The organism is Lentzea californiensis, assembly GCF_024648825.1.
In the GTDB taxonomy this organism is placed as follows: Bacteria; Actinomycetota; Actinomycetes; order Mycobacteriales; family Pseudonocardiaceae; genus Lentzea; species Lentzea californiensis.
The window spans coordinates 338,000-394,501 of the sequence record NZ_JANBBE010000003.1 but is presented as its reverse complement, the minus strand read 5'-3'; the positions used below and the strand labels follow the sequence as shown (position 1 = coordinate 394,501).

The window sequence follows — 56,502 nt, the reverse complement described above, 5'->3', positions numbered from 1 at the left end:
CGTGGCACGGCGAACGCGCCACGCACCCGGCCATCGGCGTTCACGGTCAGCTCCGCCGGGTAGACAGGCCCGGCGCCGCGATCCCACAGCCACGCGCGCACAGCGTCCTTCGCCACGATCACGCGCAGCAGCCAGTCGCGCTGAGCGGGCACGTCGAGGCCGCCGTAGTGCAGTCGCTCGGCGGAGTTCAGGTAGCGGCGCATGATCAGGTCGCGGGTCGCGCTGTCGGCCCAGTTCTCCACGACCCGCACCCACTCACCGTCCTGAGTGGACAGCATTTCGGTGCCCGGCCTGAGCTTGACCTGCCAGATCCGGTCGTCCGTGGTGAACCGGCGGGTGGTCCAGCCGGCGATCCGGCACCACAGCACGCCGTCCACGGTCAGCTCGGCGTCCGCGACCATCGCCTGCGCCGTGACCTCGCGGATCCACGCGGTGCACCGGACGTCACCGGAGGGCGCGGGTCCGTGGAACGTCACCCGCTCGACGCCGGTCGGCAGCACGGTCTGGTCCTCGGTGCGGCAGACCTGCATCCAGTGGCCGATCAGCTGCCCGGCGCTGTCCAGCAACGCTCCCGGTGCGGGCAGCGGCGTCAGCACGCCCGCGATCCCGTTGTCCGCCAGGCAGTCGATCTTCGTGACGCCCGCGAACGCCGGTCCGTGGAACATCCAGTTGTCCCGGTACAGCTCGGCGGCGGTCACCGGCGCCTCACGGACGCCTTCGAGTTCCCTGCCGACCGGTTCCGGGGTCTGCGGCGACATCAGCACGATGCCCTCGGCGTAGTCGCCGACCTTCACCAGCACCCGGTCCTGACCTTCCGCGCGGGCGGAGATCTTGACGGTCGTCGCGGGCAGCGCGGTGAGCCAGCGCTTGGCCTTGACCTGCGCGAACCCGTGCACAGTGCCACCGGTGAGCCGGCGCGCGGCGTCCGCGAACACCTCCAGCAGGCCGGTCGCGGGCACGATCGGGAACCCGTCCGCGAGGTCCGGCCAGCCCGGTGCCTGCGGGAACACCGAGTGGTCGGCCAGTTCCGGCATGGTCCGCAGCGAGAACTCGCGGGTGAACCCGGCCTCGTTCGGCCTGAGCGCGCCGGCGACCTCACGTGCGACCGCGTTGGTGTGGGCCAGGAGCTTGTTGACGGCGGCGGACATCGGGCTGTCGTCCGCCACCAGCACGGGCTGGGTGCCGAGCGCGTCGAGCGTGATCTTCGGGGTGCCGAGCCGGAGCTTGACCTTGTGAGCGGTGCCGCGCTTGAGCCCGAACGCCCACAACGCCTCCGGCGCGATGTCGGCGTTCACGGCGATGTGCGGCCTGTCGTTCAGCGTGTCACCGACGAAGCCGGGCAGGCTGCCCTGCCCGATCTGGACGAACGCCCGGAAACCCGCGCCGTGCAGGCGTTCCAGCAGCGGCCGGAAGCGGACGGGCTCGACCAGGTGGCGCAGGACCAGCTCGCGGACCTCGCCGGGGGCCATCGGTTCGAGGGAGTTCGCCGACCACACCGGGATGTCCGAGGCACGGACCGGCAGCTGGTCGAGCATCTCCTTGGCCCGCCCCAGGTACGGGGCGAGCGCCGGGGTGTGGAAGCCGGTGCGGAACGGCATCAGCTGTGCCATCACGCCGTTGGCCTTGAGGGTGACGAGGACCTGTTCGAGGCGGTCGATCGGACCGCAGATCACCGACTGGTGCGGGCAGTTGTCGTGGCTGACCGTCACGCCGCCGACCAGGTACTGCTCAGCGGTGTCGGCGGAGCACCCCAGTGCGGCGTAGGCGATGTCGACGACCGCGACCGCACCCGGCCCGAGCGCCGAGACGAACTCGTCGATCGTCGGGTAGATGCCGCCGACGACCATCGCGGTCCACTCGCCCATGCTGTGCCCGGCGAGCGCTCCCGGCGTGATGCCGAGCGCCATGAGCTCGCGGGCCTCGCGGCGGCCGTCCTGCAGCAGCCCGACGGCGTGGTCGACGACCTCGCCGCTGAACTCGCGCTCGAAGCCGGGGAACACGAACGCGACCTGGTCGGTGCCGGTCAGCAGCGGTTGCGGGGAGAACCAGATGTCGTGGCGGCCGGGCCACGCCTTGCCCTGGGCCACAACCCGTTCGGCGAGCTTGAGCTTGCGGTCGTCCGGGTTGCCGATCGCGAGCCGGAACGCCCTGTCGGCGCTGGAGGTGCGGCGTTCCTTCAGCGCGTCGGCGAGTTCTTCCGCGGTGTCGGCGGCGAACGTCATGACGGGCTTGCGCGGCTGGGCGATGGTGTGGCCGTCGAGGACGGCGTGGGCGTTGATCCCGCCGAACCCGAACGCGTTCACGACCGCGCGATGCCGTCCGGTCCACTCGCGAGCACTCGTCACGGGTGTGAACCTGGTGCCGGCCAGACTGCTGTGCGGGGTGTCGACGTGCAGGGTCGGCGGAAGCGTGTTGTGGTGCAACGCGAGTGCGGCCTTGATCAGCCCGGCCATGCCGGCGGCGGGCATCGCGTGACCGATCATCGACTTGACCGTGCCGATGCCGATCTCGTCGCCCTGCCCGCCGAACGCGGTGATCATCGTCTGCAGCTCGGCGGCGTCCCCGGCGGGCGTGGCCGTGCCGTGCGCCTCGATCAGACCCGGTGACTTCTCGCGGGGATCGAGGCCGGCGTTCGCCCAGGCCCGTTGCACGGCAAGGAGCTGGCCGTCCGGGTTAGGGGTCATCATGCTCGTGGCACGGCCGTCGCTCGCGCTGCCGATGCCGCGGATCACCGCGTAGACGCGTTCGTCGCCGACGTCCTCCAGCCGTTTCAGCACGACCATGCCGACGCCCTCGGACAGCAGCGTGCCGTCCGCGCTCGCGTCGAACGGCCGGATCCGCTCGGTCGGGCTCAACGCCCTGAGCTGCGTGAACACGCTCCACAGCGTCGGGTGGTGGCAGACGTGGACGGCGCCGGCGAGCATGGCGTCCGCGCGACCCTCCTGGAGTTCGCGGACGGCGTGCTCGACGGCGACCAGCCCGGACGCGCAGGCCGCGTCCACGGTGTACGCGGTGCCCTTGAGGTCGAACCGGTTGGCGATGCGCGACGCCGCCAGGTTCGGCACGAGACCGATCGTCGACTCCGGCTGCTCGGGGCCGAGCCGGTCGCGAATGGCCTGGCGGACGGCGTCCAGCTCGGCGCCGGCGAGGTTCGGGAAGAGGTCCCCGACCACCGACACGACCTCGTCGGCGAGCCTGACCCGCTGGTCGAGCCGCGCACAGCCGGGCGTGAGGTACCCGCCGCGTCCCACGACCACGCCGACGCGGTCCCTGGACGGCAGCACCGACTCACCGCCCGCGTCGGCGATGGCTTCGGCTGCGGTGGCGAGTGCGAGCAGCTGGTCGGGTTCCGCGCCGTCCACTGTGGACGGCATGATGCCGAACCTGGTCGGGTCGAACTCCGCGAGGTCGTCGACGAACCCGCCCCTGCGGCAGTAGAACCTGTCGCCGGTCCTGCTGTCCTGGTCGTAGTAGGTGGCCGGGTCCCAGCGGCCGGGCGGGATCTGGCCGATCGCGTCGACGCCGCCGACGATGTTGCGCCAGAACGTCGCCGCGTCCGGGGCACCGGGGAAGACGGCGCCGATCCCGACGATCGCTATGCCTCCCATCGGTAGACCACCTGCACGTCCTGACCGTTCGCGATCTCGTTGAGCAGCGCGTCCACGCCCTGCGCCGGCTCGATCATCGGGATGCCGCGCCGCGCGTACTCACCGGCGAGGCCGGCCGCCATGCCCGCACCGGCCCAGGGACCCCAGTCGACGGCGACGACACGGCGTTGCGCGCCCCAGAACCGGGCCATCCGGTCGAGCGCGTCGTTCGCCGCCGAGTAGTCGGCCTGGCCGCGGTTGCCGAACACACCGCTGACGCTGCCGAACAGCACGAGGAACCCGTCGCCGAACGCCTTGGCGCCGTTCACCTTCGTCGCCCAGACCCGGTCGAACGACTCCTGGGTCTTGGCCTCGATCAGTTTGTCGTCCAGCACACCCGCGCCGTGGATGACGCCGTCGAGCCGGCCGAACCTGGCTTTGATGTCATCGACCACCCTGCCCACGGCTTCGGCATCGGCGACGTCGCACTCGTGGTAGCGCACGCTCGACGCTTTGGCGCGCAACCGTTCCATGGTCTGACGGACCTCGCGTTCGGCGAGGACCTTGCGCGCCCTGGCCGGCACGTCGTCCTTCTCGCCGAGCTCGAACAACGCCTTCACGAGCTCGGGCTCGGTGGTCGCGTGGCTGAGCCGGTGGTCCTCGGGCGCGATCGGTGTGCGGCCGATGAGCTCGATGTGGCAACCGGTTCGCTCGGCCAGTCCGGTCGCGGCGAGCGCGGTGATGCCGCGGGCGCCACCGGTCAGCAGCACCACGCTGTCGGCGTCGAGGGTGAGGGGCGCGGCGTCGAGTCCGGTCTCGACCGCCTCGATGACCTGGCGACGGCCGGCGTGGTAGCCGACGACGGCCGGACCGGGCCCGATCTCGGCGAGCAGCGCGGTGGCGATGTCGCGGTGGCTTTCCTTGGGGTTGACGTCGACCGAGCGGACCACGAGGTCCGGGTACTCGAGCGCGGCCGTGCGGATCAGGCCGTGCAGGCCGATGTCCGCCGGCAGTTCGTCGGGCTGGTGGTCGAAGCCGAACGTGCCGCCGCCCGTGGTCACGACGACGAGCGCGACCCCGTTCGTCATACACGCCTTGACCTCGCTGAACGCCTCCGGCAGCCGTGCCTGGAGCCGGATCACGACGTCGACGCCGGTCAGGTCGGCCGGGAAGGACGGCTCGATGCGCGGCCTGGCGGTGTGGCGTTCGAGCAGGTCGGCGAGTTCGAGGCCGATCCCGTTGTCGTCGATGATCAGCACGGTCTTGCCGGTGAGGTCGACGGCGGCGGCGGGTTCCGCGGGCACGACCTGGGGCACGAGCCGCACGAGACGGCCTCCCGACGGCGCCGGCAGTGCCGGGGCCGGAGCAGCGGTGGGGGCCGGGGTGTCCCCGAACCACGCGACGATCCCGTCGATCGTCTTCAGCTGCGCCAGCTCGTCGACCTCCCCTGCCGCACCGAGTTCCTGGGCCAGCTCGCCCACGATCTCCGCGCGCTTGATCGAGTCGATCGACAGGTCCGCCTCCAGGTCCAGCCCCGGCTGCAACATCTCGACCGGATAGCCCGTGCGCGTGCTGATCGTCCGCAGCACGACCTCCCGGACGTCCTTGCCCACGGCGGCGACCGGGGCGGCGGCACCGAACCAGCCGACGATGCCTTCGATGGTCTTGAGCTGTGCCAGCTCGTCCACCGACCCGGCGGCACCCAGCTCGGCCACCAGCTCACCGACGATCTCGGTCCGCTTGATCGAGTCGATCGAGAGGTCCGCTTCCAGGTCCAGCCCCGGCCGCAGCATCTCGACCGGGTAGCCGGTGCGGTTGCTGATCGTGCGCAGCACCACCGCGCCCACGTCCTCCTGCGGCTTGGCCACCGGTTCCGCGACGACGGCGACGGGCTGCTGGTCGATCACCTGCCGGGGCGCCGGAACCGAGGCGGGCTCGGTGCCGAGGTAGCTCAGCAGGACGTCGCGCTGGGCGCTGACCGCGTCGCGCATCCCGTCCAGGAACTTCTCGATGATCTCGTCCCGCCCGAGCCCCGATCCCACGCGCAGCGTCGGGAACTCCGTCGCGGGCCGCAGCCCGCCGGGCAGTGCCTCACCGTTCGCGTCCCGCACGAGTCCTCCATCCACGTACCAGCCCGGCCTCGGCGGCACGGCCGTGGCCGGTTCGGCCCTGTCCTCGAACAGCGGTGCGGTGTCCACCTCGACACCGGCGACCGCGAGCGTCGCCAAGGTGCGCAGGAACGTCACGTGGTCGTCGCAGCGCAACGCCTGGTGCGGCCGGTCGCCGAGGGTCTTGCCGACCAGGGACGTCAGCACGCCGCCGGGTCCCGCCTCGACGAAGATCCGGGCGCCCGCCGCGTACATCGACTCGATCTGGTCCACGAACCGCACCCGGCCCGCGAGCTGTGCGGACAGCCCTTCGAGCACGTTCTCGTGCGGCGCCGCGGACACGTTCGACCACACCGGGAACCGCGTCTCGCCCAGGGAGATCTCCGCGAGACGGGCCGCGAACCGGTCGCGGGCACCGGCCATCAGCGGGCTGTGGAACGCGGCGCCGACCGGGATGTCCTTCACGGTCAGCCCGGCGGCCCGGAGCACCTCGACCGCACGGGCCACGGCCTCGGTCGGGCCGGAGATCACGACCTGCTCGGGCGCGTTGTGGTTGGCCACCACTACATCGGCCGGCAGCAGCGCCTCGACCTCGGCCACCGGCGCGGTCACCGCGGCCATCGTGCCGGGGTCCTCGCCGACCGCCTCCAGCATGGCCTCGGCACGCGCTGAGCTGAGCTCCAGCAACTCGGCGGCACCGAACGCTCCGGCCGCCGACAGCGCGACCAGTTCGCCGTAGCTGTGACCACCGGCCAGGTCCGGACGGACGCCGACGGAGTCGAGCAGCGACGTGACCATGAGCCCGGCGACGCCGAGCGTGGGCTGGGCGTTGCGGGTGTCGGTGATCTCGGCGCGCTGCCGCGACACGTCCTCGGCGGTCAACGCGGCCGACGGGTACATCACCCGCTCGTAGCGCGCGTCGAGGAAGTCCTGCAGGCGCGGGAAAGCGGTGACGAGGTCGAGCAGCATGCCCGGCCGCTGGCTGCCCTGGCCGGGGTACAGGAACGCGACCTGGGGCCGCTCCCCCGTCCGCAACGACACGACGTCCGACGAACGCCAGGCCTCGACGTCCTCCAGCGCCTTGTGCAGCGCGGCGTGATCGCTGACCACGAACGCGGCCTGGACCGTGCCCTCACCACAGGCCGCGGCCAGTGACCGCAACGGCGTACGCGCGTCGGCCAGTCCGGCGAGGCGGGCGGCTTCCCGTTGTGCGGCAGCCTGGTCCTCACCTCGGATCAGGAACAGCTCGGCGGGCCAGGCGGTCAGGCCGTGCCGCGGTTCGTCGGCCCCGGTGTAGCCCGCGATCACGGTGTGGAAGTTCGTGCCGCCGAACCCGAACGCGCTCACGCCCGCGACCCGGCTCTTGCTCGCCCAGGTGCGGTGGCCGAACGCGAACGGGCTGGTGCGCGCGTCCCAGAAAGCGTTGGGCTGCTTGACGTGCAACGTGCCGGGCCGCACGCCGGTGTGCACGGCCAGGGCGGCCTTGATCACGCCCGCGAGGCCGGCCGCGCACTTGGTGTGGCCGATCTGCGACTTGACCGAGCCGATCGTGCACGTGCCGGGTTCGACGCCGGAGAACATCTCGGTCAGCGACGCGAGCTCCGTGCGGTCGCCCACCACGGTTCCGGTGCCGTGCGCCTCGACCAGTCCGACGGCCGTGACCGGCAGCCCGGCGGAGGCGTAGGCGCGGCGCAGGGCCCGTTGCTGGCCTTCCGGCCGCGGCGCGGTCAGGCCCAGCGACCGGCCGTCGCTCGACGCGCCGATGCCCTTGACCACCGCGTAGACGCGGTCACCGTCCCGTTCGGCGTCGGCGAGTCGCTTCAGGACGACGGCGGCCACGCCCTCACCGAGTGCGATGCCGTCCGCCGCCGAGTCGAACGTGGCGCAGCGGCCCTTGGCGGACAGGGCTTTCACCGACGCGAACATCTGGTAGTCATGCGCGCTGTTGTGCAGGTCGACCGCGCCGCAGAGGACCATGTCGCTGGTGCCGCCGACGAGTTCCTTGCACGCCACGTCGAGCGCGGCGAGGCTGGACGCGCAGGCCGCGTCGACCGTGTAGTTCGCGCCGCCGAGGTCGAGCCGGTTCGCGACCCGGCCGGCGATCACGTTGCCCAGCACGCCGGGGAACGAGTCCTCGGTCAGCGACGGCAGGTGGTCGTCGAGGCCGCTGATGCCCAGGGCGGGCAACGCGGTGCGGACCGTGTAGGCGTTCGCGAGGTCGGCGCCCGCCTCGGCACCGAAGATCACCGACGTGCGTTCGCGGTCGAACACCCGCGTCGCGTAGCCGGCGTCCTGCAGCGCCCGCGCCGACACTTCGAGCGCCAGCAGCTGGGCGGGTTCGATCGAGGTGAGCGAGGTGGGCGGGATCCCGTACGCCAGCGGGTCGAAGGCCGTGCGCGGGAGGAAACCGCCCCACTTGAACGGACTGCCGTAGCGTTCGGGCGACCAGCGGTCCGGCGGGATCTCGGTGATGGAGTCGGTGCCCGCCAGGACGTTCGCCCAGAACTCCGCGACGTCACGGGCTCCCGGCATGATCGCGGCCATGCCGACGATGGCGACGTCCAGCGGTTCGGCCTCGACGGTCTCCGAGCCGGTCTCGGGCAGCACGCCGGACACGATGTCCTCGTGCAGCTCCGCGATGGTGGTGCGTTCGGAGCGCAGCGTCGCGACCTGGCCGATCATGAACATGCCCTCGCGGCGCTGCTCGTCCTCGCCGACCGGCTTGAGACCGCCCTCGTCGCGCACGAGACCACGGCTGGCGAGCCGGAGCCGTCCCAGGTTGAGCTGTTCGAGCCTCTCCCAGCTCTCCTGCTTGGACAGTCCGCTCAGTCCGGCGCGCGCCTGCTCGAAGGTGTCCACATAGGACGTCTGCGCGCAGCGGACGGCGTGGCCCGGTGAGGTCTCCAGCAGCGCCGTGTCCTCGCACTCCAGCGCGACCTCCTGGAACACCGGCTGGATCGCGCCGTGCGACACGGCTTCCTCGGTGAACAGGTAGGCCGTGCCGACGAGAACGCCGATCGCCGCTCCCCGTGCCGCGATCGGCGCGGTCATCGCGGAGATCATGGCGGCCGAGCGGGCGTCGTGGATGCCGCCCGCGAACAACGCGACGACGTCCTTCTCACGCCCGCGCAGGACGTCGATCTGCTGCTGCCACAACGTGAAGCTGCTGCGGGGACCGGTGTGCCCGCCGCACTCCGAGCCCTCGAAGACGAACTTGCGCGCGCCCTCGTCGAGGAACCGGCGCAGCAGCGCGGGCGACGGCACGTGCAGGAACGCCTCGATGCCGGCGTCCTCCAGCTCGCGCGCCTGCGCGGGCGTGCCCCCGGCGACGATCGCGTACTTCGGCCGGACGGCCAGCACGGCCTCCATCTGCCGGGCCCTCAGGTCCGCCGGAGCGAAGCCGAGCAGGCCGACGCCCCACGGCCGTTCGCCGAGTTTCGCCGCTGTGTGGTCCAGCAGTCCGCGGACCGCCGGGCCCTCCATCAACGCGAGCGCGAGGAACGGCAGCGCCCCTCCCTCGGCGACGGCCGCGGCGAACGCGGGCTGGTCGCTGACGCGGGTCATCGGGCCCTGCGCGATCGGGTACCGCAGGCCGGGGACGCGGTCGCAGAACGGCCCGCCGGACCGGATGGAGCGGTGCTCACCCGCCAGGGTGAGATTGTCCCTCATCCCCCGTTGAATGGCGCCGACCACGCCTCCGACCGTGCCGAACGCGGTACGGTAATTATCAGCCAGGGAACCTTCCTGACCAATTTCGAGCGCGTTTTGACGAACATGAACGCGTAACCCGTGGTTCACGACGGTGTCGGCGCCGTCCATCATCCGGACCGCGTTGACAATTTCGCCGGAAATATGTTTTCGGGCCTCCGCGACGAGTGCGAGCTGGCCTTCCAGCACCACTCCGCGAGCACCTCCGGCGACCGCGGCCGCAGCCGTGTCGGGGCCGATCGACCCGGCCACCCAGACCGGCAGATCGGTCAGCGCGAGCACCTGCTGGAGCAACACGAACGCGGGTGAACCACCCACTCGGCCGCCGGACTCGGCACCCTTCGCGATCAAGCCGGTGGCTCCGGACTCGATCGCCGCAACGGCTTCCGCCACCGAGGTGATCACCGCGAGGACGCGGCGTTCACCCAGCTCAGCGAGGTTCGGGGCATGACGAACAAGATCCACCACGACGGTGTCGACGGCGTCCGGCAAGGGCACCGTCAACGGTCCGTGCAGCCGCACCCCGAAGGCGCGCGGGTGACGCGTGGCGACACGGCAGAGGTCGGCGGCGGCGTGGGGCCCGAGGTCGAGCACACCGAGCCCGCCGGCTCGTTCGGCCGCGACCACGAGGGCCGGGTTGGGGGTGCTGAAAGGACTCAGGCACAGCACCCGTTCTCGATCCGACAGCATGTTCACTGCGCTCACTTCCTCACCCTGCAGGGGTGGGGAGAAAGGAATTCAGCTAGGGTTACTACTGACCGGTACGGTTACAGCGCGCTCACCGTACGCACAAACCCGCGGCGGCGTCGAGGGGGGTAGTGAAACTTTCTCATCTACGTAACCTGACGAATGGCCCCGGATGGCGGGGCCTCTTACTCCGGTTCGCGGATGGCGCGACGTGCTATGGCATCAGCAGCACGGGCTTGATCACCTCGCCGGCCTCCGCCGCCCGCATCGCGTCCCCCACGGCGCCGAACGGGAAGTGCGTGACGAGCTCGTCGAACGGGAACCTGCCCTGCCGGTGCAGGTCGATCAGCGTCGTGATGAGCGCCGCGCTCCGCCCCTCCCCGCCCAGCACGCCGACGACGCGCTTGCCCCACAAAGTGCCGAGGTGGTCCAGCTCGACGCGCGCCCCTGCCGGCGCCCCGCCGATGAACGCGCACGTCCCGCGCATCCCCATCGAGTCCACGGCCTGACGGCACCGCCACGGCCCCGGTGCACTCCAAGCTGAAGTCCGCGGGCCCGGAGCAGATCTCGTGCACCGCCGCGACGGGTTCGTCCACGGCGACGTTCACCGGTGGTCGAGGGAGATCACGTCGTGCTCGGCTGGCCGTGGTGCGGCGAATGCCGCAACTGCGTGGACGGTCAGCCGCAGTACTGGCTCCGGCTGGGGGACCTCCTGGTCGGCGGTGGCCGCGACGACGGGTCGACCTCGTTGCGCGGACTCGATGGATCGCCGCTGGCGAGCCACTTCTTCGGGCAGTCGTCGTTCGCGACGCACGAACTCGTGCCGTGGCGCGGCCTGGTGCCCGTCGAACGGCCCGCTGGAACTGCTCGGTCCCATGGCGTGTGGACTGTCCACCGGCGCGGGCGCCGTGCTGAAGCCGCACCCCGGTTCATCCCCGGTCGTCTACGGCGCCGGCGCGGTCGGGCTCGCCGCTGTCACGGCCGCGCGCAACAGCGGTGCGCCCCAGATCATCGCGGTCGACCGGCGCGAGTCCCGGCTCGCGCTCGCCCGGCGGTTCGGCGCCACCGACACAGGTCGCCGCGCCGGGTGATCGAGTCCGTGTGGCAGATCCCCGCCGCCACGATCCGGACGAGCACCTCACCGTCCCTCGGTTCGTCGAGGAACACCTCGCGCAGCTCGAACTCGCCGTGCCGCTCCCCCACGACGGCCGCCGTGATCTTCATGCCAGCACCTCCGCGACGTCCGCACGCACGCTCAGTGCCCGCTCGGCCAGATCCGCCGGTACCTCGGCGTGGGCGGTGTTGATCCGCACCAGCCGCGCACCCGGCAGTCCGCGCACCACCGACTCGACCGGGGAGCGGATGACTCCGGGCGTGCTGTACCCGGCGCCTATCTCGAGGACGAGCACGCCGTCCTGCAGCCAGTCACGCAGCCGTTGCCCGGCAGGCAGGTAGTGGTCGGGCACGTACTCGGGTCCCTTGTGCACGTTCAGGAACACCTCTCCCCCGCAACGCGGGCAGGACGGCACGGCCATGGCCTCGCCCGTCTCCACGTCGTAAGTGGCGAGCGCGGTCTCGATGGTCGGCCTGCTCGGCCAGGTCTCGCGCGTGCACGGCGTCTCGCACTGTTGACATCCTCTCCGTCCTAAAGGGCGGAGACTCTCTCCACGCTACGCGTGGACCGCGCGGCGTCCGGGTGGGTTACCGCTTCGCGGCGCGGTGCCAGCACGGATGCTGGTCTTACCTGCGCTCCACGGTCGTTTGAGTTGTCCGCCTGCCCGGCGGCCAACACGTTTTTGGCGGCGTTGATGTCCCGGTCGTGGGTGGCACCGCACAGGCATGTCCACAACCGCACGGACAGCGGTTTCGGCCCGTCGATCCGTCCGCACTCCGAGCACGTCTGTGACGTGGGCGCGAACCGGTCGATCCGGGCGAAGACGCGTCCGTACCGGTCCGCCTTGTACTGCAGCATGCCGGTGAAACCGGCCCACCCGGCGTCGTGCACGGACTTCGCGAGCCTGGTGCGGCCCAGACCGGTCACGCACAGGTCCTCGACGTAGACCGCTTGGTTGTCGCGGATGATCGCCGTGGACAGCTTGTGCTGCCAGTCCCGCCGCGTGTCGGCCACCTTCGCGTGCGCGCGGGCAACCTTGACAACAGCTTTCTTGCGGTTGTTCGAGCCCTTGACCTTGCGGCTCAGCGACTTCTGCAACCGCGCCAGCCTGCGTGCCGCCTGGCGCAGGAACTTCGGCGCGGCCACCTTCGTGCCGTCCGAGAGCACCGCGAAATGCGTCAAGCCCAGGTCGATGCCGACCTCGGACTCGGCCGTCGGCAATGACTCGTCCCGCTTCGTCGTGACGACGAACGAGGCGTAGTACCGGCCGGTCGCATCCTTCACGATCGTCACCGAGGACGGTTCAGCAGGCAACTCGCGCGACCAGCGCACCGCGAGGTCACCGATCTTCGGCAACCGCAACCGGCCGTTGCCCAGCACCGCGAACCGGGCATTGCGAGTGAACCGCACAGTTTGCCGGTTGTCCTTACGCGACCGGAACCGGGGCGGGGCAACCTTGCGGCCCTTGCGTTTACCCGTGACCGAAGCGAAGAAGTTGCGATACGCGGTGTTCAGATCCGCCAGCGCCTGCTGCAACACCACCGCCGACACCTCACCCAGCCACACCCGCTCCGGCGTCGCCTTGGCACGGGTGATAACCCGCTTGGACAAACTCCCCGTCCGACAGGTAAGGCTGGCCGTTCTCACGGGCGGTCTGGCGTGCGCGCAGCGCATCGTTGAACACCACACGCGCACATCCGAACGCCCGCGCCAGCGCGTCACGCTGACCAGGCGTCGGATAGACGCGGAAGTTGTACCGCAACTGCACCGCACCATCCTAGGCAGTTAGATTCATGGCCGATGTAGATGGTGTTCATACTGGCCGACATTGCGTTTGCGCTTCCACCGCTACTGGCGGGTACAACGACTCTGGTCCGGGTCCTACTTCGCCGACTCGATCAGAGGTGCACCGATCACCGTGCTGCGACAGCACATCGAGCAGCAGAACCGGCCGGTCCAGGACACGCTCAGCCGTGACCGGCCGCCCGCGCGGGCTTCCGCCACTGGGCTGAAGCCTGGCGCACTGGCCCACATTACCGGTAGCGGCCGTAGTCGCCCTGAGGCGTCCAGACCCGTTCCTCGTCGAACCCGTTGCGCGCGAACAACCCGTCCACGTTGGACGTCAGCACGAAGTGGTCGCGAGTGCCGACCAGCTGCCGCAGCCGCGTGTACACGGGGTTCGGTTCCTCGCCGAAGCGGATGTCGTCGACGTGCACGGACCAGTAACCCCACAGCAACCGGGGCGGCAGCGGCAGCCCGATCAACTGGAACCGCGCCCACAGCCCTTTCCCGTGCAGAACGGGGAACAGCTCGGCGAACCGTTCGGCGTCCGAGTAGTCGTAACCCGCCGCCGCCAACAGTCCCGCTCCTGCCGCGATCAGCACGCGGTCGGCCTCGTCCAGCCAGCGTTCCAGCGTCACAGCAACTCCCGGTAGAAAGCTTCGTCCTCGGCTTGGTAGGCCACGAACACCACGCGGTCGAACCGGCCGGGGCGTGCGGCGAGCCAGTCCCGGACCGTGCCGACGGCGATCCGCGCGGCCGGTCGTTTCGGGAAGCCGAAGATCCCCGTGCTGATGCCGCAGAACGCGACGGTGCGGATCGCTGGCACCTCCGCGGCGAGGTCGAGGCACGCCCGGTACGAGTCGGCGAGCGCCGTTCCGTGGGCGGGCACCAGGTCCCCGCGCACGATCGGCCCGACGGTGTGCAGCACGAACGGCGCGGGCAGGTGGTAGCCGCGGGTGATCTTCGCGGCGCCGGTCGGTTCCGGTGTGCCCTGCAACGCCATGATCCGCCCGCAGTCGGCCCGCAGCCGCGGCCCGGCGACCGCGTGGATCGCGTTGTCGACGCAGGCGTGGCCGGGCTGGAAGCACCCGAGCATGGCGTCGTTGGCGGCGTTGACGATCGCGTCGGCCTTCAGCCGGGTGATGTCGCCGCGCCACACCGCGATCGGCGCGGGCAGTTCCAGCACGTCGGCGGGCCTGGTGCGCTGCCGTTCACCGCCGAGCAGGGCGTCCAGCACGGCGACGAGCTCCGGGTCGAGCGGCGCGGGCCCGCGGATGGTCAGCAGTGCCCGCAGCAGGCGCCGCCGTTCGCCGGCGTTCCCGGGCACCTGGAACCGGCCGACCCACGGGTCGTCACCAAGCATCCGCAGGGCGAGGGTCGTCAACGGGCCGAGTTCGTGGGCGGGCGCACTGAGCGGGCGGAAGGGCTCGTCCAGTGCGACCGCGTCCCGGTAACCGGGCAGGGTGGCGAGCACGTCAGAACAGTCCGTTGGCGTGCGGCAGGGCGGCGGGGATCGGCGCGATGACGTCCCAGTGCTCGACGATCCGGCCGTCCTGGACGCGGAACAGGTCCCAGTACGCGACCGGCTCGCCGAACTCGCCTTCCGACTGCAGCAACACGAAATCACCCTCGGCCACGACCTGGTGCACGGTCTTGTACACGAGGTTCTTCCCCTGCTGCGCCCAGTTCGCAGCGGCGGCACCGAACCCGTCGAGCCCGTCCGCGGCCTCCGGGTTGTGCTGCAGGTAGGTCTCGGTGGAGATGTAGTCGGTCAGCACCGAGTAGTCGGCGTCCTGCAGGATCCGCTGCGCGAACTCCTGGACGAGCGCACGGCTGAACTCGGTGTTCTCCTGTGCGGGCTGTGCGGGACCGTCCGTCTGGGACCGTCCACTCGCGGTGTTCCCGACGACGGGCGTGAGCGCGTCCCAGTGCTCGGCGAGCTTGCCGTCCCGCACCCGGAACAGGTCGAACGCGACCAGCGGCTCCGGCCCGAACCCGTGGTAGACGCCGTGCAGCGCAACGAGATCGCCATCCACGATCACCCGGGCCAGTTCGTAGCGAAAGCCCTCCGGCAGGTTCGCGACGAGGCCGCGCAGAGCCTCGGGTCCGTCCGCGATGAGCGAGCTGTGCTGGCGGTAGTCCGGCGCCACCCAGCGGTCCACAGCGGACGGGTCCTTGTCGCCGAACAGTTCGCCTGCGGCCTTGAGCACGAGTTCCTTGTTGTCCATGGCTCACACAGTGCTCCGCCGGCCGCGTCCGATCGAGGTAGGATCACGCCTCACCATGGTCAAAAGTGGACAAGTAGCGCAGTTCGGCTTCAGCAACCCCGACCGCGGGCAGCTGGGCCTGGAAGCGCTAGACCTGGGCGTCCTCCGCCGCCGCCTCACCGTTGACACGTTGACGAAGGTGCACCGCACCGACTTCCACCAGCTGTTCCTGTTCACCACGGGCACCGGCACCACCATGGTCGATTTCGTGGACCACCCGTGCACCCCCGGCACGTTGCTCCACATCAGCCCAGGCCGAGTGCTCCGCCTGCCCGAAGGCTCCGCGGAGGCGCTCATGGTGCTTTTCACCCCTGCGTTCCCACCGCCGGTGCTCAGCCCGTTCGGCCCGGTCCTGCACACGGTCCCTCCGGCGGAACTGGCGGTCTTCAGCCGTGCCGTGCAGGACCTCCGTCAGGAGTACCGCCGCAACCTGCTGACCAACGAACCGGTCGACCTGCTCCGCCAGCTACTGGGCGCGCTGCTGCTCCGCATCGCCCGCCTACCGGGCTACACCCCCAGCCACGACCCCCGCTTCGAACGCTTCCAGCAGGAACTCGAACGCTCCTTCGCCACCACCCGCAACGCCGCCGAGTACGCGGCCAGGATCGGCTGGTCGACGCGCAGCCTCAACCGCATCTGCCTGGACGCCACCGGCCAGTCCGCGAAAGCGCTGATCGACGCCCGCGTGACACTGGAGGCCAAACGGCTGCTCGTGCACACCGACCTGTCGTCGGCGGCGATCGGGCACCGGCTGGGGTTCAGCGAGGCCACGAACTTCACGAAGTTCTTCGTGCGCGAGACGGGTTCGTCACCTGGGGCGTTCCGCGAGTAGCTGCGCGAGGGCGTGGCGGGCCCGCATCAGTCGTCCCACCCAGGGCACAGCTGGTCGAGTGTCCGACTGGCAATGCCCGCGAGGAACAGGTTGGTCTCGCGGTAATACGGCAACGCAAGCACAGCAAGGTGCAACGCCCAGCCCTTGGCGCGAGCCCAAGCGGCGTCGTCGTACTCACCCATCTCGCGCTGGAACACCTTGCGGCCGCGTTCGTCGAGGTAGAGCCAGGCCGTCATGAGATCGCCGGCCGGGTCGCCCACGCCCGCGCTGCTCCAGTCGATCACGCCGGTCAGCTCGCCGCCCGTGAAGATCAGGTTGCCGACGTGCAGGTCGGCGTGCAGCCACCGGCCCGGCTGGTCCCAGCGCGGGGCGTTGAGGGCGTCGTCCCAGATCGCGACGAGTCTGGGGTCACCGCCTACCTGTGCGATGCAGGAGCGGACGGCGTCGTCGTTGTCACGGGCGTCGAGCCGGCCGCGATAGGTGGTCCACGGCCGGTCTGTCGCGTCGATCTCGTGCAGCGCGCGGATCAGCGAAGCGAGCCGGAGCGGAGTGTCCGCACCAACCTCTTCAACCGGGGCCATCTCGCCCGCAACCCAGCGCACCACCGACCACCGGTACGGGTACCCAAGCGCAGGTTCGCCCAACGCCAGCGGTTCCGGCACCGCGACCGGCAGGCACGGCGCGACCAGCGGAACGACGACCGCTTCCTTGGCCGGGTCGTCCCGGGCCCATTCGCGGCGCGGCAACCGCACGGCCAGGTCGGAGCCCAGCCGGTACAGGGCGTGGCTGGTGCCGCCGTGCACGAGCTCGGTGATCGGCAGACCGTGCCAGCGCGGGAACTGCGTGCGGATCAGCTCGTCCACAAGGGACACGTCGGTGGCGGTCTCGCCGTCGAGCATCGATCAACTCCCCCGGATGAGCCTCCCATGCAACACCGCGTCCAGGGCCGCGGCAACTCGTTTATCCGGCGCGCCGGTCCGCCAGGCGCACCACGTTCGGCGAGCGCTCCACGCGGAACCGGCCGCTCGACGCGACCAGGTAGCCGACGCCGCGGACGGTCTGGATGATCTCCGCCGCGTCGCCGAGCTTCTGGCGTACTCGCCGGACGTGGACGTCCACCGTGCGGCCGCCGCTGTAGTCGTCGTCGACGTCCCACACCGCTGAGAGCAGCTCACGGCGGCGGTGCACCCGGTCGGTGTGGGAGCACAGGTGGAGCAGCAGTTCGAACTCCAGCCGCGTCAGCTCCACGGGCTTGGAGTGGACCAGCACCTGCCGCGTGTCCGGCAGGACCCGGACGTCCACCTCCTCCACCGCGGCCTCGACAGCCGGGACCAGGCCCGCGTCGGTCAGCGCGCCGAGCAGCCGCAGCGCGGTGTCCTCGTCCTCGGTATCGATGGTGATGCTGAACCTCATGTCGCACCTCCTCAGCTCTTCGGCAGACCCTGCGGGTTGATCTCGGACGTCGGCACGGCCTCGTCGGACAGGCCCCAGCGCTTGAGCACCTCGGCGTACTTGCCGTTGGCGATCAGCTGGTTGAGCGCTTCCTGGACCGGCGTCACGAGACCGCTGTCCTTCTTCGTGGTCGCGGCGATCTTGCCCTGGACGGCGGCGCCGCCGGAGAAGTTGCCGATCACCTCTGTCTGCCCGGACGTCGCCGCGTGGTAGGCCGACGTGGGGTTCGGGCCGAGGTAGGCGTCGATGCGGCCGGACTGCAGCGCCAGGTAGTAGTCCGAGGAGTTCTGGAAGTACTTGATGTCCGTGGCCTTCAGACCCGCCGAGACGTTCGCGGCGCTCCAGTCGACCAGGATCTTCTCCTGGTTGGTGCCCGACGTCACGGCGATCACCTTGCCCGCCACGTCCTTGGGCTCCTCGACCTTCCAGGTGCCGCCCTTCTTCGCCTCGAACGCCAGCGTGTCCAGGCGGTAGGTGGCGAAGTCGTACTTCTCCTTGCGCGCCTCGGTCACCGTGATGTTCGACAGGCCGAGGTCGTACGCGCCGCTGTCCAGACCGACGAACAGGTTCTCCCACGACGCGACCTCGAGGCGGGGCTTGAGGCCCAGCACGTCGGCGACCAGCGAGGCGATGTCGGTCTCGACGCCGATCACGGTCTTGTCGTCGGTGGCGTAGAACCGCAGGGGTGGTGCTGTGCCGGCGGATCCGCCGATCACCAGCTCCCCCTTCGTTCTGAACTTCTCCGGCACCTTCGCCGCGATCGTGTCGTCCTTCGCCGCGGTGACGCGGTTCTGCTGCGGGCTGAGGTTCACGCTCAGGCCGGAGACCTCGGCGGGCTCCTCGCCACCGGCGGTGCCGCAGGCGGCCAGACCGAACGCGAGCACGGCGAGAAGTACTTTGCGCACAACGAACTCCTTCTACAGGACCTTGGACAGGAAAGCGCGGGTGCGCTCGTGGACGGGGTGGTCGAGCACCTCGCCAGGTGTTCCCTCTTCGACGATCAGGCCGTCGTCGATGAACACGATCCGGTCGGCCACCTCGCGGGCGAAGCCGATCTCGTGCGTGACGACGACCATGGTGGTGCCGGAACGGGCGAGGTCGCGCAGCACGTCCAGCACCTCGCCGACCAGTTCGGGGTCCAGCGCGGACGTCGGTTCGTCGAACAGCACGACCTTCGGCCGCGTGGCGAGGGCTCGTGCGATGGCGACGCGTTGCTGCTGGCCGCCGGAGAGCTGCCGCGGGTAGGCGGCCGCCTTGTCCGCGAGCCCGACGCGTTCCAGGAAGTGCCGTGCGTCGGAGAGCGCCGCCACCTCCGCGACGTTCTCGAGCGCGGTGAGGTGCGGGAACAGGTTGAAGTTCTGGAAGACGAACCCGATGTCCTTGCGCTGCTTGAGGATCTCGCGTTCCTTGAGCTCGTGGAGCTTCCCGCCGCGGCGGCGGTAGCCGATGAGCTCGCCGTCGATGGTGATGTACCCGCGATCCACCTTCTCCAGGTGGTTGATGGTGCGCAGCAGCGTCGACTTGCCGGAGCCGGACGGCCCGAGCACCACCACGACCTCGCCGGCCGCGACGTCCAGCGACACGCCGCGCAACACCTCGAGCGGGCCGAAGCTCTTGTGCACGCCCAGAACCTCGATCACCTGCGGTCTCCTCGCGCGAAGTAGCGCTCGACGTAGTGCTGGCCGATCGAGAGCAGGGTGGTCAGGATGATGTACCAGACGGTCGCGACCATCAGCAGCGCCACGACCCGCGCGTTGCGGCCGTAGATGACCTGCACCTGGTAGAAGAGCTCGCCGATCGCCATCACGGAGACGACCGAGGTGCCCTTGAACAGGCTGATCACCTCGTTGGCGGCGTTGGGCAGGATCGAGCGCATCGCCTGGGGCAGGATGATCCTGCGGAACTGCCGGAACCTCGGGATGCCCAGCGCGGCCGCCGCCTCCAGTTGCCCGCGGTCCACGGAGATCACGCCGGACCGGACGATCTCCGCGGCGTAGGCCGCCTGGTGCAGCGCCAGACCGAGCACGGCCGCACCCATGGGGCTGATCAGCGCGATCGTCTCGAAGCTGACGAACTCCGGCCCGAACGGAACGCCGAGCGAAAGCCGTTGGTACAGGTAGGAGATGTTGAACCAGAACAACAGCTGCACGATCAGCGGGATCGACCGGAACGCCCAGATGTAGGTCCAGCCCACCGCGCTCAGGAACGGGCTCTTCGACATCCGCAGCACCGCGACGACGATGCCGAGCGCGAACCCCAGCACGGTGCCGAGCACGGTCAGCACGATGGTCGTGCCGACGGCGGTCAGGATCGACCGGGCGGTGAAGTAGCGGGCGAACGTCGGCCAGTCCCACGCGGGGTTCGTGACCAGGCCGTGCACGAACTGCGCGGCGAGCACCAGCACGAACGCGACACCGACCCAGCGCCACGGGTGGCGGGCCGGCACGACCGGTAACGAGGAGAGATCATCGTCCTTTGTGGACACCAAAGTCAGCGTGCCGGAGGTCATGGCGAGTCCTTGCTGCGGCGGGGAACGTGAGACGAGCGGGAGAGGTCAGCTCGTACAGGCGATGCGACAGCGGGAGGACAGGACCAACGAGGCGGCGCCGTTCATCCTGTCCTCCCTTCCCTGCGCTCTTGAGGAGAGCACTCACTCAACGACACCCACGTTATGTACCGGTGAACCGGCCGGGCAAGGACGTCCACGTGCTGAACAACTATCGGATACCGAGATGATCCCTCAGCGTCGGACCTGAGTAGTCGGCCCGGAAAACGCCGCGCTCCTGCAGCAGCGGCACGACGGTGTCCGCGAACTCGTCGAGCCCGCCCGGCGTCACGTGCGGCACGAGGATGAACCCGTCCGCGGCGTCCTGCTGGACCAGGTCGTCGATCTGCGTGGCGACGCTGTCCGCCGACCCGATGAACGTCTGCCGGGCGCTCACGTCGATCACGAGGTCGCGGATGGACAGGTTCTTGGCCGCGGCCTTCTCCCGCCACTCCCGCACGGTCTGCGCCGGGTCCTTGAACATCCGCACGCTCGCGCGGCCCTTCGCGATGGTGTTCTCCCCGGCCAGCGGTTCGACGTCGGGCAACGGCCCGTCCGGGTCGTAGCCGCTCAGGTCCCGGTTCCACACCTGCTCCAGGAACCGGATGGCCGTCGCGCCGCTGACCTGCTGCCGCCGCACCACGGCGGCCTTCTCCTGCGCGTCGGCGTCCGTGTCGCCGAGGATGAACGTGGCCGCGGGCAGCACCACCAGCTGGTCGTGCGTGCGGCCGTACTTGGCCAGCCGACCCTTCACGTCGCGGTAGAACTTCCGGCCCGCCTCCAGGGTCCCGTGCCGCGAGAATATCGCGTCGGCGGTGGCGGCGGCGAACTCACGGCCCTCCTCGGAGTCACCCGCTTGCAGGATCACCGGACGGCCCTGGGGCGAGCGCGGAACACCGAACGTGCCGCTGATGTCGAAGTGCTGGTCGGTGTGCTCGAACGGCCCCACGCCGGTGTCGAACAGCTTGCACGCCGTGCGCAGGAACGACTCCGCGCGCGTGTACCGGTCCTCCTGCTCGAGGAACCCGCCGCGCCGGAAGTTCTCGCCGGTGAACGCGTCCCACGAGGTCACGACGTTCCAGGCGGCACGCCCGTCCGACAGGTGGTCGAGGGAGGCGAACTGCCGGGCCACCTCGTAGGGTTCGTTGAAGGTCGAGTTGATCGTGCCCGCGAGCCCGAGCCGGTCGGTGACGGCGGCCAGCGCGGCGAGCACGGTGAACGTGTCCGGCCGGCCGACGACGTCCAGGTCGTAGATCTCGCCGCCCTGCTCGCGCAGCCGCAGTCCCTCGGCCAGGAAGAAGAAGTCGAACTTCGCCCGTTCGGCCGTCCGTGCCAAGTGGACGAACGACTCGAACTCGATGTGGCTGCCCGCCCGCGGATCGCTCCAGACGGTCGTGTTGTTCACGCCGGGGAAGTGCGCGGCGAGGTGGATCTGCTTGGTCATCTCGCTCTCCTCCTAGGCGAACTGGTTGACGGGCCGGGCGAGGCCGAGGTGGCCGCGCAACGTCGTGTGCTCGTACTCGGTGCGGAACAATCCCCGCCGCCGCAGTTCCGGCACGAGCTCACGGGTGATCCGGAGGAGGTCGCCGTGCAGCCGGAAACCGGCGAAACCCTCCCTGTGCCAGGCGATCAGTTGATCGACCGGGGTCGACGCGTCGACATCTCGGAACACGAGCCTGTCCGGCGCCGAGGCTTCGTCCGCGAACACGATGTCCCCCAACGGCTCCGAGGCAGCGATCAGCGGATGACCCTGCGGCGGACGCGGTGTGATCGACGGCCCGCGCACCTTGAACCACCGGCCCTCGAAGTCGATGTAGTGCAGCTTCTCGCGGTCGACGAACCGCCCGGTGGCCACGTCGCGGATCTCCGCGTCGTCCTCCCAGCTGTCCCACAACCGGCGCAGCACCTCTGCGTAATCCGCGGCCTCTTCCCACAGCTCGGCCTCGGCGCCGACCGTGCGGCGCCCGAAGTGCCTGGCGTCGGCGGGATCGGGCGCGACGGCCAGCGCAACGCCCGCCCGTCCCCCGCTCACGTAGTCGAGCGTCGCGATCGCCTTCGACACGTGGAACGGCTCGGTGTGCGTCACCACCGCTGTCGGGACGAGCCCGATGCGCGTGCTCAGCGGGGCGATGCGCGCGGCCGTGAGCACCGCGTCCAGGCCCGGTTCACCGCCGAGCGAGTCGCCGAACGTGACGAAGTCGAGCTTGGCCTCCTCGGCCTCGCGCACGAGTTCGGCCCAATGCCTTGCGGTGAAAGCTTCTTCGCCGGTCGCGTGGAGCGCGGCGGCCAGGTGCAGTCGTGTGCCCACCGGTCCCCCTCTCGTCGTTTACCCGCATTCTGTGGGCGGAGGAGGGGCTCGTGCCGGGGCGGCCACTGGGTGGGATTGCGCGCGCGATCGGGAATATTTCCGCGAGCTTGCGTTGACGTGAGCGTCAAGGTTTAGCGTTCGGTCATGAGGATCGGCGAACTGGCCAAGCGAGCCGGCACCACGACCCGTGCGCTGCGCTTCTACGAGTCCGAGGGGCTCCTTGAAGCGGGGCGCACGTCGAACGGCTACCGCGAGTACGACGAGCACCACCTGCGGCTGGTTCGCGAGATCCAGTCACTGCAGGCGGTCGGGCTGTCGCTGGAGGACACCCGGCCGTTCGTCGCGTGCCTGCGCGCCGGGCACGAGTCGGGCGACTCGTGTCCCGACTCGCGGGAGGTCTACCGGCGCAAGCTCGCCGAGGTGGACGCCTGCCTGGACCGGCTCCACACCGTCCGGGAGTTCCTGCTGGCCAGACTCGCCTTCCAGGACCCGTGCCTCGTGCCCGAACCCAAGGAGTTCCAGTGCAGCAGCTGACCGACGCCACGTTCTCGGACCAGACCCGGACGGGCACCGTCCTCGTGGAGTTCTGGGCGCAGTGGTGCGGGCCGTGCCACATGCTCACCCCCGTGCTCGAGGAGATCGACCGCGAGCGCGACGACCTGACCGTCGTCAAGATCAACGCCGACGAGAACACCGCCACCGCCCGCGACCACCAGGTCATGTCGCTGCCCACGATGCTGCTGTTCCGCGACGGCGTGCCGATCCGGCAGATCGTGGGAGCGCGGCCCAAGTCCCGCCTGCTGGCCGAACTGGATGACGCGCTGAGCGCCTGATCGGCCTATCTTCTAGCGCATGCTCGGTCTCGAACTCGTAGTGGTGCTGGGTGTGTGCATCCTCGCGAGCAGCATGGTGTCCGGTCGGCTGCGCGTCGCCGCCCCGGTGCTGCTGGTGGTGTGCGGCGGGGTGCTCGGCTTCGTGCCCGCACTGGAAGAGGTCAGCCTGCCGCCGGAGGCGATGCTGCTGATCTTCCTGCCGGCGTTGCTGTACTGGGAAAGCCTCAACACGTCGTTGCGGGAGATCCGCAGCAACCTGCGCCCGATCGTGCTGCTCAGCACGCTGCTCGTGCTCGCGACGGCCGCCGCCGTCGCGTCCGTCGCCCACGCGCTGGGCCTCGACTGGGGCCCGGCGTGGGTGCTCGGCGCGGCTCTCGCACCCACCGACGCGACAGCCGTCGCCGCGATCGCCCGCGGCATGCCGCGCCGGACGTCGACCATCCTGCGCGCCGAGTCGTTGATCAACGACGGCACGGCGCTCGTGATCTACGCGATCGCCGTCTCCATCACCATCGGTGAACAGGAGTTCAGCACCGGACGGGTCGGGTTGCAGCTGCTGCTGTCGTACGCGGGCGGCGCGGTCGCCGGGTTGGTCGTCGCGTGGCTCGCGGTGCAGGTGCGCAAGCGGCTCGACAGCCCGTTGCACGAGAGCGTGGTCAGCATCCTGACGCCGTTCGCGGCGTTCCTGCTGGCCGAGACGGTGCACGGCTCCGGCGTGATCGCCGTTGTGACGTGCGGCCTGGCGCTGGCACGGGTCGGGCCGCGCATCGTGCGCGCCGACACCCGCCAGGTCAGCTACGCGTTCTGGGGCATCGCCACGTTCGTCCTGAACGGTGCCCTGTTCGTCCTGATCGGACTCCAGGCGCACAGCGCGATGCGGTCGCTCGACGGCTCGGAGACCCTCGCGACGTTCGGTGCCATCGGCCTGGTGGCGCTGACGGTGACGGGCACGCGCCTGCTGTGGAGCTACACCACTCCTTACGTGATCCGCGCCCTCGACCGCCGCCCGCAGCAACGACTGCGGCGCGTCGGAGCCCGCCAGCGACTGGCGTCGTCGGCAGCCGGGTTCCGCGGCGCGGTGTCGCTGGCCGCCGCGCTGGCCGTGCCCGAGACGGTGGTGGGCGGCGGGCCTTTCCCGTTCCGCGACGAGATCATCCTCATCACGTCCGGCGTCGTGGTGCTGACGTTGATCGTGCAGGCGGTGCTGCTGCCGTCGATCATCCGGTTCTCGCAGCTGCCCGAGGACACGGCGCTGGACGAGGAGCTGCGGCTCGCCCAGTCGACGGCGTCCGAGGAGGCCTACGAGGCGCTGCCTCGGTTGGCAGACAAGGCCGGGGTATCCGACGTCGTCTACAAGCGGGTGCGGGCCGAGTACGAACACCACCTGGAGGTCGTACGTGCCAAGGAGGCCGGCGACGAGGAGGTGGCGCAGTCGGAGGTCCAGTACGCGGCCCTGCGGCTGGAGCTGATCGCGCACAAGCGGGCGACCGTCGTGCGGTTGCGCGACGAAGCCGCGATCGACGACATCGTGTTGCGCACGATCCAGCGCAAGCTCGACGTGGAGGAAGTGCGGCTGTCCAGGCGCGAGGTCGACGACGACTGAATTTGGCGCGTGACCACTCCTCGGGAGCGCGTGCTGGGCCGGATCGCCGACCACCTCGCCGGGCTCGGGCGTCCGCTGCTCGTTCTCACGGCTGGTGCCGGAACCGCTCGGGCCCGGCGGGGACCGCCGGTACCGCGAGCGGATCATCGACCTTCGCTTGGACACTCCCTGGACGAGGCCGGAACGGGCTTCGGTCGTGGTCGGCAACTCCGACGTCGATCGTCCCGTGGTGCGGCGGATCGGGCTACCGGCAGAACCGGGTAACGACCACGGCGGTCACGGTGCGAACTCGGTGGACGGTTCCGTGGCGTAGTTCTGCCAGATCGGCACCATGGTCTCGCGCGTCATGGGCTGCCCCGACTCGACCATGGCCTTGAGGTCGCGGAAGTACTGCACGTAGTGGTCCGGCGTGAACGTGGTCAGCATGACCGCCCGCTCGTCGCCCGGGTTGGCGAAGGTGTGCGGTGCGCCCGGCGGGACCGTGACCCACGAGCCGGCTTCGACGTCGTGGTCGTCCTGCCCGATGGTGAACCGCACGGTGCCCGTGAGCACGTAGAAGCCCTCGTCGTGCTGCGCGTGGCGGTGTTGCGGAGGGCCCGGGGTGTGCGGGGGGATGACGACTTCACCGATTCCCAGGCGGTGAGCGGTGTTGCTGCCGTCTTCGAGGATCCGGATCTGTGACGGACCACTGGCGATGAGCTCGCCCTCGCCGGGACGGACGATCGACACCTCGGCCATGAGGAAGCCTCCCTGATGTGATTACAGCTTGTGCAATCACCGTAGCACCAGTGACTGCACAGTGTGCAGTCGCTAGGCTCGGGGCATGCCGCGATGGAAACCGGACGCAGCCGAGCGCCTGCAGACCGCCGCGCTGGAACTCTTCGACCAGCAGGGGTTCGAGCGCACGACCGTCGCCGAGATCGTCGCGCGGGCGGAGCTCACCCAGCGGACGTTCTTCAACCACTTCGCCGACAAGCGCGAGGTGCTGTTCAGGCTGAGCTCGGTGCTCCAGGAGGAGATCGTCCGCGAGATCGCGTCGAGCGACGAGGCCTCGCCACTCGATGCGGTCGTGTCCGCGCTGGAAGTCGTTGCCGACAAGATGTTCGAGAACCAACGCGCCGTGGTGGCGCGCCGCTACGCCGTAATCGCCGCCAACCCGGAGCTGCTGGAGCGCGAGCTCGGCAAGAACGCCGCCCTCACCGAGGCGATCGCCGACGCGCTGCACGCACGATGCGGTGATCCTGAAACGGCGTTCCTCGCCGCCGGTGCCGCCATGCTCGCGCAGCAGGCGGCGTTCCGGCGGTGGACGCGACCGGGCGAGACCCGGACCTTGCGCGATCTCCTGCTGGACGCGGTGCGCTCCCTGCGCACGACCGTCGGTTAGCCGACGAGGGACAGACCCCGGCGGACGGGCTCGGCGACCTTGGTCTCGGCCGACGGAATCTCGACCTCCTCGCCGCCGATCTCGCGGGTGATCCAGGCGCCGGACTCCACCATGACCTTCAGCGTGCGGGTGTCCAGGGCGTTGACTCGGCCGTAGTACCACTCGTCGGTGGCCAGCGGGCCCATGCGGTCGCCCATGCGCTTCTTGATGCCGATGACGCGTTCGAACAGCGTCTGCACGAGTGCCGCGCGGTCGTACGGGCCCTGGAGGCCCTCGCGGATGCGGTCCTCGATGCCGCGCGGGGTGCCTTCGGAGTCGGGCATGAGCATGGTGGTCCAGGCGCGCGACTTCTCGCGGTACTGGAGCTGCTGCATGATGCCCTCGTGCTGAGCGAAGTCGGCGGCGCGGAAAGCCTTGCCGCGCCAGCGCTTCTGCAGGTTCACGGCGAGCGACAGGGCGCTCTTGAGGCCCGTGTTGAGGCCTCGGCCGGGCCAGAAGTGCAGCGAGTTCGCGGCGTCGCCGAGCAGGAAGCCGAACGTCGACGGCGCGAGCTGCGCGGTGAACTTCGACATCTGCTGCATGCCGAGCGTGAACGAGTTGATGCCGACGACGTCCGCCACGCCGACGCCGAAGAAGCGCAGGCCGTCGAGGATCCGGGGCCACAGGTAGGAGAGCTTGTCGACCGACGGCTTGAAGACGGCGCGGTGGCGGTCGCAGACGAAGCGGCCGTTCGAGGCGGGACGCATGGTGCAGCCGAACTTGCCGATGCACGAGATCGGGCCGCTCTCCCCCAGGGCGACGATCTCGGAGGCCTCCTCGGCGGTCAGGCGCATGTTGATGAAGCCGCCGCCGAGCGAGTTGAAGAGGAACCTGTTCTGCGCCACGGTCAGCGGGACGGTGTGCTCGTCGGGCGACTTGGCGGTGACGCGGATGCCCAGGACGCGCTCGTCGAGCGGCGAACCGTCCACGGAGAACAGTTCCCGGCTCGGCGTGCCGAACTGGTCCTTGAACGCGTCGCGGGTCGCGGAACGGGCGCCGTCGGCGATCGCGAGCACGTGCAGGCCGTCGAAGCTGGTCGGCGGGGTGTAGGCGCCGGGAACGACCTCGATGCCGTAGACGTCCTGCGCCATGTCGAGCAGGCAGTCCTCGATCCAGCGGATCTTGATGTTGCGCGGACGCCCCTTGGACGCCGGGGAGTCGGGTCCGAGCGGCCACATCTCGGAGAACTTGCCGGGCGTGAAGAGCCGCTCCTGCACCGCGGCCGGCAGCGCCGCCCAGACGTTGCTCTGCAGCGTCACGACCTGCTCGCGGCGATTGTTGCCCTCAGCCAGGCCCTTCCACACGACCCGGTTGCCCTGACGCATCCAGCGGCGGTCGTGCACCCGGACCGAGACCTGCTCCCCCAGCAACGACTTGATCGAGCACGCGAAGGCGAGGCCGACCGGACCGCCACCCGCCACGTCCACCCGCAGTGGCGTGGACCTGCGCAGCGGAACGATCTTGCTGCCCTGCTTCGGCAGCATGACCGTCGGGCCGCAGCGGCCGATCAACACCGTCTTCTCGTCAGCCATGGCCCATCCCCCTCGTTCCCGTTGTACGGCGGGAACACGTAGCGAGACGGGAGGCGGTTCAACGAGATTCGAGGAAATTTTTCCAGGCGGCAGAAGTGAAGGTCAGGACGCCTCCGGACGGGTTCTTCGAGTCACGGACCAGAGCGTCGGAGGACAACGACACCTCGACGCAGTTGTCGTCCTCGGTCGCGCCGCTGTAGCTGCTCTTACGCCAAGCGCGGGCCTCGCTCATTGAGTTCCTCTCGCGGTCGGCCGACGTAGTCCGCCAGCACCTTCCGCGATTGTTCCTCATCCAGGGCCACCTCGGCCAAGCGGTCGAAGAGCAACCGAGTCCTCGCGATGGCGCCCGGATCCTGCACGAACACCTTCGCCAGGTCGGTCGAGGTGAACGCCACGGGCATCGCCTTGTCGTACTCCCACAGCACGCAACTGGTGGCCACGAGCTTCGCCGTCGCAGGGACGATTCGAATCGTGGGCGCGCCGAACAGCAGCTTGGCGTACTGGTCTTCCATGATCTGTGCGTCGCCGACCTGTGTCTGCAGCGCGTGCTCGTGGATGTAGAACAAACAGGTTGGTCGATCGTGCCGGTTCAGGATGACCTGCCGGTCCATCCGGAACTTGACCACCGTGGGAATCCGCTCCTCCACGATGTACCCGCCCATCCGGTACAGGCTGTCGGCGTACTCCGGTGTCTGCGACAGACCTGGCACCGCCTGCGGGTCGTAACTGGTGATCATGATGGCGGTCGCCTCCGCCATCGCCAGTGTGCGGAGGTTGTCCGAGACCTGGACGATGTACTCCTCGAACGCGTAGCGGAAGCGGCGTTTGAAGTCCTCGAAGAAGTCGATGTCCTTGCCGAGCATCGAGAGGTACTGCACGAGGTCGATCTCGCTGGGGCGGTACTTGCCGTTCTCCAGCGTGGAGACCTTGCTGGGATCCCAGCCCAGGCGGACGGCCAGTGCGGCGCCCGTGAGTGCGGACGACGTCTCGCGTACTTTGCGCAGTTCGTCGCCCAGATCCCGGCTGTATGCGGTGGATGGAGTACTGGTGGCCATTCCTCGACCGTAGGGCTTGCTCGAAGAGCAACAAGGGGCTCGTTCGGGTGAAAACGGATGGGCTGATCTTCAGCTCGTTGCCAGGAAACTCGCAGCTCTGGCACAGCTTGGCGGACGACCATCCCCAGCCATGACTCGACGTCGCAGATCCCTGGTGATCAACGGACTGCTGGTGGTGGTGCTCCTCGGCGCCGGCGTGGCCGGCTACCTGGTGTTCTTCGGTTCCTCCGGCAGTGCCCAGCCCACCGCCGCCCGCACGACCGCCGCCGCGAACCGCGACGTCAGCGAGGTGGTGACGGCGTCCGGGACGGTGCAGAGCTCGTTCAGCGCCGCCGCTTCGTTCGGCGCGAGCGGCACGGTCACCGAGGTCAACGTCCAGGTCGGTGACGTCGTCACCAAGGGCCAGCAGCTCGCGAGGCTCGATCCGACGCAGGCGCAGCTGCAGGTCGACATCGCGCAGGGCAACCTGAACGCCGCGCTGGACAAGGGCACCGCCACGACCGCGTTGCTCACGGCGTACCGGCAGGCGCAGCTCGCGCTCCAGCAGGCGAAGGACACGCTGGCGTCCACCACGCTGACCGCGCCCGGCGACGGCACGATCACGTCGGTCACCGGCGCTGTCGGTCAGAAGGTCAGCAGTGGCAACACCTCCAGCACCGCCGCCGGCACGACCACCACGGCGCCGTCCGGGTTCGTCGTCGTCACCGACCTGAAGAACCTGGTGGTGCACGCGAACGTCTCTGAGTCCGACGTCAGCAAGCTCAAGGGAGACCAGGCCGCGACCGTCACGGTCAACGCGATGCAGTCGCAGCCGGTCCAGGCCAAGGTGACGCAGGTCGATCTCACTCCCACGACCGCGAACAACGTCGTGCAGTACGGCGTGACGCTCACCCTGACCGAGCCACCGGCCGGACTGAGGCCGGGTCAGTCGGCGAGTGTCGAGATCACCGTCGCGGGGGCCACCAACGTGCTCGCCGTGCCCGCCGCGGCCGTGCAGACCGTCGGCGGCGCGAGTTCCGTCGCGGTGCTGGAGAACGGGGCGGAGACGCGCAAGGCCGTCGAGATCGGCGTGCGCGGCGACCAGTACGTGGAGATCAAGTCCGGGCTGTCCGCGGGCGAGGAGGTCGTGCTGCCGCAGGTGACCACGTCGACCAATCAGAACCGCACCGGCCAGCAGCAGGGCGGCCAGTTCCCCGGCACCGGCGGCCAGCGCAACGGTGGCGGCTTCACCGGGACCGGCCGATGAGCCCGGTCATCGAGGTCCGCGACCTCCGCAAGACCTACGGCAGCGGCGACACGGCCGTGCACGCGTTGCGCGGTCTCGATCTCACCGTCCAGAAGGGCGAGTACATCGCGATCATGGGCGCGTCGGGGTCGGGCAAGTCGACGCTGCTCAACATCCTCGGGTGTCTCGACGTGCCGTCGGGCGGCAAGTACCTGCTCGACGGGATCGACACGGGCGAGTTCGACGAGGAGCAGCTCTCGTTGCTGCGCAACAGGAAGATCGGTTTCGTCTTCCAGTCCTTCAACCTGGTGCCGCGCACCACGGCACTCGCGAACGTCGAGCTCCCGCTGGTGTACGCGGGAGTTCGGCGTGCCCAACGCCGGGAGCGGGCGCTGGCGGCGCTCGATCTCGTCGGCCTCGCGGACCGGACCCACCACCGTCCCAACGAGTTGTCCGGCGGTCAGCAGCAGCGCGTCGCCATCGCACGGGCCCTGGTCACGTCGCCCGCGATCGTGCTCGCCGACGAGCCGACCGGGAACCTCGACACCGACTCCAGCCGTGAGGTGCTGGGCATCCTCGACCGGCTCAACGCCAGCGGGCGCACGGTCGTGCTGATCACGCACGAGGACGAGGTCGCCGCGCACGCCATGCGGACCGTGCGGGTCGTCGACGGCAGGGTCGCGGGGGTGCTGGTGTGAGGATCTTCGAGATCGCCGCCTTCGCCGTGCGGGGGCTGACCGCGAACAAGATGCGGTCCGGGCTCACGACCCTGGGCATCCTGATCGGCGTCGCGTCGGTGATCCTGCTGATCGCGGTCGGCAACGGCGCGTCGAGCGCGGTGCAGCAGAGCATCGCGGGGCTCGGCACGAACATCCTGACGATCAGCCCGCAGCGCGCCCAGCCCGGCAGCACGGCCAAGCCGCTGACCACGGCGGACGCGGCGGCGCTGGTGGGTCAGGACTCCCCCGACGTCCGGTACGCCTCGCCGGTGGTGTCGGCGCAGGCGACGGCCGGGTACGGCGACACCACGCACGACATCGGCCAGTTCGTCGGTTCGGACCCGCGCTACTTCGACACCACGAACAGCGCGGTCGCGCAGGGGAACCTGTTCTCCGACAACGACGTCCAGCAGGCGCGCAAAGTCGTCGTGATCGGCTCGACCGTGGCCACGCAGCTCTTCCCCGGCATCGATCCGATCGGGAAGTCCATGCTGGTCAACAACATCCCGTTCACGGTGGTCGGGGTGCTGGCGGCCAAGGGGTCCAGCGGGTTGCAGGACGCGGACGACCTGGCCGTGGCGCCGCTGACGACGACGCAGAACGCGTTGACCGGGTACGGCAGCCTCACCCAGATCGTGGTGCAGGCCCGGTCCGCGGACGCGTTGCCGGACGCGCAGGCCCAGGTGACGACCATCCTCAACGGCCGGCACAAGATCGCCGGCACGGCCGACTACCGGATCCTGAGCCAGGACCAGCTGCTGACCGCGCGGACCGCGACGACGGAGACGTTCACCGTGTTGCTGGCGTCGGTGGCCGCGATCTCGTTGCTGGTCGGCGGGATCGGCATCACGAACATCATGCTGGTGACCGTCACCGAGCGGATCCGGGAGATCGGCATCCGCAAGGCCGTGGGGGCTCCTCGATCCTCGATCCTCGGGCAGTTCCTGATCGAGGCGACGCTGCTCAGTTTGTTCGGCGGCGCTCTCGGGGTGGCTGCGGGCGTGATCGGCAGCCGGTTCACCATCGCGGGCATCCAGCCCGTGCTCGTGCCGTCGTCGGTGCTGCTGGCGTTCGCGGTGTCGGCGTTGATCGGCCTGTTCTTCGGCAGCTACCCGGCTTCCCGCGCCGCGAAGCTCCGTCCCATCGAAGCCCTCAGGCACGAATAAGGAGTCTCGGACGTGACCAACCCACTCGATCAGCCCCTGGAGAACGACATCTCGGCTGAGCTGGAGGAACGCAAGGCGGGCGTCGGCAAGACCACGATGGTCCTCGGCGTCGCGGTGCTCGCGATCGTGGCGTTCGTCGGCGGGGTGTTCGTGCAGAAGTCCTTCGGTGCCAGCGAAACTCCGGCGCGCCAGAACGCCGCCGGTCGGCAGTTCGGCGGCACACCGCCCTCGGGCCAGAACCGGCCGAACGGGCGCGGCACCGTCGGCACGATCGACCACGTCGACGGCACGACCGTCTACGTCAAGACGCAGAACGGTGAGGTCGTGAAGGTGTCCACTGCGGACACGACGAAGGTGGAGATCAGTTCGGAGGGCGAGCTCACCGATCTCAAGGCGGGTCAGCAGGTCGTCGTGCAGGGCCAGGCCGGTTCCGACGGAACGGTGACCGGGCAGACCATCACCCAGCGGCCGTGAGCTCCCGTGGCCGGTTGCTCGTCGTCGAGGACGAGCCCAGCATCCGCGAGCTGCTGTGCGCCAGCCTGCGGTTCGCGGGGTTCACCGTGACGAGCGCGGCGACCGGCTCCGAGGCCTTGCAGGCGGCACGTGACGACTCGCCGGACCTGGTGCTGCTCGACGTGATGCTGCCCGACCGGGACGGGTTCGAGGTGGTGCGGCGGCTGCGTTCCTCGGGCGTGCGGGTGCCGGTGCTGTACCTGACGGCGCGCGACGGCACGGACGACCGCGTCACCGGTCTGACGATCGGCGGCGACGGGTACATCACCAAGCCGTTCAGCCTGGAGGAGGTCATCGCGCGGGTGACGGCGGTGCTGCGCCGCACCCGTCCCGGCACGGAACAACTGACGTGCGGGGAGCTGTCGCTGGACGTGGACAGCCACGTCGTGCGGCGCGGCTCGCGGGTCGTGGAGCTGTCGCCGACGGAATTCCGGCTGCTGCACTACCTGATGCGCAACAGCGGCCGCGTCCTGTCGAAGGCGCAGATCCTGGACCAGGTGTGGTCGCACGACTTCGACGGCGACGTCGGCGTGGTCGAGTCCTACATCTCGTACCTGCGGCGCAAGGTGGACGGCACCGAGCCGCGCCTGATCCACACCGTCCGCGGCCTCGGGTACATGATCCGCCCATGACGTTGCGCGTGCGGCTGGTGGTCGTGCTCGTCGCCCTGGCGGCCGCGGGCCTGTTCGTGACGTGGCTGATCGGGTCCACCGTGATGGAGCGCTACCTGCTCGGCCAGCTCGACGCGCGGCTGGACCGAGTGGTGTCGACGCCGCGCACACTTCCGTTGCGCGACAACGTGGTGCTGCGTTCCGCGGACGGCGTGCTGTCGGGCACCTCCTTCGACGGCCTGCCGGCTTACGGCACGTTGACGCCCGGCGAGCACGTCACGGTCGGTTCGCGGCGGGTCGTGATGCGGCAGTTCGACGGGGCCGAGCTGGTCGCGGCCGTGGACCAGTCGGAGGTGGACCGGGCGGTCGGTGACCTCAGGGTGGCGTTCCTGCTGATCAGCCTCGGGGCGTTGGTCCTCGTCGGGATGGCCGGGTATGCACTGGTCAGGGCTTCGACCCGGGCGCTGGAGGAGGTCGAGCAGGTCGCCGGGGAGATCGCGGCCGGTGACCTGTCGCGGCGGGTGCCGGTGCGGCGGCCGGGGTCGGAGGTGGGGCGGCTGGCGTCCGCGCTGAACACGATGCTGGGGCAGATCGAGGCCGCGTTCGCCGTGCGGGTCAGCTCGGAGAACCGGATGCGGCAGTTCGTCGCCGATGCTTCGCACGAGCTGCGGACGCCGTTGACGTCGATTCGCGGGTATGCCGAGTTGTACCGGCAGGGTGCGGCCACCGATCCTGCCGAGGTGTTGCGGCGGGTCGAGGACCACGCCGCGCGGATGGGGGTGCTGGTCGACGACCTGCTGCAGCTGGCTCGGCTGGACTCGTCGCAGCCCCTGACCTTGTCCGCCGTGGACCTGGTCGTTGTGGTGACCGATGCCGTGGCCGAGGTCCGGGCCCACGAGACGAACCGTCTCGTCTCGTTGGAGTTGCCGGCAGGGCCGGTGCCGGTCGAGGCGGACGAGGCGCGGGTGCGGCAGATCCTGACGAACCTGCTCGACAACGCGCTGGTCCACACGCCCGCTGGGACGCCGATCGAGGTTCGGCTGACTCCGGGCTCGATCGTGGTCGCCGATCACGGGCCGGGACTGACGCCTGAGCAGGCCGCGCGGGTGTTCGAACGCTTCTACCGCGCGGATCCCGCTCGCGGCCCCGGTGGGAGCGGGCTGGGGCTGTCGATCGTGGCGGCACTGGTCGCCGCCCACGGGTGGCGGATCGAACTGGACACCGCGCCCGGCGAGGGCGCGGTGTTCCGGGTGCTATTCGGGGCGTGAGCGGTGGGGCCAGGTCGCTGACCGGGGCACGGTCCGCCGCACTCGACCTGCTGAGGACGGCGCTCATCAGTCAGGCAGGGCACCCGCCTCGCTGACGGGTCATCTCCGCGCCGCCCAGACGCTGCGTTCGGTGCGCAGGGCCAGATCGTCGCGCCGCAACGCGTCTTCGAGGACTTCCGGGTCCAGCTGTCGCCGCAGGACGATGCGGGCGTAGCGTTCGACGGCCTCGGACCGTTCGACGTGGACGGTGATCGTGCGGTCGCCCTCGACGGTGAACCCGGCTCCGGTCAGCATCGGACCCCAGTCGGCACCGCGGTGCGGCATGCGCTCGTCGTGGCCGTCCGGGCCGTGTTCGGGAAGGAACTGCGGCATGCCGGCCAGCTCGACCACGGCGAGCAGCCCGCCGGGCGCGAGGGTCTTGTGCAGCTGGGCGAGAGCGTGGCCGGGGTCGGCCATGTGATGCAGGGACGCCGAGGCCCAGATCAGGTCCGGGGTGCCGAGGTCGGGCCAGTCCGAGTCGAGGTCGGCGACGACGGTGTGCACCCGGTCGGCCAGACCCCGTTCGCCGGCCTGGGTGCGGAGGCGCTGGAGATGCTCGACCGAGGAGTCGACGGCGGTGACGTGGGCTTCGGGGAAGCGGGTCAGCAGGGCGAACGTGCCCGCACCAGTCCCGGCTCCCAGGTCGACGATGTGGCGGGGGTTCGCGGTGGGGAGCCAGTCGATGATGCCGGCGGTGTGGTCGGCTAGGAGTTCGGCGTCGAGGTCGAGGACCTCGGCCTGGTCGGCATTGTCGCCGTGCCCGTGCCCTTGCCCGTGGCCGTGTTGGTGACCATGGCCGTGTTGGTGACCGTGGCCGTGGCCATGTCCGTGTTCGCTCATGGCCCCAAAGTAGGTCGGCCATGCGTCAGATGCACGGCGTCTTGCGCATTGCGCAAGACGATAGGCCTCCACGGTGCCGCCCGCGCAAGATCACGCCTTCTTGTCGGCGTTGTGGCCGCGCCGCGCCTCCCGGTCGAAGATGCCGAGGATCTCGCACGGACCACCCGCCGTGCCGATCGCGTGCGGCAGCATCGTCGGGAACTCGGCGGCCTGGTTCGTCTCCACCCGAAGCCTTCGGTTGCCCAGCAACAGCACCGCCGTGCCCGACAACACCACCAGCCATTCGCGGCCGGAGTGCGCACGCAGGGAAGCGGGGTTGTCGGGCGGCGGAGTGGTCATCCGCTGGCGCATCACGGTCATGCCCGGCTCGGCCTTGATCGGCCACCGCATGTTGCCGGACGCGCCGTCGAGCATCGGGCTGACGATCACGTCGTCGGTGTCGGTCTCGACCAGCTGGTCCAGCGACGTGTCGAGCGCCCTGGCCAGCGTCACCAGCTGGTCCAGGGCGAGACGGCGCTGGCCGTTCTCGATGCGGCTGAGCGACGACGGGCTGAGCTTGGCGCGGCCGGCGAGCTCGTCGAGCGACCAGCCCTGGGCGACCCGCAGCGCGCGAATCCGCTTGCGCACCAGGCCGTCCAGGTCACCGTCCTCTTGGATCATGCAGTCGATGCTAGGCCTCGATGAGCAGGTCGAGCAGCTTCTGCGGGGGCTCGTCGCCGAACAGGCTCTGCACCATCTCCTCGGAGTCCGCCGCGGTGTGGACGGCCCGCACGAACATCGCCTCCTCGTACTCGGCGAGCGCGGTCTCCACGTCCTTGGTGGCCAGCGCCTGCCCGAGCTCGGCGGCGTCCAGCATGGCCAGGTTGGCGCCCTCACCGTTGGGCGCCATGAGGTGCGCGGCGTCGCCGAGCAGTGTCACGCGTGGCACTCGTTCCCAGCGGTGCTCGGCCGGCAGGGCGTAGTGCGGGCGGAACACCGGTTCGGTGTCGGACTCGGTGATCAGCTTCGTGATCTCCGGCGCCCAGCCCTCGAACTCCCCCTCGATCCGGCCGAGGTCGTCGAACCACTCCAGCGGGCGGCTGAACTCCACGTAGGCGTGCAGCGTGCCGCCGCTCTCCCGGTGCGCGAAGATCCCCTTGCCCTGACCGGGGGCGAACATCGAGCCACCACCGACCACCTTCGCGACCTCGGGATGCCGGGTGTCGGCGTCGTAGAGGTAGGTCTCGACGAACGACATCCCGGTGTACTCGGGCTTCGCGTCGGTGACCAACGCCCGCACCCGCGACCACGCGCCGTCAGCGCCCACCAGCACGTCAGCGTCAACGGTGCTGCCGTCGGCGAACGTCACGGTCCTGCCCTCGACGCCGGTCACCTTGCAGCCCCAGCGGACGGTGCCCGGAGGCAACGAGTCGAGCAGCATCTGCCGCAGGTCGGCGCGCTGCACCTCGGGACGGCCGCCCGTGCCGTCGTCGCCCTTCTCGAACAGCACAGCGCCGTCGGAGTCCAGCACCCGCATGGCTTGGCGACCGGGCAGCACCAGGCGCTGGAACTCGTCCATCAGGCCCGCGGCCTCGACGGCGATCTGCCCGTTGTAGTCGTGGATGTCGAGCATGCCGCCCTGCGTCCGCGCCGACGGCGACTCCTCGGCCTCGTAGACGGTGGACGGGATGCCGTTGACGTGCAGCACGCGGGCGAGCGTGAGGCCGCCGGGTCCGGCACCGATGATCGTGACGTGCATGTGGTGCTCCCCTGGAGATCGTGCCGCCTCCCTGACGGCACGACCAGGTTCGCCCGGCCCGCTGGCACCCTCCGCACACCTCGCTGGCAGCGGCTGGCAGCCCCTGTCACGCACCAGGAACAACTCCTGATCTGTGCGCAGTAGCCTGACCGGCGTGAGCTACCGCTACGAGATCACCCAGGCAGTCGTGCGGCAGGGCGTCATCGCGATCGTTCGCACCACCGACGCTTCCTCCGCCGTTCAGGCCGCTGTTCCGTTGCTGAACGCCGGGATCACGTCCCTCGAGTTGCCGTTGACGAACCCCGGTGCGCTGGAAGCGATCCGGCAGCTCCGCGCGGACCATCCGTCCGCGGTGATCGGCGCCGGCTCCGTGCTGGACGAGGCATCCGCCGTCGCCGCGGTGCGCGCCGGTGCGCAGTTCCTGGTGGCCCCCAACCTGAACGTGTCGGTGATCCGGGCCGGGCACCGGTACGGGGCCGCCGTGCTGCCGGGGGCCGGATCGGTGTCCGAGGTCGTGCAGGCTCTCGAGGCCGGGGCGGACGCGGTGAAGGTGTTCCCCGCTCCCACGCCTCAGTGGGTCAGGGATGTGCTCGCTGTGCTGCCGTACGCGCCGCTCGTGCCGACCGGTGGTGTCGCGCCCGCCGACGTGCCGGCGTGGCTGGAGGCCGGAGCCGTGGCGTGCGGGGTCGGTTCGGCCCTCGCCCGCACGCCGATCGACGAGATCAAATCCCTGATCGAACGGACCTTCAGCTCTTAATCGATACGACACCTTCGGGTCACCCCAGGTGGTTGTGAAAGACTTTCACGTCCGCCACCATCGGGCTCCATGCGCCTGATCACGCTCGCCGTCGCCGCCGCGCTGACGATCTCGCTCGCCACCCCGGCGGTCGCGGCCCCCGCTGCTCCGAGGATCGCCACCTACAACGTCTTCATGCTGTCGCGGAACCTCTACCCGAACTGGGGTCAGGTCGCCCGCGCCGACCTGATCGACAGCACCGGTGTGCTGAACGGCCAGGACGTCGTCGTGCTCAACGAGGCCTTCGACAACGCCGCCTCGGACCGGTTGCTGGCGAACCTGCGCGACACGTACCCGCACCAGACGCCGGTGCTGGGCCGCAGCAAGGCCGGGTGGGACGTGACGAGCGGCAGGTACAGCGACTCGACGCCGGAGGACGGCGGTGTCGCGGTGCTGAGCCGGTGGCCGATCACCACGCGGGTCCAGCACGTCTACCGGGACGGCTGCGGCGCGGACTGGTTCTCCAACAAGGGGTTCGCGTACGTGCGGATCGACGCGCCGGCCGGGCCGCTGCACGTCATCGGGACGCACATGCAGGCCGAGGACTCGGCCTGCACCAGCGCGCCGGGCGGGTACCGGGCGAAGCAGCGGGCCGAGATCAGGGCGTTCCTGACGGCGCGGAACATCCCCGCGGCCGAGCCCGTGTACGTGGCGGGCGACCTGAACGTGGTCAAGGCAAGCGCCGAGTTCCCGCAGATGGTGTCGGAACTGGGCACGCGGACGCCGGAGATCGGCGGGCACCCGTTCTCGTGGGACTGCGCGGACAACAGCGTCTGCCGTGACCAGTACGGGCCGGAGTACGCCTCCGAGCACCTCGACTACGTGTTGACGATCCAGGGCCCGTTGCTGCGCAACGAGACCCGGCGGGTGAAGAGTCCTGAGTGGTCGATCTGGTCTTGGGGGCGCAAGTACACCTTCAACGACCTGTCCGACCACTACCCGGTCTTCGCTAGCTGAGCGCGGGCGCGACCGTCAGGCCGAGCTCGGGCATCCCCAGCCAGTCCAGGGTGGCGCCCGAATCGGCCAGCTTGATCCGCACGGCGTAGACGCTGAGCAGCAGGGCCTGCAGCGAGTCGATGCCGTACGCGGCAGCGACCTCGTCGTCCCCGATCTGATGTGGACATTCGTAGTCACCGTTGTCGCTCAACGGGTCCGGGCGCGGGGCACCGAACCTGATCACCACCTCGAAGGGTGATCCGTCCGGTGCCCTGCCCTCGATCTGCCGTTCGGCGATGACTGCGCCCAGGTCCATACCGCTCAGCCTAGTGCGTTCACCAGTCTCCGGGCCTGGACGGCCGTCTTGCTGGAACCCTTGCGGGCCGCCATCTCCGCGAGGCCCTCGACGGTGCCGCCGGGCTGGAGCCGCTGAGCCAGCTCGACCGCGAGCTCGACCAGGTCCGCGACCCTGTTGTGCGACCACGCCTTCGGCAGCGTGGTCGTCAGCAGGTCCCAGATCTGGGCGGTGGCACCGGAGCGTGCCGCGTCGCGCAGGCACGGCACCACGCGGTTCAGCGCGAGTTCACCGCGTTCCAGCAGCAGGCCGACGACCTCGCCCAGTGCTTTGCCGTCGAGGTGGTCGCGGGCCGCGAGGATCAGCAACGCGTCGGCGGCGTGGGCGCGGGCGACCGTTCCCTCGGCGCCGAGCCCGTAGGCGAGCGCCAGGTGGGTGGCGACGCCGATCGGGCCGTCCGCCTCGGCGAGCGCGGGCAGCACCGGGCCGTCGTCGACCTTCGACTCCCGGCCGTTCGCGAGGAGCGGCACGAGGAACGCGGCGACGACCTCGCGTTGCGCGGGCAGGACAGCGGGCCAGCACACGAGCATGGCGCCCCAGCCGTGACCGAACCAGTACCGCTCCGGATCGACCAGGCCGGGCGTGAGCGTCACGAGCAGGCGCTTCTCCGGGGGCGGCGGCGTGCCGTAGAAGTAGCGCTGCTCACGCGTGCGTTCGACCAACTCAGCCACCGGGTCGCTCAGGTCCTCGAGCCACTCGCGCAGCAACCTGCCCGCGTTGCTCGTGAGCGACGTGAAGTCCTCGGGACGGGTGTCGCGCGGCAGCCGGTGGTAGGCCTGCCGGAGGTCACGGGGCCACGGTTCCCAGTTCTCCGCCTCGGCCTTGACGAGGCGTTCGAGCAGCGTGGCGGCGTCGAGCAGGCCGGACATCTCGGTCGGGGTCGACACCAGTGCCGGGCGCGGCGAGGCGACGAGGCCCTTGGCGATCTCGTTCAGCCTCTTCGCGAGTTGCAGGCTGACCGAGCCCACCTCCGCGCGCCTGAGCTGCTTCAACCAGGTCCTGGCGGCCTCCAGCACCGACTCGATCGGGCCGGCTGGTGCCACCTGGCCTGACACGGCGGCGATGACCGAGACGAGCACCGACCAGCAGTCGCGCCGGGCGTGGTCGGGGTAGGTCTCGTAGGCACCCTGGTTCAGCATCCACGGGTGCTTGTCGTAGATCGGCGCGAACGCCTTCGCGATCGCTTCCCCGTCCTGCCAGGCGAAGCGGACGACGGCCTCGATGATCCGTTCCGCGGTCACGAGGTCGACCTGCCCCGCGTCGCGGCCGAAGAGCCCGCGCACCTCGCCGGTCAGCTCGTCCAGCGTGGCGATCGGGTCCGGCCACGGGCGCGGCGTGAACGGTGCGAGCTCGAACGCCTCCTCCGCCACCGTCTCGGCGCCGAGCTGGGCGGCGAGGTCGGAAGGCAGCTGCTCAGCCGATGCCAGCAGTTCGGTTCTCGTGACATCGCTGATCTTGGCCTGGTACTTGGCGATCAGCTTGACGGCCTGGCCGCGCAGGTCGTCCGACTCGTGCGCGAACAGCTCCGCGACGGTCAGCACGACGCCATCCGGAGTGGACTTCGCGTGCTTGCCGAGCCACGTGAGCTGGGTGCGGATGAGCTTCTTCTCGGTGCGGCCGAAGACCCACCGGCTCGCGTCGGCGAGCAGGTCGAAGTCGAGCTTCCCCGCTTCGTCCAACGCCTTCAGCCGGTTCTGTGCGAGGGTGGCGACCGGCAACCGCGAGTCGGGCAGCATCGCGACGTAGTCCCGTGCGTGCTCGGCCGTCTCGTCGAGCGTCACGTCGAGAACCTTGTGCAACGCGAGGAAACCCTCCATCTCCCTGGCGCTGCCGCCCTGCTGGAGTCGCGCGAGGCAGCCGTCGAGGAGAACCTGCCGGTCCGCGCGCTCCTTCAGGAACTGCGGCCACTGCCAGGTGTTCGCGAAGAGGGCACCGGCTCCGGCGACCTCCAGCATGCGCGGGATCAGCGCGTCGAATGACGGGCGCCAGCGCGTGTGGCCGCCGTAGTCCATGAACGCCAGCAGGAACCCGTCGGTGTCCGGCGGGTCGTCGCCGCAGAACTCCAGCACGATCCTCAGCAGGTCGTGCCGGCTCGGCTCCCGGGAGGGCATCTTGGCCGCGATCCGCGCGACCAGGTCCGGCAGCCACGCGGGATTGCGGTGCCGCAGCACGTCCAGGGCCTCGAGCGTGCCGTTCTCCTGGCTCGCGCGGTGCCACCAGATCTGGTGGCGCACGAGCCACGGCGTGAGCGTGGACGCGTTCGGGAGCAACCCGATGCCCGCCATGTGCATCGCCGCGGTGTGCTCCCAGTTCCGGCCGGACGCCCGCCGCGCCTTCTCGTACGCGACGAGGCCAGCCGCGCGCTCCTTGCGTTCCTCCGGTGTGAGGCCCTTCAGCACCTCGCCGAGCGCGAGCAGCTGGTTCGACTCGATGAGTGCTTGGATCCCGTCGAAGCTCACGCCGTCCCTCCCAGTGCGTTCATCAGCCTCTTCGCCTGCACGACCGACTTGCTCGATCCCTTGCGGGCCGCTACCTCGGCGAGTCCTGGAACCTCACCGCCGGGCTGGAGCAGCTGGGCCAGTTCGACCGCGAGCTCGACCAGGTCCGCCACCCGGTTGTGGGTCCAGAGCCTCGGCAACGCGGCGGCCAGCACGTCCCAGATCTGCCTTGCCGCGCCGGAACGGGCCGCGTCCCGCAGACCGGGCGCGACCCGGTTCATCACGAGGTCACCGATGTCGAGCAACTGCCCCAGGAAGTCGCCGAGCGCTCCGCCGTCGAGCTGGTCGCGGGCCGCGAGGATCAGGACCGCGTCGACGGCGTGGGCGCGGTTGACGACCAGTTCGGCCCCGAGTCCGTACGACAGGGCGAGGTGCACGGCGGGGCCCGCCGGGCCGTGGGCTTCGGCGAGCATCGGCAGGAGCCGGCCGTCGACGCCCTTCGACGCCGTGCGCGCCCGCAGGTGCGGAATGAGGTGGGCCGCGACGACCTCGCGCTGAACAGGCAACGAGGAGGGCCACCACTCCATCATCGAGCCCCAGGCGTCGTTCTCGCGCAGGAACTGCTCCGGCTCCTCCAAACCGGGGGTGACGGTCGCGTACAGGCCGGTCTCGGCCATGTACGACGAGTACCGCCACGGATGCCGGTAGGTGCGTTCCGCGATGGCGACCTCGGGGTCGGTCCTGTTCGCGAGCCAGTCGCGCACCTTCGCGCCCGCCTTGCTGGTCAGCGACGCGAACAGGCCGGGGTCCGTGTCGCGTGGCAGGCGCTGGAGGGCTTGGCGCAGGTCGCGCTGCCACGGTTCCCAGCCCTCGGCCTCGGCCCTGGCCAGGCGGCCGGCCAGCGTCGCCGGGTCGATCAGGCCGGACATCTCGGTGGGCGTGGAGACCAGGGCCGGCTTCGGCAGGTGGACGAGGCCCCTCCCGATCTCGTACAGCCGCTTCGCGAGTGCGTCCCCGAGCGCCCCGATGCCGTGCTCCGGCTTCCGGTTGTGAGCGAAGTCCAGTTCGGTGCTCACCTCGTGCTTCAGCGGGCGCGGCTTGTCCTGCGCGTCGAGCACCGCTCCGATGAGCTCGGAACGCGGGGTGTGCTGGGAGTCGTCGAACCACGGGGTGTTCTCGGCGAAGGGCCGGATCGCCTGGGCGAGAGCTTCCCTGTCCTGCCAGGCGAACCGGACCACCGCCTCGATGACGCGTTCCGCTGTGGACGGTTCGACGTAGCTCGAGTCGCGGCCGAACGCGCAGAGCAGCTCCCTGGTGAGTTCGTCGAGGGTGGCGATCGGGCTCGGGAACGGCCTGGGCTCGAACGCGGCCAGTTCCGGGGCCTGTTCCTGGGACGTGGTGCCGCCGAGCTGTGCCGCCAGGTCGCCCGGCAGCTGCTCGGCCAGCGCCCGGATCTCGGCCTGCGTCGTGTCGCGAGCGTTGCCGAGGTGCTTCGCGATCAGCGTGACGGCCTGGCCGCGCAGGTCGTCCGACTCGTGCGCGAACAGCTCCGCAGCAGTCAGCACCACGTTGTCCGGGTTCGCCTTGCCGTGCTTGCCGAGCCAGACGAGCTGGGCGCGGACGAGCTTCTTCTCGGTGCGGCCGAACACCCACCTGCTCGCCTCGCACAGCAGGCCGAAGTCGAGCCTGCCGGCATCGTCGAGCCGCTTCAGCTGGTCCTGAGCAAGGCCCGCGACCGTCGACCGCGAGTCCGGGAGCATCGCGACGTAGTCCCGCACGTGCGTCGCGATCTCGTCGACCGTGACCTCGACGACCTCGTGCAGGACGAGGAAACCACCCACCTCGGCGGCCGTTCCTCCCTGCTGCAGGCGGGCCAGGCAGCCGTCGAGCAGCACCTGCCGGTCCGCCCTGTCGCACAGGAACTCGGGCCACTGGCGGCGGGCGCCCATGATCCCGCCACTGCCGGCGACCTCCAGCATCCGCGGGATCAACGCGTCGAACGCGGGCCTCCACCTCGTGTGGCCGCCGGAGTCCATGAAGTGCAACAGGAAGCCGTCCGAGTCCGGCGGGTCGTCGCCGCAGAACTCCAGGACGACGTGGAGGAGGTCCTGCCGCCAGCGCTCACGCGTCGGCATCCTCGCGGCGATCCTCGTGACCAAGTCCGGCATCCACGTGAGCTCGCGATGCCGCAGCACGTCGACGAGAGCACCGATGTTGTCGTCGTGCCGCCGGCTGTGGTGCATCGAGATCTGGTACCGGACCAGCCACGGGGTGAGCGCCGACACGCTCGGCAGCAGGCCCGCACCCGCGATCGCCAGCGGCTCGCCGTGCTGCCAGCGCACGTCGCTCGCCCGGTGTGCCTTCTCGTACGCGATCAGGTCCTTCGCGCACTCCTTGCGCCGCTCGGGGGTGAGGCTCTTGAGCGCCTCCGCCAGCGGGTGGGCGTGACCCGCCTCGATCAGGGCCTGGATCCGGTCGAAGCTCACGCCTTGCCCCTGACCATGTCCGCGGCCAGCACGTGCTTGCACTTGCCGCGCCCGCCGCGGTACTCGGCCCACCACTGGCAGGTGCACGCCTCGCCGTTGACGCGGTAAGTGCCGACGACCGCGGTGTCGCCGTCCCAGCCGACGGCGTTCTGCGCGACGAGCGCCTTCGCGTTGCGCAGCCTGGGGTTCATGGCCTCGACGTCGATGCCGCCGTAGGGCAGTTCGCGGTGGAAGTACGACGCCTCGGCGAGGTCGTAGCCCACGCGGCCGGCCGTGCCCAGTTGTGCCAGCGCGTCCCTGACCCTGGCCGGGGTGAGCCCGGACCGGTCGGCCAGGTCGGCGACGTCCACGCGGGGCTCGAAGTCGAGCAGCGCGCCGACCAGTTCGGCGTCGGTGTCGGCGTCTCCGGCGGCGAGTCCGTCGAGGACCGCGCCTTCGCCGGACAGGCCGCGGGTGACCTCGGGCGACAGGACGAGCGTCAGGCGTTGCGCACCGAGGTCGACCTCCCAGCCGCTCGCGACCGGCTTGCCGTCGGCCGGCGGACCGTAGAGCCGGACGGCCTTCGCGAAGCGCAGCAACGGGATGAGCGTCTCGAGGCGGTTCGGGCCCGCCAGGCACACCGCGTTGGCCGAGGCCGTTCCGCTGAGCCGCAGCGACCTCCCGGACGGCACCGCCCACACCGCCGCACGGCCCTTGGGCAGCGTCTTGAGGAACCGCTGCGCGTCCGCCGCCGAGAGCTCGGCCTTCAGGTCGAACTTCGAGGTGAGGACCTGGGTCTCGGCGAACCCCCGCAACCAGCGCGGCGGCAGCGGGACCTTCTTCTCGACGACCGCGCCGTCGAGCGTGCCGAACTCGACCTGGTCGGGCCCGACCGTGAGGTGCAGCGGGTCGCCCTTGGTCACGCGGGCGAGCGCGCGCCGCAGCGGCTCGTTGACGTCGACGTTCGTGGTGCCGCGGTCGTGCACCTCACCGTCGAGGGCGTCGCCGAGGACGTCCAGGCGCGCGTAGACACCGCAGCAGCCGGAGAACGACTCGAAGCGCAGCCGGTCGCCGTTGCAGGTGACGACCGGGTCCCGCAGGCGCTCGGTGGTGGGCTGGAAGTAGCGGGTGCCGGCGATCTTGGCGATGGCGAGCAACGCCGTCGCGGCCTGCTGCGCGTCGCCGAGGAACCCGGTGAAGAAGCGCGGGTTCGGCGCCCGGCCACCGGAGGTCTGCAGTCCGAGGGCGCGCCGCGTCTCGTCCAGCCGGGAGTCGGCCACGTAGGCGTACGAGTGCATCGCGCCACCCTAGGGAACAGACGTTCGACTCGGCACCCGAATGATCAAACGTAGCGGCGCAGCAGGTCCTCCTCCGTCTCCCTGCGCACGATCGGCCTGGCGACCCCGTCGCTGACGGCGATGACCGGCGGCCGGCAGACCTGGTTGTAGTTCGAGGCCAGGGCGTGGTGGTAGGCACCCGTCGCGGGGACGGCGAGCAGGTCTCCCGCGTGCACGTCGCCGGGGAGGAGCACGTCCTCGGCGAGCACGTCACCGGCCTCGCAGTGCCGGCCGACAACGGTGACGGGCTTGGCTTTTCCGCCGCGGCCCACGAGCCGGACGGCGTACTTCACGCCGTACAACGCGGGACGCGGGTTGTCGCTCATGCCGCCGTCGACGGCCACGAACGTCCGGGTCGACTCCTTGACCGCGCACACCCGGTACAGCGTCACCCCGGCGTTCGCGACGATCGCGCGTCCGGGTTCGACGAGCAGGCGCGGGAGTGGGACGCGGTGCAGCGCGCACTCGTAGTTGAGGGCGCCCTGGACGCGGTGGGCGAACCCCGCGAGGTCGAAGTCCGTGTCGCCCTTGAGGTACGGCGCGCAGAACCCGCCGCCGAGGTCGAGCTGTTCGATCCTGGTGCCGCAGGACGCGATCAGGCCCGCCATCCGCCGCACGGCCTCTTCATAGCTCGCAACGTGTTTCACCTGCGAGCCGATGTGGCAGTGCAGGCCCACGAGTGTCAGCGACGGCTGCTCGGCCACGCGCAGGATCGCCTCCAGAGCGGCGCCGGAAGCCAGTGAGAAGCCGAACTTCTGGTCCTCCACGCCGGTCGCGATCTTGGCGTGGGTGTGGGCGTCGACGCCGGGCGTCACGCGGACCATGACCTCCTGGCCGCGGGTCGCCAGGGCACCGAGCTGGGCGATCTCGTCGAACGAGTCGACGACGATCCTGGAGACGCCGTGCTCCAGGGCCGCCTTGAGGTCCTCGGCGGTCTTCACGTTGCCGTGCATGACGATTCGTGCCGCCGGGAAGCCCGCGGCCCTGGCCAGTGCGAGCTCTCCGGCCGACGACACGTCCAGGGACAGGCCTTCCTGCGCCATCCACCGGTAGACCTCGGGACAGGGCAACGACTTCCCCGCGAACACGACCTCGACGCCGGGGAGTGCGGCGCGGAAGGCCCTCGCCCTGGTGCGGACCGTCCGTTCGTCCAGGACCTGGCACGGGGTGCCGAAGCGGGCCGCGAGCTGAGTGGCGGGGACTCCACCGATGACCAGGTCCTGGCCGGCGATCCGGGTGCCGTCCGGCCAGAGACCGTCCTCCAGCACCGGTTCGGTGGAGCATCCGGTGCTGGGCAACAACTCCGCGAGTGTCATGCGTCCAGCACACGCCTGCCGCGGGTCCGTGCCCAGGTTCCGGACGAGACCCTGACACGGGCGGGCCCCGCCTTGACGCGATCCTGACGACCGCGGTGGCGGGGACCACATCAGTGCTCGCAGCACCCCATCGGCGTCGCCGGTGCCTCGACCGGTTCCTGTGCGGCGACCTCGATCTCCCGGAGGACGCGCGCGCGGTCGGCCGGGCCGAGGTAGCGGCCCCGGCTGACGACGGCGTGGATGCGGCCCACGTTCGTGATGTCCCGCAACGGGTCCGCGTCCAGCACGACCAGGTCCGCCTGCTTGCCCGGCGTGACCGTGCCCGACTCGTGCTCCCGGCCGACGCAGCGCGCGGCGTCGCGGGTGGCGGCCTGGAGGGCCTGGGCCGGGCTGAGACCCGCCTGGACCAGCAACGCCAGCTCGTCGTGCAGGGAGAAGCCCGGGAAGACGTAGGCGAAGCCCGCGTCCGTGCCCGCGACGACGCCCACACCCGCCTCGTGCATCTGCTGGAGCAGGCGCATGCGGGCGTCGCCGAACTTCCGCAGCTCCGCGACTTCCTCAGGCGTGCGGGTGGGGCGGCCGGACATGATCTGCTGCCACTGCGCGCGCAGGCCGACCGGGATGTACCGCATCCGTTCGAGGGCCACCGGATCGTTCGTGATGGTCTCGGGCGAGCGGGACATGTTCCGTTCGACGAAGAGCGTCGGCGACTGCCAGGTCCCCTGCCCGGCCATCGCGGCGAACACCTGCCGGGCGCGGGCCGGTGAGTGGGTGGCGACGGCCGCGCGTTCCATCCGGCCCGCGTGGCGGCCCCACCAGTTCGGGTCGGCCGGGTCGTCGGGCATGGCACGGAGCTGCGCGTACAGGGCGTCGGCGTTGTCCGATGTGGACGTGAACAGGTTGTAGAGGTGTTCGTGGGTGTGCTGCGCCAGCGCGTCCTGCACCGGCACGCGGGCCGGAACGTGCCCGGCGAACGGGATCCGGAGCCTGCGGGCCTCGTCGGCGATGGCGGCGTGGCACTCCGGCGAGAGGAACGAGTAGACCTTGACGAAGTCCGCTCCCCCGTCCCTGGCCCTGCGCACGGCGGCGCGGGCCTCCGCCGGGGTGCGGACGACGTCCGAACCGGGCCAGATGGAGCCGGGTCCGTCGACGATCGTGCTGGCGACCACCATGCGCGGACCGAGGACCTCGCCGGTCTCGATGCGACGGCGGGTGTCGTGGGTCTCGGGCTGGCCCCACATCTCGCGGATGCCGGTGACGCCTTGGACGACGTGCAGTGGCGCGACGGTGTTCTCGTAGAACGTCGCGTGCGTGTGCAGGTCCCACAGGCCTGGGATCACGTACTTCCCGGCCACGTCGATCACCCGCAGGCCGCGCGGGACGTCACGGTGGCGGCCGGCGGCCAGGATCCGGTCGCCGGCCAGCACGATGGTCGCGTCACGGACGGGCGGGCGCCCCGTGCCGTCGACGAGCGTCGCTCCTCGCAGCACGGTCACGCCGCTCGCCGCCATCGCGGGTTGCCCCACGGCACCCAGCGCGACCGCTCCGAGTGCGCCTTTCCCCAGCCAGGACAGCACGTCCCGGCGCGCAAACTCCCCCACTGCTCCACCTTCCCCCGAAGTCCCCTGGCTCCAAGTTAGCGACTTCGGGGCGGTGGGACAGTAGGGCTAGCCGGAGGATCTACGGCCGGATCCACACCGGAAGCGCGATCACGGCTTCCCGTCGACCTCACACCTCGAAGCGGTACCCCATTCCCGGCTCGGTGATGAGGTGGCGCGGGCGGGCCGGGTCGTCCTCCAGCTTGCGCCGCAGCTGGGCGAAGTAGACGCGCAGGTACTGGGACTCGTTGACGTGCATCGGTCCCCACACCTCCTGCAACAGCTGCTTCTGCGACACCAGCCGGCCGGGGTTGCGCGCGAGGATCTCGACGAGACCCCACTCGGTCGGCGTCAGGTGGACCTCGCGCCCGTTCCGCCGCACCTTCTTCACCGCCAGGTCGACGACGAACGACGCCGTCTCGACCACGGGGTCGCAGTCCTCGCGAGACGCGTTGCGGCGCACGGCGGCCCGCAGCCTGGCCAGCAGCTCGTCCATCCCGAACGGCTTCGTCACGTAGTCGTCGGCGCCGGCGTCGAGGGCCTCGACCTTGGCCGACGAGTCGGTGCGCGCGGACAGCACGATGATCGGGATCGTGGTCCAGCCGCGCAGGCCCGCGATCACGTCCACGCCGTCGATGTCCGGCAGGCCGAGGTCGAGCACGACGACGTCCGGCTTGCCCTCGACGGCGACGCCCAGGGCGGATCTGCCGTCGTAGGCCGTCATCACGTCGTAGCCCCGTGCGCTGAGGTTGATCCTCAACGCGCGCACGATCTGCGGTTCGTCGTCGACCACCAGCACTGATGTCATCGGGAACTCTCCTCGTAGACGGGCAGGGAGATGACGACGGTCAGTCCGCCGCCCGGGGTGTCCTCGGCGCTGATCTCCCCGCCCATGGCGGCGGTGAAGCCCTTCGCGACGCTCAGCCCGAGCCCGACGCCCGGTGTGGCGGAGCGGTCGCCGAGGCGCTGGAACGGCGCGAACAGCTTGTGTTCCGCCTTCTTCGGCAGTCCGGGGCCGTGGTCCACGACCCGCAGCTCGACGGACGAGCCGTGGCTGCTCGCTCGGACCGCCACCGGCGACGGGCTGCCGTGCCGCAGGGCGTTGTCCACCACGTTCGCGACCACGCGTTCCAGCAGCCCCAGGTCCGCCAGCACGGGCGGCAGGTCCTCGGCCACCACCACCGACACCTCTCCCCCGATGCCGGTCAGTGCCCTGGCCACGACCTCGTAGTAGCCGACCGGCCGCAGCACCGGCTCGACCGAACCGGTCGCGAGCCGGGACGAGTCCAGCAGGTTGTCCACCAGGCCGGTCAGCCGGTCCGCGGACTCCTCCACGGTCGCCATCAGCTCGCTCACGTCCTCTTCGGACAGTGGCAGCGAGTCGTCGCGCAGGCTCCCGATCGCCGCCTTGATGGACGTCAGCGGTGTGCGGAGGTCATGGCCCACCGCCGACAGCAGGGCCGTGCGCAACTCCGACGTCTCCGCCTTCCGTTGCGCGTGCAGGGCTTCAGCGGCCATCCGTTGCTGCCGCAGTGCCACGAACGTCTGCCCTGCCGCGGCTTCCAGCACCCGCTGGTCGCTCGCGGGCAGCACGCGCCCGCTCAGCCTCAGCCGCACGTCGCCGGTGACCGCCACCTCGGTCACGGGACCGAGATCGCTTCCGGCGCGCTCCACGCACTTCCACGCACCGTCCCGTCGTTCCGCCAGCACGACCGACTCCAGGCCGAAGTTCTCCCGGATCTTCTCCAGCAGCCGGGTCAGCGGATACGGGCTCGTGAGCACGGTGCGCGAGTAGGAGGCCAGCAACGCGGCCTCGGTCCGCGCCCGCGCGCCCTGCTCCGCCAGCCGCGCCGCCCGGTCGACCGTCAGCGCCACCACGGTCGCGACGATCACCATGGCCGCCAGCGTGATCACGTTCTCCGGCGTCCGCACGGCCAGGCTGTAGTAGGGCTCGGTGAAGAAGTAGTTCAGCAGCCCAGCCCCCAGGACCGCGCAGAACAACGCGGGCCCCAGCCCGCCCGCGATCGCCACCACGCACGTGACCAGCAGGAACGCCACCAGGTCGGTCGAGAAGTCCAGCTCGTCGCGCCACAGCGTGCCCAGCGCCGTCACCGCGGCCGGCAACACCAGCGACAGGCTCCAGCCGATGAGGCGGCGCTGCAGCGACAGCGGATCCACGCCGGTCCTCCAGCGCAGCCCTCGCCGCGACTCGTCGTGCGTGACCATGTGCACGTCGATCGCGCCGGACTCCTGCACCACGGCCGCGCCGATGCCCTCGTCGAACGCGCGCGCGACCCGTGACCTGCGCGAGGTGCCCAGCACGAGCTGGGTGGCGTTGACCCCGCGAGCGAACTCCAGCAGCGCCGTGGGCACGTCGTCGCCCACCACCGAGTGGAACGTGGCACCGACGTCCTCGGTGATCCTGCGGGAGCGGGCGATGTGCTCGGGTGTGGCACCGGACAGGCCGTCGCCGCGCAGCACGTGCACCACCAGGAGCTCCGCGCCCGCCCTCGTCGCGATCCGGCGGGCGCGGCGGATCAGCGTCTCGCTCTCCGGGCCTCCGGTGACCGAGACGACGACCCGTTCCCTGGTCTCCCAGGTGTCGGTGATCTCCTTCTCGCTGCGGTACCGCTGCAACGCGACGTCGACCTGGTCGGCGACCCACAGCAACGCCAGCTCGCGCAACGCCGTCAGGTTGCCGAGCCGGAAGTAGTTGCCCAGCGCGGCGTCGATCCGGTGTGCCGGGTAGACGTTGCCGTGGGCCAGCCGCCGTCGCAACGCCTCGGGCGTGATGTCGACCAGCTCGACCTGCTCGGCGCGGCGGACCACCTCGTCCGGCACCGTTTCCCGTTGCCGCACACCGGTGATCCGCTCGACGACGTCGTTGAGCGACTCCAGGTGCTGGACGTTCACCGTCGACAGGACGTCGATGCCCGCTTCGAGCAGTTCCTCGACGTCCTGCCACCGCTTCTCGTTGCGCGAGCCCGGCGCGTTGGTGTGCGCGAGCTCGTCGACCACCGCCACCTCGGGCCGGCGGGCCAGGACCGCGTCCACGTCCATTTCGGACACTTCGAGTTCGCGGTGCCGCACCACCCTGCGTGGCACCACCTCCAGGCCTTCGAGCAGGGAGGCGGTCCTGTCCCGGCCGTGGGTCTCCACGAGTCCGACGACCACCTCCGTGCCGCGCTCCCGGCGCCGGTGGGCCTCGCCGAGCACGGCGAAGGTCTTGCCGGCGCCGGGAGCGGCGCCGAGGTAGATCCTCAGCTCACCCCGGCGACCGTCAACTGGCGCTGTCGATGGCACGGTTCAGCGCAGTCACGTTGACGGTGCTGGTGAAGGTGCCGTGAGTGGCGGAGGCGACCAGTTCCCGCACCTCCTCCACGGACAGCCCGGACGCGCGCGCCACACGGGGCACCTGCAACGCCGCGTACTCCGGGCTGATGTGCGGGTCGAGACCGGACGCGGACGCCGTCACGGCGTCCTGCGGCACCTTGCTCTCGGGCACGCCTTCGCGTTGCGCCACAGCGGTGCGGCGCTCGGCGACGACCTTGGTGTAGTCCTCGTTCAGCTCGCCCTTGTTCGAACCGCCGGACGCGGGCAGCGTCGCGGCGGACGGGCGTAGCACGAAGTACTGGTCTCCTTCGCGTGCGACGGCCACCAGCGTGGTGTCCTGCGCCTCGGCGTTGGCGTGCAGGCCGGGAATCCGCGAGACACCCCACACCGACAGCGGGTAGAGCACCCCGAGGAGCACGGTGAGTGCGAGCAAGGTCCGCAGCCCCGCCCAAGACTGCTTGAGGAAGTTCGTCATTGTTCAGCCGATCCCGGGGATGAGTCGCACGAGCAGGTCGATCAGCCAGATCCCGGCGAACGGCGTCACGACGCCGCCCAGGCCGTAGATCAGCAGGTTGCGCCGCAGCAGCGCCGAGGCACTGGACGGCCGGTACCGCACGCCCTTGAGCGCCAGCGGGATCAGCGCCACGATGACCAGCGCGTTGAAGATCACCGCCGACAGGATCGCGGACTGGGGCGTGGCCAGGTGCATGATGTTGAGCCTGTCCAGCGCCGGGTAGATCGCCGCGAACATGGCGGGCAGGATCGCGAAGTACTTCGCCAGGTCGTTCGCCACGGAGAACGTCGTCAGCGCACCGCGCGTGATCAGCAGCTGCTTGCCGATCTCCACGATCTCGATGAGCTTGGTCGGGTCCGAGTCGAGGTCGACCATGTTGCCGGCCTCCTTCGCGGCCGACGTGCCGGTGTTCATCGCGACACCGACGTCCGCCTGGGCCAGCGCGGGCGCGTCGTTCGTGCCGTCACCGGTCATCGCGACCAGCCGGCCGCCCTCCTGCTCCTTGCGGATCAGGGCCATCTTGTCCTCGGGCTTGGCCTCGGCGAGGAAGTCGTCGACCCCTGCCTCCTCGGCGATGGCCTTGGCGGTCAACGGGTTGTCGCCCGTGACCATGACCGTCCGGATGCCCATCGCGCGCAGCTCGGCGAAGCGTTCCCTCATGCCGGGCTTCACCACGTCCGACAGCCGGATGATGCCGAGCACCTTCCCGTTTCCCGAATGATCGTTTTCGGCGACGACGAGCGGGGTGCCGCCCTGCGCGCTGATCTCGTCGACGATCTCGCGGGCCGTGTCGGTCAGCTCGAACGCCGACGCCGCGCCCTTGCGGATGCTGCGCTCGCCGAGGTCGATGCCGGACATCCTGGTCTGGGCGGTGAACGGGACGAACTCGCCGGTCTTCTCGTGCTCACTGGCGGGTTCACCGCCCGCCAGCTCGAGGATGCTGCGGCCTTCCGGGGTGTCGTCGGCCAGGCTCGCCAGCCGGGCCGCCGCGACGAGCGTCTCGTCGGAGGTAGGGCCGACGGGGATGAACTCGGTCGCGCGCCGGTTGCCCCAGGTGATCGTGCCGGTCTTGTCGAGCAGCAACGTGTCGATGTCGCCGGCGGCCTCGACCGCCTTGCCGGAGGTGGCCAGGACGTTGCGCTGCACCAGCCGGTCCATGCCGGCGATGCCGATGGCGGACAGCAGCGCGCCGATGGTCGTCGGGATCAGGCAGACCAGCAACGCGGTCAGCACGACCACCGACTGCTCGCCGCCCGAGTAGATCGCGAACGGCTGCAGTGCCACGACGGCCAGCAGGAAGATGATCGTCAGCGTCGACAGCAGGATGGTCAGGGCGATCTCGTTCGGCGTCTTCTGCCGTTCCGCGCCCTCGACCAGCGCGATCATGCGGTCCACGAAGGACTCACCGGGTTTGGTCGTGATCCGGACGACGATCCGGTCCGACAGCACGGTCGTGCCTCCGGTGACCGCACACCGGTCACCGCCGGACTCGCGGATGACGGGCGCGGACTCGCCGGTGATCGCGGACTCGTCCACCGTCGCGATGCCCTCGACCACATCGCCGTCGCCGGGGACGACCTCGCCCGCCTCGACGACGACCAGGTCGCCGATCTTCAGTTCGGTGCCCGCCACGACGTCGCCGTCGACGAGCCTGGCGACGGCGTCCTTCTTGGTGCGCCGCAACGAGTCCGCCTGCGCCTTGCCTCGTCCCTCCGCGACGGCCTCGGCGAGGTTCGCGAACAGCACGGTGAACCACAGCCACGCCGCGACGGCGATGGTGAACACGCTCGGATCGGTCACCGCGAACACGGTGACCAGCAACGAACCCGCCCAGACGACGAACATGACGGGACTGCGCAACTGGTGGCGCGGGTCCAGCTTCTTCAGAGCCTCGGGAAGAGCGGCCGCGAGACCGGGCTTGGTGGTCACAGCAGTGCCTCCGCGATGGGACCGAGAGCGAGTGCGGGAACGAAGGTGAGCGCGGCGACCAGGACGATCGAGCCGGTCAGCAGCGTCGCGAACAGCGGCCCGGTGGTGGGCAGCGTGCCCGCCGTGACCGGCACCTTCTTCTGCGCCGCAAGGGATCCGGCGAGGGCGAGCACCGCGACGATCGGGACGAACCGGCCGAACAGCATGCACAGGCCGAGCGACGACTGGAACCAGTCGTTCGTCACCGTGATCCCGCCGAACGCGCTGCCGTTGTTGTTCGACGCCGAGGCATAGGCGTAGAGGATCTCCGACAGGCCGTGCTCTCCCGGGTTGTTGAGAGCGCCCTGCGTGCTCGGCAGGACCGCGGCGATGCCGGCACCGATCAGCAGCACCGTCGGCATCGCGAGGATCGACACCGCGGCGGCCGTGACCTCCTTGCGCCCCAGCTTCTTCCCCAGGTACTCGGGTGTGCGGCCGACCATCAGGCCCGCCAGGAACATCGCGATGATCGCCATCACGAGGATGCTGTAGAGCCCGGTGCCGACACCGCCCGGCGTCATCTCGCCGAACAGCATGTTGAGCAGCGCGGCACCGCCGCCGAGCCCGGTGTAGCTGTCGTGCAGCGAGTTGACCGCGCCGGTCGACGTGCCGGTGGTGGCGTTCGCGAAGAGCGCGCTGCCGGGGATGCCGAAGCGGAGTTCTTTGCCCTCCAACGGCCTGATGCCGTTCGCCTCGGCGGCCCAGATCACCGCGAGCATGGCCGTCCAGATGACGCCCATGACGCTGAGCAGGACGTAACCCTGCTTCCTGTCGCCGGCAAGCCGGCCGAACGTGCGGGTCAGCGCGACCGGGATGACCAGGATGAGGAAGATCTCGATCAGGTTGGTCCACTCGCCCGGGTTCTCGAACGGGTGCGCGGAGTTCGCGTTGAGGACTCCGCCGCCGTTGGTGCCGAGCTCCTTGATGACCTCCTGGCTGGCGACGGGAGCGTTCGCCACGACCTGCCCGTCGACGTCCACTCCGGACTTGAGCGACATCGTGACGCCGAACGCGATCAGCACGATCGCGCCGATGAACGCGATCGGCAACAGGATCCGCAGGGTGCCGCGGACCAGGTCGACCCAGAAATTGCCCAGCCGGTCGGTCTGGTGCCGCACGAACCCGCGGACCAGCGCGATGGCCACGGCCAGGCCGACCGCCGCCGACACGAAGTTCTGCACGGTCAGGCCGATCATCTGGACCGCGTGGCCCATGACGGCCTCCGGCACGTACGACTGCCAGTTCGTGTTGGCCACGAAGCTGATCGCCGTGTTGAACGCCATGCCAGGGCCGATGTCGCCGCGGTCGAAACCGAACGGCAGCAACGATTGCACGCGTTGGACCACGTAGAGGAACACGATGCCGACGAACGAGAAGCCCAGCACGCCGTACGCGTAGGTGCTCCACTTCTGCTCGGCGTCCGGGTTGATCCGCGCGAAGCGGTAGATGGCCCGCTCGGCCTTCAAGTGGCCCTTGGCCGTGAAGACGCGGGCCATGTAGTCGCCGAGAGGCCGGTACACGACCGCTAAGGCCGTGAGGAGGATGCCGGTCTGCAGGAGGCCGGCCACGAGGGGTGACATCAGAACTTCTCCGGCCTGACGAGTGCGATGAACAGGTAGACGATCAGCCCGAGTGCGATCACGCCGGCCACGGCGTTCGCGACGAGTCCCGTGCTCACAACTTCTCCAGTCCACGCACCGTCAGGCCCAGCACGACGAAACTCACGATCAGCAGCAACGCATAGGCCAGGTCGGCCATGACGCCGCTCCCTTCAACGAAAAGACGCTCTTGATGACGCCCGGAAGCGTGCATCAGGAAATGCCTGATCAGGGGGTGCCTGACAACGTCCTTACGGGGGCAGGTCCGGCTTTTACGCGTTCTTGAGGCCGGGGAGACCTGGGTCTCATCCGATCGGTCCTGCCGCGGTCACGAAGTGTGAAATCGTGCCGTGGTGCTGAACGAAGTGGCCGACCTGCTGCCCGCACGAGGCCTGGTCGCGGTCGACGGCGTCGACGGGGCGGGCAAGACGACGTTCTGCGACGCCCTGGCCGAGGCGGTGCGTTCCCGTGGCCGCGAGGTCGTGCGGGCCTCGGTGGACGACTTCCACCACCCGCGGGCGATTCGCTGGCAGCGCGGGAAGACCTCGCCCGAGGGGTTCTTCCTCGACAGCTTCGACTACGCGCGGTTCGCCGGCCACCTGCTCACGCCGTTCGCCGACGGGCGGCCGTTCCGCCGTGCCAGCCACGACCTGGAGACCGACGCGTACGTCGACCCGCCGTTCGAGGTCGCGTCACCGGACGCGCTCCTGCTGGTGGACGGGATCTTCCTGCACCGCGACGAGCTCGTCGCGCACTGGGACTTCTCGGTGTTCCTGGACGTCGCCTTCGAGGTGTCCGTGGCGCGCATGGCCGGGCGCGACGGCAGTCCGTCCGATCCGGACGACCCCCGCAACCGCCGGTACGTCGAGGGCCAGCGGCTGTACCTGGCGGCG

General features: G+C 70.1%; 52 protein-coding genes (2 of these 52 only partly in view). 15 read left to right on the top strand and 37 right to left on the bottom strand.

Going from position 1 to position 56,502, the window contains the following annotated elements; translation table 11 throughout:
- The 4 genes from LX88_RS16220 to LX88_RS16205 form a co-directional block, all read right to left on the bottom strand.
- Window positions 1-3,608, bottom strand: the 5' portion of a protein-coding gene (locus tag LX88_RS16220) for a beta-ketoacyl synthase N-terminal-like domain-containing protein (RefSeq protein ID WP_258948609.1). 58 nt of this gene lie to the left of the window's left edge; only the first 3,608 of its 3,666 coding nucleotides appear in the window; the start codon lies at window positions 3,606-3,608; the stop codon falls past the left edge of the window.
- Window positions 3,596-10,108, bottom strand: a complete 6,513-nt coding sequence (locus tag LX88_RS16215) for a type I polyketide synthase (protein ID WP_258948608.1) — start codon at window positions 10,106-10,108, stop codon at window positions 3,596-3,598. Before LX88_RS16215 ends, LX88_RS16220 begins: the two co-directional genes overlap by 13 nt.
- Window positions 10,109-10,304: 196 nt before the next feature.
- The gene (locus tag LX88_RS16210) at window positions 10,305-10,592 is read right to left on the bottom strand and encodes an MDR/zinc-dependent alcohol dehydrogenase-like family protein (RefSeq protein WP_258948607.1); all 288 of its coding nucleotides are present in this window, start codon (window positions 10,590-10,592) and stop codon (window positions 10,305-10,307) included.
- 102 nt (window positions 10,593-10,694) lie between these two features.
- Window positions 10,695-10,967, bottom strand: a complete 273-nt coding sequence (locus LX88_RS16205) for a hypothetical protein (RefSeq protein WP_258948606.1) — start codon at window positions 10,965-10,967, stop codon at window positions 10,695-10,697.
- On the opposite strand from LX88_RS16205, the gene LX88_RS43695 reads away from it, so the two are divergent.
- Entirely contained in the window at window positions 10,966-11,181 is a 216-nt protein-coding gene (locus LX88_RS43695; protein ID WP_307790337.1) for a zinc-binding dehydrogenase, read from the top strand. The two genes, LX88_RS16205 and LX88_RS43695, sit on opposite strands and share 2 nt — an antisense overlap.
- 129 nt (window positions 11,182-11,310) lie before the next feature.
- On the opposite strand, the gene LX88_RS16195 is transcribed toward LX88_RS43695, so the two are convergent.
- The 6 genes from LX88_RS16195 to LX88_RS16165 form a co-directional block, all read right to left on the bottom strand.
- Complete coding sequence (locus LX88_RS16195; RefSeq protein ID WP_258948605.1) at window positions 11,311-11,643, bottom strand: SIR2 family NAD-dependent protein deacylase; 333 nt, start codon at window positions 11,641-11,643, stop codon at window positions 11,311-11,313.
- 92 nt (window positions 11,644-11,735) lie between these two features.
- Window positions 11,736-12,815 carry an RNA-guided endonuclease InsQ/TnpB family protein gene (locus tag LX88_RS16190; protein ID WP_258948604.1) on the bottom strand — a complete coding sequence of 360 codons (1,080 nt, stop codon included), beginning with the start codon at window positions 12,813-12,815 and terminating at the stop codon, window positions 11,736-11,738.
- On the bottom strand, window positions 12,757-12,972 hold the full coding sequence (locus LX88_RS16185) for a helix-turn-helix domain-containing protein (RefSeq protein ID WP_258948603.1): 216 nt from the start codon (window positions 12,970-12,972) through the stop codon (window positions 12,757-12,759). Before LX88_RS16185 ends, LX88_RS16190 begins: the two co-directional genes overlap by 59 nt.
- A 265-nt stretch (window positions 12,973-13,237) precedes the next feature.
- Complete coding sequence (locus LX88_RS16175; RefSeq protein ID WP_258948602.1) at window positions 13,238-13,624, bottom strand: SIR2 family protein; 387 nt, start codon at window positions 13,622-13,624, stop codon at window positions 13,238-13,240.
- Entirely contained in the window at window positions 13,621-14,460 is an 840-nt protein-coding gene (locus LX88_RS16170; protein WP_258948601.1) for a protein-ADP-ribose hydrolase, read from the bottom strand. The genes LX88_RS16175 and LX88_RS16170 overlap by 4 nt, the downstream gene beginning before the upstream one ends.
- Before the next feature lies 1 nt (window position 14,461).
- A complete protein-coding gene (locus LX88_RS16165; RefSeq protein ID WP_258948600.1) occupies window positions 14,462-15,214 on the bottom strand; it encodes a nuclear transport factor 2 family protein in 753 nt (250 codons plus the stop codon).
- Here LX88_RS16165 and LX88_RS16160 point away from each other — a divergent pair.
- Window positions 15,213-16,085, top strand: a complete 873-nt coding sequence (locus tag LX88_RS16160) for an AraC family transcriptional regulator (protein ID WP_258948599.1) — start codon at window positions 15,213-15,215, stop codon at window positions 16,083-16,085. The genes LX88_RS16165 and LX88_RS16160 overlap by 2 nt on opposite strands.
- Before the next feature lie 26 nt (window positions 16,086-16,111).
- Here LX88_RS16160 and LX88_RS16155 read toward each other — a convergent pair whose 3' ends face one another.
- The 7 genes from LX88_RS16155 to LX88_RS16125 form a co-directional block, all read right to left on the bottom strand.
- Complete coding sequence (locus LX88_RS16155; RefSeq protein ID WP_258948598.1) at window positions 16,112-16,984, bottom strand: aminoglycoside phosphotransferase family protein; 873 nt, start codon at window positions 16,982-16,984, stop codon at window positions 16,112-16,114.
- A 61-nt stretch (window positions 16,985-17,045) separates the two neighbouring features.
- On the bottom strand, window positions 17,046-17,498 hold the full coding sequence (locus LX88_RS16150; RefSeq protein WP_258948597.1) for a winged helix-turn-helix domain-containing protein: 453 nt from the start codon (window positions 17,496-17,498) through the stop codon (window positions 17,046-17,048).
- A gap of 11 nt (window positions 17,499-17,509) precedes the next feature.
- Window positions 17,510-18,442 (bottom strand): ABC transporter substrate-binding protein, encoded by a 933-nt coding sequence (locus LX88_RS16145; RefSeq protein ID WP_090064032.1) that lies wholly within the window; start codon window positions 18,440-18,442, stop codon window positions 17,510-17,512.
- Window positions 18,443-18,454: 12 nt separating this feature from the next.
- A complete protein-coding gene (locus LX88_RS16140) occupies window positions 18,455-19,177 on the bottom strand; it encodes an amino acid ABC transporter ATP-binding protein (RefSeq protein WP_258948596.1) in 723 nt (240 codons plus the stop codon).
- Complete coding sequence (locus tag LX88_RS16135) at window positions 19,174-20,046, bottom strand: amino acid ABC transporter permease (protein WP_258948595.1); 873 nt, start codon at window positions 20,044-20,046, stop codon at window positions 19,174-19,176. The genes LX88_RS16140 and LX88_RS16135 overlap by 4 nt, the downstream gene beginning before the upstream one ends.
- A 208-nt stretch (window positions 20,047-20,254) precedes the next feature.
- Window positions 20,255-21,526: an LLM class flavin-dependent oxidoreductase gene (locus tag LX88_RS16130; RefSeq protein WP_258948594.1), complete on the bottom strand. Its 1,272-nt coding sequence runs from the start codon at window positions 21,524-21,526 to the stop codon at window positions 20,255-20,257.
- Between the two features lie 12 nt (window positions 21,527-21,538).
- On the bottom strand, window positions 21,539-22,390 hold the full coding sequence (locus LX88_RS16125; RefSeq protein ID WP_258948593.1) for an LLM class flavin-dependent oxidoreductase: 852 nt from the start codon (window positions 22,388-22,390) through the stop codon (window positions 21,539-21,541).
- A gap of 144 nt (window positions 22,391-22,534) precedes the next feature.
- On the opposite strand from LX88_RS16125, the gene LX88_RS16120 reads away from it, so the two are divergent.
- The 3 genes from LX88_RS16120 to LX88_RS16110 are packed head-to-tail and all read left to right on the top strand — an operon-like array spanning window position 22,535 to window position 24,826.
- Window positions 22,535-22,924, top strand: coding sequence for a MerR family transcriptional regulator (locus LX88_RS16120; RefSeq protein ID WP_258948592.1), 390 nt, complete (start codon window positions 22,535-22,537; stop codon window positions 22,922-22,924).
- Window positions 22,912-23,223: a thioredoxin gene (gene trxA / locus LX88_RS16115; protein ID WP_258948591.1), complete on the top strand. Its 312-nt coding sequence runs from the start codon at window positions 22,912-22,914 to the stop codon at window positions 23,221-23,223. The genes LX88_RS16120 and trxA overlap by 13 nt, the downstream gene beginning before the upstream one ends.
- 19 nt (window positions 23,224-23,242) lie before the next feature.
- A complete protein-coding gene (locus tag LX88_RS16110; RefSeq protein WP_258948590.1) occupies window positions 23,243-24,826 on the top strand; it encodes a Na+/H+ antiporter in 1,584 nt (527 codons plus the stop codon).
- A 276-nt stretch (window positions 24,827-25,102) separates the two neighbouring features.
- On the opposite strand, the gene LX88_RS16105 is transcribed toward LX88_RS16110, so the two are convergent.
- Complete coding sequence (locus LX88_RS16105) at window positions 25,103-25,564, bottom strand: cupin domain-containing protein (protein WP_258948589.1); 462 nt, start codon at window positions 25,562-25,564, stop codon at window positions 25,103-25,105.
- A gap of 85 nt (window positions 25,565-25,649) precedes the next feature.
- On the opposite strand from LX88_RS16105, the gene LX88_RS16100 reads away from it, so the two are divergent.
- The gene (locus LX88_RS16100) at window positions 25,650-26,210 is read left to right on the top strand and encodes a TetR/AcrR family transcriptional regulator (RefSeq protein WP_258948588.1); all 561 of its coding nucleotides are present in this window, start codon (window positions 25,650-25,652) and stop codon (window positions 26,208-26,210) included.
- Here the strand turns inward: LX88_RS16100 and LX88_RS16095 are convergent.
- From LX88_RS16095 to LX88_RS16085, 3 genes are read right to left on the bottom strand one after another with little or no spacing between them, the layout of a single operon-like run.
- Window positions 26,207-27,781 carry a hypothetical protein gene (locus LX88_RS16095; RefSeq protein ID WP_258948587.1) on the bottom strand — a complete coding sequence of 525 codons (1,575 nt, stop codon included), beginning with the start codon at window positions 27,779-27,781 and terminating at the stop codon, window positions 26,207-26,209. The genes LX88_RS16100 and LX88_RS16095 overlap by 4 nt on opposite strands.
- A 58-nt stretch (window positions 27,782-27,839) precedes the next feature.
- Window positions 27,840-28,013 (bottom strand): DUF397 domain-containing protein, encoded by a 174-nt coding sequence (locus LX88_RS16090; RefSeq protein ID WP_258948586.1) that lies wholly within the window; start codon window positions 28,011-28,013, stop codon window positions 27,840-27,842.
- Entirely contained in the window at window positions 27,988-28,836 is an 849-nt protein-coding gene (locus LX88_RS16085; RefSeq protein WP_258948585.1) for a helix-turn-helix domain-containing protein, read from the bottom strand. The genes LX88_RS16090 and LX88_RS16085 overlap by 26 nt, the downstream gene beginning before the upstream one ends.
- 130 nt (window positions 28,837-28,966) lie before the next feature.
- Between LX88_RS16085 and LX88_RS16080 the strand changes: the two genes are divergently transcribed.
- The 6 genes from LX88_RS16080 to LX88_RS16055 are packed head-to-tail and all read left to right on the top strand — an operon-like array spanning window position 28,967 to window position 34,338.
- Complete coding sequence (locus LX88_RS16080; protein ID WP_258948584.1) at window positions 28,967-30,082, top strand: efflux RND transporter periplasmic adaptor subunit; 1,116 nt, start codon at window positions 28,967-28,969, stop codon at window positions 30,080-30,082.
- Window positions 30,079-30,759 carry an ABC transporter ATP-binding protein gene (locus LX88_RS16075; RefSeq protein ID WP_258948583.1) on the top strand — a complete coding sequence of 227 codons (681 nt, stop codon included), beginning with the start codon at window positions 30,079-30,081 and terminating at the stop codon, window positions 30,757-30,759. Before LX88_RS16080 ends, LX88_RS16075 begins: the two co-directional genes overlap by 4 nt.
- Window positions 30,756-31,946, top strand: a complete 1,191-nt coding sequence (locus LX88_RS16070; protein ID WP_258948582.1) for an ABC transporter permease — start codon at window positions 30,756-30,758, stop codon at window positions 31,944-31,946. Before LX88_RS16075 ends, LX88_RS16070 begins: the two co-directional genes overlap by 4 nt.
- 12 nt (window positions 31,947-31,958) lie before the next feature.
- Window positions 31,959-32,420, top strand: coding sequence for a hypothetical protein (locus tag LX88_RS16065; protein WP_258948581.1), 462 nt, complete (start codon window positions 31,959-31,961; stop codon window positions 32,418-32,420).
- Window positions 32,417-33,091: a response regulator transcription factor gene (locus LX88_RS16060; protein WP_258948580.1), complete on the top strand. Its 675-nt coding sequence runs from the start codon at window positions 32,417-32,419 to the stop codon at window positions 33,089-33,091. Before LX88_RS16065 ends, LX88_RS16060 begins: the two co-directional genes overlap by 4 nt.
- On the top strand, window positions 33,088-34,338 hold the full coding sequence (locus LX88_RS16055) for a sensor histidine kinase (protein WP_258948579.1): 1,251 nt from the start codon (window positions 33,088-33,090) through the stop codon (window positions 34,336-34,338). The genes LX88_RS16060 and LX88_RS16055 overlap by 4 nt, the downstream gene beginning before the upstream one ends.
- 99 nt (window positions 34,339-34,437) lie before the next feature.
- On the opposite strand, the gene LX88_RS16050 is transcribed toward LX88_RS16055, so the two are convergent.
- The 3 genes from LX88_RS16050 to LX88_RS16040 all read right to left on the bottom strand — a co-directional run bounded on the left by LX88_RS16050 (window position 34,438) and on the right by LX88_RS16040 (window position 36,955).
- Window positions 34,438-35,217 carry a class I SAM-dependent methyltransferase gene (locus LX88_RS16050; protein WP_258948578.1) on the bottom strand — a complete coding sequence of 260 codons (780 nt, stop codon included), beginning with the start codon at window positions 35,215-35,217 and terminating at the stop codon, window positions 34,438-34,440.
- Between the two features lie 90 nt (window positions 35,218-35,307).
- Window positions 35,308-35,877: an XRE family transcriptional regulator gene (locus LX88_RS16045; RefSeq protein WP_258948577.1), complete on the bottom strand. Its 570-nt coding sequence runs from the start codon at window positions 35,875-35,877 to the stop codon at window positions 35,308-35,310.
- 10 nt (window positions 35,878-35,887) lie between these two features.
- Complete coding sequence (locus tag LX88_RS16040) at window positions 35,888-36,955, bottom strand: FAD-dependent oxidoreductase (protein WP_258948576.1); 1,068 nt, start codon at window positions 36,953-36,955, stop codon at window positions 35,888-35,890.
- Window positions 36,956-37,109: 154 nt separating this feature from the next.
- Between LX88_RS16040 and LX88_RS16035 the strand changes: the two genes are divergently transcribed.
- Entirely contained in the window at window positions 37,110-37,712 is a 603-nt protein-coding gene (locus LX88_RS16035) for a bifunctional 4-hydroxy-2-oxoglutarate aldolase/2-dehydro-3-deoxy-phosphogluconate aldolase (RefSeq protein ID WP_258948575.1), read from the top strand.
- Between the two features lie 69 nt (window positions 37,713-37,781).
- Window positions 37,782-38,708, top strand: a complete 927-nt coding sequence (sph, locus tag LX88_RS16030; RefSeq protein WP_258948574.1) for a sphingomyelin phosphodiesterase — start codon at window positions 37,782-37,784, stop codon at window positions 38,706-38,708.
- Here the strand turns inward: sph and LX88_RS16025 are convergent.
- The 13 genes from LX88_RS16025 to LX88_RS15965 all read right to left on the bottom strand — a co-directional run bounded on the left by LX88_RS16025 (window position 38,701) and on the right by LX88_RS15965 (window position 55,823).
- The gene (locus tag LX88_RS16025; RefSeq protein ID WP_258948573.1) at window positions 38,701-39,003 is read right to left on the bottom strand and encodes a DUF6968 family protein; all 303 of its coding nucleotides are present in this window, start codon (window positions 39,001-39,003) and stop codon (window positions 38,701-38,703) included. The two genes, sph and LX88_RS16025, sit on opposite strands and share 8 nt — an antisense overlap.
- Window positions 39,004-39,008: 5 nt before the next feature.
- Window positions 39,009-41,501, bottom strand: a complete 2,493-nt coding sequence (locus LX88_RS16020; RefSeq protein ID WP_258948572.1) for a DUF6493 family protein — start codon at window positions 41,499-41,501, stop codon at window positions 39,009-39,011.
- Window positions 41,498-43,966: a DUF2267 domain-containing protein gene (locus LX88_RS16015; RefSeq protein ID WP_258948571.1), complete on the bottom strand. Its 2,469-nt coding sequence runs from the start codon at window positions 43,964-43,966 to the stop codon at window positions 41,498-41,500. Before LX88_RS16015 ends, LX88_RS16020 begins: the two co-directional genes overlap by 4 nt.
- On the bottom strand, window positions 43,963-45,243 hold the full coding sequence (locus tag LX88_RS16010; protein WP_258948570.1) for an SWIM zinc finger family protein: 1,281 nt from the start codon (window positions 45,241-45,243) through the stop codon (window positions 43,963-43,965). Before LX88_RS16010 ends, LX88_RS16015 begins: the two co-directional genes overlap by 4 nt.
- Window positions 45,244-45,287: 44 nt before the next feature.
- Window positions 45,288-46,598, bottom strand: coding sequence for a diaminopimelate decarboxylase (lysA, locus tag LX88_RS16005; protein WP_258948569.1), 1,311 nt, complete (start codon window positions 46,596-46,598; stop codon window positions 45,288-45,290).
- Window positions 46,599-46,708: 110 nt separating this feature from the next.
- Window positions 46,709-48,199: an amidohydrolase family protein gene (locus LX88_RS16000; RefSeq protein WP_258948568.1), complete on the bottom strand. Its 1,491-nt coding sequence runs from the start codon at window positions 48,197-48,199 to the stop codon at window positions 46,709-46,711.
- A 127-nt stretch (window positions 48,200-48,326) separates the two neighbouring features.
- Window positions 48,327-49,004, bottom strand: a complete 678-nt coding sequence (locus tag LX88_RS15995) for a response regulator (RefSeq protein WP_258948567.1) — start codon at window positions 49,002-49,004, stop codon at window positions 48,327-48,329.
- Window positions 49,001-51,499 (bottom strand): DUF4118 domain-containing protein, encoded by a 2,499-nt coding sequence (locus LX88_RS15990; RefSeq protein WP_258948566.1) that lies wholly within the window; start codon window positions 51,497-51,499, stop codon window positions 49,001-49,003. The genes LX88_RS15995 and LX88_RS15990 overlap by 4 nt, the downstream gene beginning before the upstream one ends.
- A complete protein-coding gene (locus LX88_RS15985; protein WP_258948565.1) occupies window positions 51,477-52,004 on the bottom strand; it encodes a potassium-transporting ATPase subunit C in 528 nt (175 codons plus the stop codon). Before LX88_RS15985 ends, LX88_RS15990 begins: the two co-directional genes overlap by 23 nt.
- 3 nt (window positions 52,005-52,007) lie before the next feature.
- Window positions 52,008-53,972 carry a potassium-transporting ATPase subunit KdpB gene (gene kdpB, locus LX88_RS15980; RefSeq protein WP_258948564.1) on the bottom strand — a complete coding sequence of 655 codons (1,965 nt, stop codon included), beginning with the start codon at window positions 53,970-53,972 and terminating at the stop codon, window positions 52,008-52,010.
- The gene (gene kdpA / locus LX88_RS15975; RefSeq protein ID WP_258948563.1) at window positions 53,969-55,591 is read right to left on the bottom strand and encodes a potassium-transporting ATPase subunit KdpA; all 1,623 of its coding nucleotides are present in this window, start codon (window positions 55,589-55,591) and stop codon (window positions 53,969-53,971) included. The genes kdpB and kdpA overlap by 4 nt, the downstream gene beginning before the upstream one ends.
- Window positions 55,591-55,689 (bottom strand): K(+)-transporting ATPase subunit F, encoded by a 99-nt coding sequence (gene kdpF / locus LX88_RS15970; RefSeq protein WP_090063996.1) that lies wholly within the window; start codon window positions 55,687-55,689, stop codon window positions 55,591-55,593. The genes kdpA and kdpF overlap by 1 nt, the downstream gene beginning before the upstream one ends.
- A complete protein-coding gene (locus LX88_RS15965; protein ID WP_170176063.1) occupies window positions 55,686-55,823 on the bottom strand; it encodes a hypothetical protein in 138 nt (45 codons plus the stop codon). Before LX88_RS15965 ends, kdpF begins: the two co-directional genes overlap by 4 nt.
- Before the next feature lie 139 nt (window positions 55,824-55,962).
- Between LX88_RS15965 and LX88_RS15960 the strand changes: the two genes are divergently transcribed.
- Window positions 55,963-56,502, top strand: partial view of a nucleoside/nucleotide kinase family protein gene (locus LX88_RS15960; RefSeq protein WP_258948562.1) — the 5' portion only. Its footprint extends 75 nt past the window's final position; only the first 540 of its 615 coding nucleotides appear in the window; its start codon is at window positions 55,963-55,965; the stop codon falls past the right edge of the window.

What these genes read in the sequence shown, in the direction of transcription:
- LX88_RS43695 (WP_307790337.1), top strand. Translation starts at nt 10,966, where the DNA reads ATGGCGTGTGGACTGTCCACCGGCGCGGGCGCCGTGCTGAAGCCGCAC.
- LX88_RS16205 (WP_258948606.1), bottom strand. Translation starts at nt 10,967, where the DNA reads ATGGGACCGAGCAGTTCCAGCGGGCCGTTCGACGGGCACCAGGCCGCG.
- LX88_RS16160 (WP_258948599.1), top strand. Translation starts at nt 15,213, where the DNA reads ATGGCTCACACAGTGCTCCGCCGGCCGCGTCCGATCGAGGTAGGATCA.
- LX88_RS16165 (WP_258948600.1), bottom strand. Translation starts at nt 15,214, where the DNA reads ATGGACAACAAGGAACTCGTGCTCAAGGCCGCAGGCGAACTGTTCGGC.
- LX88_RS16155 (WP_258948598.1), bottom strand. Translation starts at nt 16,984, where the DNA reads ATGCTCGACGGCGAGACCGCCACCGACGTGTCCCTTGTGGACGAGCTG.
- LX88_RS16150 (WP_258948597.1), bottom strand. Translation starts at nt 17,498, where the DNA reads ATGAGGTTCAGCATCACCATCGATACCGAGGACGAGGACACCGCGCTG.
- LX88_RS16135 (WP_258948595.1), bottom strand. Translation starts at nt 20,046, where the DNA reads ATGACCTCCGGCACGCTGACTTTGGTGTCCACAAAGGACGATGATCTC.
- LX88_RS16130 (WP_258948594.1), bottom strand. Translation starts at nt 21,526, where the DNA reads ATGACCAAGCAGATCCACCTCGCCGCGCACTTCCCCGGCGTGAACAAC.
- LX88_RS16120 (WP_258948592.1), top strand. Translation starts at nt 22,535, where the DNA reads ATGAGGATCGGCGAACTGGCCAAGCGAGCCGGCACCACGACCCGTGCG.
- LX88_RS16110 (WP_258948590.1), top strand. Translation starts at nt 23,243, where the DNA reads ATGCTCGGTCTCGAACTCGTAGTGGTGCTGGGTGTGTGCATCCTCGCG.
- LX88_RS16105 (WP_258948589.1), bottom strand. Translation starts at nt 25,564, where the DNA reads ATGGCCGAGGTGTCGATCGTCCGTCCCGGCGAGGGCGAGCTCATCGCC.
- LX88_RS16100 (WP_258948588.1), top strand. Translation starts at nt 25,650, where the DNA reads ATGCCGCGATGGAAACCGGACGCAGCCGAGCGCCTGCAGACCGCCGCG.
- LX88_RS16095 (WP_258948587.1), bottom strand. Translation starts at nt 27,781, where the DNA reads ATGGCTGACGAGAAGACGGTGTTGATCGGCCGCTGCGGCCCGACGGTC.
- LX88_RS16090 (WP_258948586.1), bottom strand. Translation starts at nt 28,013, where the DNA reads ATGAGCGAGGCCCGCGCTTGGCGTAAGAGCAGCTACAGCGGCGCGACC.
- LX88_RS16085 (WP_258948585.1), bottom strand. Translation starts at nt 28,836, where the DNA reads ATGGCCACCAGTACTCCATCCACCGCATACAGCCGGGATCTGGGCGAC.
- LX88_RS16080 (WP_258948584.1), top strand. Translation starts at nt 28,967, where the DNA reads ATGACTCGACGTCGCAGATCCCTGGTGATCAACGGACTGCTGGTGGTG.
- LX88_RS16075 (WP_258948583.1), top strand. Translation starts at nt 30,079, where the DNA reads ATGAGCCCGGTCATCGAGGTCCGCGACCTCCGCAAGACCTACGGCAGC.
- LX88_RS16055 (WP_258948579.1), top strand. Translation starts at nt 33,088, where the DNA reads ATGACGTTGCGCGTGCGGCTGGTGGTCGTGCTCGTCGCCCTGGCGGCC.
- LX88_RS16050 (WP_258948578.1), bottom strand. Translation starts at nt 35,217, where the DNA reads ATGAGCGAACACGGACATGGCCACGGCCACGGTCACCAACACGGCCAT.
- LX88_RS16045 (WP_258948577.1), bottom strand. Translation starts at nt 35,877, where the DNA reads ATGATCCAAGAGGACGGTGACCTGGACGGCCTGGTGCGCAAGCGGATT.
- LX88_RS16040 (WP_258948576.1), bottom strand. Translation starts at nt 36,955, where the DNA reads ATGCACGTCACGATCATCGGTGCCGGACCCGGCGGCCTCACGCTCGCC.
- sph (WP_258948574.1), top strand. Translation starts at nt 37,782, where the DNA reads ATGCGCCTGATCACGCTCGCCGTCGCCGCCGCGCTGACGATCTCGCTC.
- LX88_RS16025 (WP_258948573.1), bottom strand. Translation starts at nt 39,003, where the DNA reads ATGGACCTGGGCGCAGTCATCGCCGAACGGCAGATCGAGGGCAGGGCA.
- LX88_RS16010 (WP_258948570.1), bottom strand. Translation starts at nt 45,243, where the DNA reads ATGCACTCGTACGCCTACGTGGCCGACTCCCGGCTGGACGAGACGCGG.
- lysA (WP_258948569.1), bottom strand. Translation starts at nt 46,598, where the DNA reads ATGACACTCGCGGAGTTGTTGCCCAGCACCGGATGCTCCACCGAACCG.
- LX88_RS15995 (WP_258948567.1), bottom strand. Translation starts at nt 49,004, where the DNA reads ATGACATCAGTGCTGGTGGTCGACGACGAACCGCAGATCGTGCGCGCG.
- LX88_RS15985 (WP_258948565.1), bottom strand. Translation starts at nt 52,004, where the DNA reads ATGACGAACTTCCTCAAGCAGTCTTGGGCGGGGCTGCGGACCTTGCTC.
- kdpA (WP_258948563.1), bottom strand. Translation starts at nt 55,591, where the DNA reads ATGTCACCCCTCGTGGCCGGCCTCCTGCAGACCGGCATCCTCCTCACG.
- LX88_RS15965 (WP_170176063.1), bottom strand. Translation starts at nt 55,823, where the DNA reads ATGCACGCTTCCGGGCGTCATCAAGAGCGTCTTTTCGTTGAAGGGAGC.